Genomic DNA, 57671 nt, shown 5'->3' on the forward strand with positions numbered 1-57671 from the left:
TTCTTATGACTAATAACGGTGAAATCACTGATAAGATTTTAAGATCGGCTAATCTTCATGAGAAGGAATACATTGTTAAGGTCAATAAATCTATTGATGACGAATTTTTAAAAAAGATGAGATCTGGAATTTATCTTGAAGAATTAGATAGAACAACTAATAAGTGCGAAGTAACTAAAATTGATGACAAAACTTTTAGAATTATTTTGACACAGGGTTTAAATAGACAGATTCGTAGAATGTGTAAGGCTTGCAATAGAAATGTTGTTAGCCTAAAGAGAGTTAGAATCCTTAATATTTTGCTAGGTGATTTAAAGACTGGCGAATATAGGGAAATTAAGGGCGCTGAAAAAGAAGCTCTTTATAAGATATTAAATAGTTAATTTATATGGGAGGAACAAATGAATAAATTAGATAGAATTAAGGAATTAGTTGAGATTCTAAATGAGGCTGGAAAGGCGTATTATTCAAAGGGTACAGAAATTATGAGTAACTTTGAATATGATGCTTTATATGATGAACTTGTGGCACTTGAAAAAGAAACAGGTCATGTTCTATCTAACAGCCCTACAATAAATGTTGGTTTTGAGACACTTTCTGAATTACCAAAGGAAAGACATGAGTCTCCAATGTTAAGTCTTGATAAGACAAAGCAAAGAGAAGAGTTAAGAGACTGGCTTGGAGAAAATGTAGGTCTTTTATCATGGAAGCTTGATGGCTTAACTATTGTACTTACATATGAGAATGGAAGTCTTAGTAAGGCTGTAACTAGAGGTAATGGTGAAATAGGAGAAATTATAACTAATAATGCTAAGGTTTTTAAAAATATTCCACTTAACATACCTTATAAGGGAAAGTTGGTTTTAAGAGGCGAGGCTATTATTTCTTATTCTGACTTTGAAAAAATTAATGAACTTATTCCTGAAGCTGACGCTAAATATAAGAATCCACGTAATCTATGTTCTGGTTCTGTTAGACAGCTAAACAATAAGATTACAAAGGAACGTAATGTTCAATTTAGAGCCTTTAATTTAGTATCTGCAGAGGATGTTGATTTTAAGAATTCAAGACAATACCAGTTTGAATGGCTTAAAGAGCAGGGCTTTGATGTTGTTGAATATAAGAGAGTAACTAAAGATAATATTCTTGATGAAATACAGAATTTTTACGATGCAATTCCAACTAATGACTTACCATCAGATGGTTTAGTTATTCTTTATGATGATATTGCATATGGAGATTCCCTTGGTAGAACTGCTAAATTCCCAAGAAATTCCATGGCATTTAAATGGTCTGATGAAACAGCTAAGACTAATTTAAGAAAAATTGAATGGAGTGCATCAAGAACAGGTCTTTTAAATCCAGTGGCGATTTTTGATACTGTTGAGCTTGAAGGAACTAATGTTAGTAGAGCTAGCGTGCATAATATAAGTGTTATGGAGGGCTTAAATCTTGGTTTAGGTGATGAAATAGAGGTTTTTAAAGCCAATATGATTATTCCACAGATTGCTAAAAACCTTACAAATTCAGGTAATATGCCGATTCCAGACACATGTCCTGTGTGTGGAGGTAAGACTGAAGTTAGGTCTATTAATGATGTTAAATTCCTCTACTGCGTTAATGAAGATTGTCAGGCAAAGCATGTGGGAAGATTTACACATTTTGTAGGTCGTGATGCTATGAATATTGATGGCTTATCCGAGGCAACCCTTGAAAAATTCATTGGCTGCGGCTTTATTCATGATTATGTTGATTTATTCCACTTAGACAGATATGCAGATGAGATTATGTCCATGGAAGGTTTTGGAGAAAAATCATATAATAAGCTAATTACAGCTATTAATAATGCTAGAAAATCTAACCTTGTTAGATTGATTTTTGGCTTGGGTATTGAAAATATTGGTCTTTCCAATGCTAAGATGATTGTTAAGGCATTTAAGGGTGAAGATAACAATGATACAATTAGAAAGATACTAAACGCTAATGTAGAAGAGCTTACTTCAATTGATGGAGTTGGAGAGGTTATTGCTAGCGGATTTGTTAGATTTTTTAGTAATGAAGCTAATTTGAATTTGTTTAATAGATTATTGGATGAATTGGAATTAGAGGAAGTCGTTGATAATCAGGTATCAGATATATTACAGGGAAAAGTATTAGTTGTTACAGGAACTGTTAATATATTCCCTAATCGTAATGCTATTAAGGAATTAGTAGAAACTTTAGGTGGCAAGGTTACAGGATCTGTTACAAGTAAGACGGATTACTTAATTAATAACGACTCTAAATCACAGTCAACTAAGAATAAAACAGCAGCAAAGCTTGGTGTTCCAGTAATTACAGAAGAAGAATTTATTAGATTAATCGGAAGAGAAGACATGTTATCTTAAGGGATAATGTTAAAGTTATTTTATTTTGAATAAGATGTTTTTTTAGGAGGTAGTGTTATGCCAGTAAAGATTGCTAATGACCTTCCAGCTAGAGCAGAGCTAGAAGATGAAAATATATTCGTCATGGATGAAGAAAGGGCTTTTTCTCAGGATTTTAGACCACTTGAAATTGTGATTTTAAATTTAATGCCTATTAAGCAAGATACAGAATTACAGTTACTTAGAGCTTTTTCAAATACACCAATTCAGATAGATGTAACTTTTTTACAGTTAGAAAGCCACGTTTCAAAGAATACGTCTGCATCTCATTTAAGAAAATTTTATGAGACTTTTTCAACTATTAAGAACAAAAACTTTGATGGGATGATTATTACCGGTGCTCCAGTGGAAAAAATGGATTTTACTGAGGTAAATTACTGGGATGAACTTACTGAAATTATGGAGTGGAGTAAAAAACATGTAACATCTACTCTTCACATTTGTTGGGGTGCTCAAGCAGGATTATATTATCATTATGGCGTAAAGAAAGTGGAATTTTCTAAGAAGCTATCAGGTATTTATAAGCATAAAGTAATGAATAGAAAAGAACCATTAGTTAGAGGTTTTGATGATGTATTTATGGCACCACATTCTAGATATACAGAAGCTTGCAGAGAAGATATTCTAAAAAATAGGGCGCTTACTGTATTGGCTGATTCTGATGAGGCTGGAATTTATATTGTTATGTCAGAGAATGGCAAGCAGATTTTTATTATGGGTCATCCTGAATATGATAGATATACTCTTGATCAGGAATATAAAAGAGATCTAGAAAAAGGCTTAAATCCTGCATTACCAGTAAATTATTATCCAGATGATGATTGCAATAGAAGACCACTTTTATCTTGGCGAAGTCATGCTAATAATTTATATACAAACTGGCTTAATTACTATGTATATCAGATTACACCTTACAATATTGATGATATTAATAAATAAATTCATCTATACTAATAATATAGTTAACATCTAGCTCCATTTTTGATAAAATATAAAACTGCGCGATAAAATCGCATACATGTATAGAAAAAGGAGTTAGTTAAATGAACGAATCACCAATTAGAAAAAGACTAGGTCAGAGATTAGAATATTTAGGTTTCGATTTGGAAAAATACGAAAATGGAAATAAGTACATTCAAATAAAATGTAAAAAATGTGGCGAAATTTATGATGATGAAGTTAATGTAGTTATTAATAGAGGTCGTGTATGTTCAAATTGCGGTTCATCTAAGAAAAAATCAGAAATGACAGATGAATGGGACAAGAATATATATTTTAATGTTATTAAGAATACAAAGGGAAAAGTTAAGATTAAGAAGATGCTTAATAATGGCTTATTCAAAGCTCAATGTACAAATTGTAATAAAATCTGGGATTCTTCTGTTAGGGAGATAAAGGAATTTACTGTTTGTCCAAATTGTGCAGTTTAGAATTTAAGGCTTCAATGTTTACCGATTTAGGTAGATATTGAGGCCTTTTTCTTTTGGTTGTGATTCTTGTATAGCTTTGATAGAATAAGTATAGGAGAAACGTGAAATTTATAGTTTAATATTGGAGGTCTTTTTATGAGAGATTTTGAATTAGGCCAGATTAGAAAAAGTAATAGGAACTTCATAGGCGCAATTGCGCTTATAACGGTTTTTATGGCTTTCTTTACTTTGTTCTATGTAAAGGTTTCAAAAAAGGATTATGATGGGGTTGCGGCTAAGGAGACAAATATTGATAGCGGAGTTGTGGCAGCAGATGAGGTGACTTTATTTAATGACGAATTAGAAAAAAAAGAGCTAGGTGGTACTTATATTGCTGGTTATTATGATTATGAGACTTTAAATAATGGGATATATGAAAAAATCAATTTGATTGATGATTCTTTTATTGTTGATGATGAAGTTAGAAGAATTGTTAATTTATTAGGTGTTGCAGCTATTAGACTTGATAATAACAATAATGGGATTTATTATAATATACAGCCAGCAATAGTAGATCTTTATAGCGGTTCAAAGGATATTGACTTGAAATCTATTAGTCAATTGTATGATTTTTCTGAGGAAGAATTATTAAAAAATGAAGTTGTGATAGATAAGACCATTTTTACAATTAAAGATGGAAATATTCTCGTGGATAATGATTTATTACCTGATGGCTGTAAAATAAATGCTAAAGAAGATGGAATAATCGAGCTTATTATACCCTTATATAATCAAAAAATAACATTTAAGAAGAAAGATTTTTCCATTAATTAGGAGGAAGAATGAGTAGACTATTTATGCCAGTTAAGGTATATGAAGGTGAGGATGTTGTAATTAATGAGGCTAGTACTTGGACTAAGCTTGGAAGAAAAGCTTTAATTGTTACTGGTAAACATTCCGCTAAGGCTAATGGTAGTTTAGATGATGTTATAAAAGCATTAGATCTAAATGAAATTCCTTATATTATATTTGACAAGGTTGAAGAAAACCCGTCTGTTGAAACAATTATGGATGCAGTAGCCTTTGCTAAGGATGAGAAGGTGGAATTTGTTGTAGCAATTGGTGGAGGCTCACCTCTTGATGCATCTAAGTCCATAGCACTTATGCTAAAACATCTAGATTGGGATGCGTCTAATTTGTTTGTTGCTAATGAAGATGATAGTCATTTGCCTTTATGTTTAATTCCAACAACTTGCGGCACAGGCTCTGAAGTTACAGGTGTTTCAGTCCTTACAAGACATGATTTAAGAACAAAGCAGTCAATTAGTTATAAGATTTTTGCTGATATAGCATTACTTGATGCTAAATACTTGATTTCTTTAAGCCCTAAGAACTTAAAAAATACAGCAATGGACGCATTTTGTCATCTTGTAGAAAGTTACATTAATTCAGGGGCTTCTGTGTATTCAAGAAATATATGTATGGAGGGCTTTAACTCATTTAGACAGATTTTAGCTGTGTTAAAGGATGAAAGAAAAGCAGATATGAAGGATTATTTTACCCTTCTTAGAACATCAACTTATGCAGGTATGGCAATTGCCCAGGCAGGAACAACTATACCTCATGGCTTAAGCTATGCTTTTACATATAGACTTGGGGTGGAACATGGTAAGGCTTGTGGCTATTTTTTAGCAGGCTATTTAAAGATGGCTTGTAAAAAGTGGACTTGCAATACACCTGAAATTTCTAATCAAATCTATGATGATTTCAAGGCTAGTGATGAATTTAAGACTTTAGGCGAATATGAAGTTAATAGAATACTTAATGCCGCAGGAATCAAAGATATTCCCGAATTTGAAGAACTATTTATAAAGCTTTGTGGAGATGTTAATGAAAGTGAGAGTTTAGATACTGTTTTAAATGATACTGTTGATGCAGTGTTTAATAATAAGGCAAAACTTGCAATGGTTCCATTTGAGTTAACAAGGGAAGATCTAGTTGAAATTGCATATAATATGAAAATAGAAGGAGAATAAAATGGCTTGTACAACAATTTTAGTAGGTAAAAATGCGTCTTATGACGGTTCAACATTAATGGCAAGAAATGAGGATTCACCATCTGGTGAGTTTACAGCTAAGAAATTTATAGTAGTAAATAAAGGCAAACAGCCAAGAAATTATAAGTCTGTTTTGTCAAAATTTAAGATTAAATTACCAGCAAATGCACTTAGATACACAGCAATGCCTAATGCGATTGATAATGAAGGTATCTGGGGTGAAGCTGGTATTAATGAGTTAAATGTTGCTATGTCTGAAACAGAGACTATAACAAGTAATCCAAGAGTACTTGGGGCAGACCCACTTGTTAAAAATGGCTTTGGCGAAGAAGATATGTTAACAATCGTTCTTCCATATATTAAATCAGCAAGAGAAGGAGTTATTCGTTTTGCTTCATTACTTAAGGAATATGGCACTTATGAAATGAATGGTATTGGCTTCCAGGATAAGGATGAAATTTGGTGGCTTGAAACAATTGGCGGACATCACTTTATTGCAAAAAGAGTGCCTGATGATGCTTATGTGGTAATGCCAAATCAGCAAGGAATTGACTTTTTTGATTTTGTTGATGCCTTTGGAAAAAAGGAAAATCATATGTGTTCAGATGATTTAATTGATTTTATAAAAGACAATCATTTAGACCTTGGAATGCATGATAAGGATTACAAAATAGAAGAAGACAAAGCTTTTGATATAAGAGCAGCCCTTGGTTCACATGATGACTCTGACCATACTTACAATACACCAAGAGCTTGGTTTATGGCTCGCTATTTAAATCCTACAACATATACATGGGATGGTGAAGGCGCTGACTATACACCGGAATCAGATGATATTCCATGGAGTTTTGTACCAGAGAAGAAGGTCACAATTGAAGATGTTAAATATGTTCTTTCATCATATTACCAGGGCACAAAATATAATCCTTATGGAAAAACTGGTGATTTATCTGAGAGAGGAAAATATAGACCAATTGGTATTAGTAGAAACAATTTCTTAGCTATTACACAGCTTCGTCCATATATGCCTAAGGAATTTATGGCTGTTGAGTGGATTTCTGTTGGTTCTAATGCTTTTAATGTTACAGCACCATTTTACGCTAATGTAACAAGGACACCAGAATATCTTGCCAATACAACAGCAAAGGTAACTACAGAAAACTATTACTGGGCTTCAAGACTTATTGGTGCTATGGCTGATGCACATTATAATACAACAGCAATTCATATTGAACGTTACCAGAATAAGGTTCATTCAAAGGGTCATGAAATGATTAATAATTTTGATAAAGACTTAGCTAAGAATAGCTATAGCAACATTTCAAGAAAGCTTGCTAATTGTAATGATCAAATCGCTAAAATGCTAAAAGAAGAGACAGATGATGCACTAGATAAGGTTTTATATACTGCCAGCTGTGGTATGAAGAATTCTTTTGCAAGATCAGATGCTTAATTGAAATAAACCTTCAATTCAAATTCAGTTAATATGCGAATTTATATAATTATATCATTGTATATATACTATAAATATGTTATCATAAGTTTAACTAAAACGTGTAAAACTGAATAAAAAGAATTGGAGGTTTTTTAATATGAATTTAAAAGATTCAATGACGAAGAAACTAAGAAATTTGAAGGTGGCTGATAAATTTAGATATATTTTCAAGAATATATATATTTTTACAGGCCTTCCAATTGCGATTTTGATTATTACAACTGTTTTTTCTCTAGCTAGTACATATACTATGTATAATAAGTATTATAAACAGGATAACCTACAAGGAGAATTAAGAATTGATATACAGGCATATTTAAAATCTGCTTGGTGGGCACTTAATGCTAAGACAGATGAGGATGTCACAGCACAATTAGAAAACTGTCAGGATAAAATAGAAGAGTTAAATTCTTTCTTATCAAATCTTGAAAAAGTTTATGATAATGATGATAATATAAGCGCAGTTAGAACAGACATTTCAACTCTTTCAAGTCTTACAAATGAACTTGTAAGTATGTTTAAAGCAAGTGAATTAACAGAAACGGGACAATCTGATGAAAGTAAAATTTATGATTTTATTAATAATGATGTAAACACAACTGTTAAAAAGATGGCAGCAGATTTAAAGGTGGTTTCATCAGATAGTTTTGATACAGCCTGGAAGGCATTCCAAACTTCACTTATTGTAACCTTTGTTTTGTTGGTAATTTCTTGTTTATTTATAATTGTCACAGTTATGTTTGTTAGAATATCAAGTAAAGTACTTACTGATAGTATCTTAGAACCATCTATTGAGATTTCTAAAGCGGCTAAGGATATGGCAGATGGAAAAATTAATATATCTATTAACTGTGATTCTAGTGATGAGCTTGGAAGTATGTCTAAGGATCTTGAAAAGGCGACGGATGTAATTAAGAATATTGTTGAGGATATTATTAAAACTGCTGATAAGATGGCTAGTGGAGATTTTTCTAGCGCAAGTGAAAATCAAGAATTATATATTGCGGATTATAAAGCTATAAATGATGCCTTTACAGATATTTCTAATAAGCTATCATCTACTTTAAAGAATGTAAAAGATGCTTCTTTAAGCGTTTCAAAAGGAGCATCAAATTTACAGGAGGTATCTGTTAATTTATCAGAAGGTACATCAAGTCAGGCAGCAGCAGTTGAAGAGCTTACAGCTTCTGTTGAGCTTGTAACTGAGCAAACAGAATTGCTTGCAAAGGATGCAGTAGAATCCATGAATTCAGCAAATATTGTAGAAAGAGATGTTGAGACTGGAACAGTAAAGATGAGTGCCGTTACAAAGGCAATGGAAAGAATTACTGTTGCTTCTAGTGAAATTGAAAAGATTACAAGTACTATTGAAAGTATTGCTTCTCAGACAGCCTTACTTTCACTTAATGCAAGTATTGAAGCTGCAAGAGCAGGAGAAGCTGGTCGTGGTTTTGCAGTTGTAGCTCAAGAAATTAGTGAACTTGCAAATGAAAGTTCCACAGCGGCTAAAAACACTCATAAGTTAATTGATGATACAATGAATGAGATTAAAAATGGTAACGCTGCAGTAGAGGAAACAACAGAGGCTTTAAAGAAGGTACAAGAATCAGTTTCTGCAGTTGCTGAAATGATGAAGACTTCTAAGGACAGAGCTAATGCACAGGCTTCTAGTATGAAGGAAATTAACATAGGTATTGAGCAGATTTCAAATGTTGTTAATGTTAATTCAGCTACAGCAGTTCAGGCTAGTGAAGTTTCTAGTGATCTATCAGCTCAGTCACAAGGCTTAAATGCACTTATTGATGAGTTTAATATCAGATAGAAAAAACTTTTTGAGGTGGTGTATAGATTAATTTAATTTATACACCACCTCTTTGTACACACATTTTTCATTTCAAAAAATCTTTCGATAATGCTTTTGGTTTGCTATAATAAAGGGGAGCTAATAATTTTTGGGAGATTAATAGATATGATAGACGAAAAAGAAATAATGCCGCTTAATTTTTTTGCATATGGTGGAAAATATAGTGGCGAGCATGCAGGAATGAGATATCTTATTAAACGAGAAGGCGAAAAACCAGACTTTGTGTTATTGGCTAATATATGGCAAGGACCTTACGCCTCTTGTAGTATTGCTAAGGAAAAGATAAGTTCTAAAGAATTTGAATTCAGTGAAGAAGGTAGAATTGAACTTATAAACTGGCTAAAAAACCAATATGAAACTAGAAAAGATGAGTGGGATAGTGCGCCATCAATCCTTAATGCAAACCCTTTAAAACATTAATTGTAAAATGATTAAATTTGATTTGTTGTAATTTATTTTGAATTAATGCTTGATGTTTTTTGTGGTTATACGTTATTATGTTAAAGGACAAATTAAGAAAGGATTAGGATTAGGGAATAAATATGGAAGTTATTTCTATTTTGTTATCCTTATTACTTGGCGTTGCCTTATTTTTATATGGTATGTCAGTAATGGGAGATGGTCTTAAGCGTGTGGCTGGTAATAAGCTTGAAACAACGCTTTATAAGTTGACTAATACACCAATTAAGGGCGTATTGCTTGGTGCTGTTGTAACAGCGGTTATTCAATCTTCATCTGCAACTTCAGTAATGGTTGTAGGTTTCGTAAATTCAGGTATGATGAAGGTTATACAGGGTATCGGTATTATTATGGGTGCCAACATTGGTACTAGTATTACAGGTTGGATACTTTGTTTATCTTATATAGATGGCGTTAGTGGTATTGCGTCGCTTTTGTCAACTGCAACAATATCTGCCATTGTTGCTATAGTAGGTATTATCTTTAAGACATTTGTTAAGAAGAACACATATAAGAATGTGGGAGATATTATGCTAGGTTTTGCAATTCTTATGGTAGGTATGCAGACAATGAGTTCAGCAGTTTCACCACTTAAGTCAAATCCTGGTTTTTTGAAATTACTTACAATGTTTAAGAATCCAGTGCTTGGTATTATTGTAGGTATTGTATTTACTGCAATTTTACAGAGTGCATCTGCTTCGGTTGGTATTTTACAGGCACTTTCAGTAACAGGTGGTATTAGTTTTGCAGCTGCTTTCCCAATTACAATGGGTATAGGTGTTGGTGCTGCTTGTCCAGTATTATTATCATCAATTGGAAGTAGCAAGAATGGTAAAAGAGTAGCATTGGTTTATTTAATTAATGACTTGTTTGGTATGATATTCTGGTCAGTAGTTTTTTATACGGTTAATGCCTTAGTTGGTGGATTTGCTTTTAATGATATGACTATGAGACCGGTTACAATTGCGATGCTTAATACTATTTTTAGAGTAGCAACTGTAGTGATGTTATTCCCATTCGTAAAAGCAATAGAAAAATTAGTTCATCGTTTAATTAAGGATAACCCAGAAGATGCTGAAGATTCAGCTGACTTTGAACTTCTTGAAGAAAGATTCCTTGCTTATCCAGATTTAGCAATTACACAGTCACATGAAGCTATTAATGGTATGGCAAGAAAGTCAAGAAAGAATATTTTAAGAGCGTTAAATCTTTTATATAATTACACTGATGAAAAATATAAGACAATTCAGGAAAAAGAAAATGTTATTGATAAATATGAAGATAAGCTTGGTACATATTTAATGCAGCTTACAGGTACAACACTTTCTCCTGAGCAGACAAAGCATGTTAATAAATTTTTACATACAATAAGTGATTTTGAAAGACTTGGAGATCACGCAGTTAATATCTCAAAGGTAGCTTTAGAAATTTATGAGAAAAAGATTAAATTCTCAGATGAAGCTGAATATGAAATCGGAGTATTACGTGCAGCGGTACTTGAAATAATAGAGATTACAGAAACAGCATTTACTAATGATGATGCACTTCTTGCAAGAAGAGTTGAACCATTAAGAGAGCATATTACAATGCTTTGTAATGAATTAAAGTCAAGACATATAGTAAGATTAAGTAAGGGCATATGTACATATAACCAGGGCTTTGCCTTTAATGATTTATTAACTAATATGGATAGAATCGGAGCTCACTGTTCAAATGTAGCAGTTGCAATGATTGAAATTGAAAGTTCTGAAATTGCTTCGCATAGCTATTTAAAGAGCGTTAAGGAATTAAAGGATAATGAATATGTATTAATGTTTGATGAATATTCAAAGAAGTATGATGTTAATAGACGTGAAAGCGATATTAAGCAACATTTTGATACAACAAGACTTAACTAATTAATAAGAAGTAAGAGTGGCTTATAAAGTCACTCTTATTTATTGCCTATATAATAACTATTCTAATATTCATACCTACTAAATTTTTTAGAAAAAGTATAAAATAGGTCAAAAGTACTATTGAAACTATAGTAATATTTGTTATAATAAAGATACATTAAGTAGTGAACAACTTAATATTCAGTTTTTAATAATGATTGCGGCATTATTAATTACGGTGGAAAAAGCACAACCTCCTCCCGGTTGTGCTTTTTTGGTGCTTTTTTTGGTGCTTTTTTGTGCTTTTTAATACTTGTTTTACTTTACTATTTTAGCGAAGTGAAGTAATATTGTTTGTATAGACTTAATGAAAGGATGGCTTTAATAGCATAAAGGTGTTTTATGATTAGATATGATAGTCATGTACATACATGCTTTAGTACAGATTCGAAGGAAGAGGCAATAAATTATATTAAAGAAGCACAAAATAAGGGCTTTTTAGGTATAACATTTACAGATCATAATGATTATGATTTTCCTTTAGATAATGGAAAAGCGCAATTTGCGCTGGATTTTGATTCATATATAGATTATATGACAAAATTAAGATCTGATTATAATGGAATTTTTGATATTAGAATAGGTGTGGAACAGGGGCTTATGAAATCTGTGGCCTCTAGAGTTAATGAATATGATAAGCACGAGAAATTAGATTTTATAATTGGTTCCTCTCATTTAGTTAATGGCAATGATCCATATTATGAGAGCTTTTGGGAGGGCAAGGATGTTAGAGAATGCATAAATGCTTATTATGAAGCTTCAATAGATAATGTTAAATACTGTGACAATTTCGATGTTTATGGACATCTTGATTATTTAATTAGATATGCTCCAACTAAAGATAGGGATTATAATTGGAAAAATTACTATGATTATATATATGAAATTTTAAAGAGTTTAATTTATAAGGGAAAGGGAATAGAGATTAATACATCAGGTTTAAAATCTGGACTAAAAAATCCTAATCCGGAATTAGATATAGTAAAATTGTATAAAAGTTTAGGAGGAGAAATAATTACAGTAGGTTCAGATGCCCATTTTAAGGAATATTTTGGCTATAGATTTGATATAATTGAAAATTATTTAAAAGAAGCAGGCTTTAATTATTATTCAATATTTAAAAATCGTAAGCCTGAATTTATTAAAATATGATTAGAAAATAAATAAAAAATGTCAATCAAATAAAAAATATGGAATTTTTACTATACTTATTCTGAAAATATGGTATTATAAGTTTAGCGTTAAAAAGAGTTTTAGAATGTTAAAATTATAATATTGGTGATTTTTACTTGCGTGTATTTAATAAATTGGTGAAAAATCCGAAGCAGTTAGCTGAAAAAATACTCAACGAATACTGTATACAAAGGGTTTTTTAGCAAATTAAACAAGTAAAATGGGAAATATTTGTTGTTTGTTGATGTATTTTTAGAATTGTGAAAAATTAAACTACAGACACTTGAAATTTAGATTATATTTATGTAAAATAACTAATAGTTGATTTTTTAACAAACTAAAATTCAATTAAAAATCACTTTTAGGAGGATTCAATTTATGTCAGTAAAAGTAGCTATTAACGGATTTGGCCGTATCGGTAGACTTGCATTCAGACAGATGTTTGGTGCAGATGGATACGAAGTAGTAGCAATCAATGATTTAACAACACCATCAATGCTCGCTCACCTTTTAAAGTATGATACTTCACAGGGTAGATATGTAGAGCTTGGTCATGAAGATGAAGTAACAGCTGATGATGAAGCTGGTACAATTACAGTAAAGGGTAAGACAATTAAGATCTACAAGGAACCAGATGCTAACAACTGCCCATGGGGAGAAATCGGTGTAGATGTAGTTCTTGAGTGTTCAGGTTTCTATACATCAAAGGCTAAGGCACAGGCTCATATCAATGCTGGTGCTAAGAAGGTTGTAATTTCAGCTCCAGCTGGTAATGACCTTCCTACAATCGTTTACAATGTAAACCATGAAACATTAACAAAGGATGATAAGATTATTTCTGCAGCTTCTTGTACAACAAACTGCTTAGCTCCTATGGCTAACGCTCTTAACAAGTTTGCTCCAATTCAGTCTGGTATCATGACAACAATTCATGCTTACACAGGTGATCAGATGATCCTTGATGGTCCTCAGAGAAAGGGTGACTTAAGAAGATCTAGAGCAGGTGCTGCTAATATCGTTCCTAACTCAACAGGTGCTGCTAAGGCTATCGGTTTAGTTATTCCAGAACTTAACGGTAAGTTAATCGGAGCTGCTCAGAGAGTTCCTACACCTACAGGTTCTACAACAATCCTTATCGCTGTAGTTAAGTCTGATAAGGAAGTAACAGTTGATTCTATCAATGCTGCTATGAAGGCTGCTGCTACAGAATCATTCGGTTACAACACAGAATTAATCGTATCTAGCGATATCGTTGGTATGAGATTTGGTTCATTATTCGATGCTACACAGACAATGGTATCTAAGATTGATGATACAACATACCAGGTACAGGTTGTTTCTTGGTATGATAATGAAAATTCATACACAAGCCAGATGGTAAGAACAATTAAGTACTTCGCTGAATTAGGCTAATTCTAGGTGGTTGACTTAATAGTCAGTACTTATTAATTTCGCTTATGTGAGATTTTAAACCGGAGAATACTTTAATTAGCGTTCTCCGGTTATTTTTAAAAATAGTGACTGGGATACAGACCATCAAGCATCATTTTAGGTGTTAATTGGTCTGTAGCTCAATTACAGAATTTTTTCTAAAATGGAGGAAAATATTATGCTTAATAAGAAGTCAGTTGATGATATCAACGTTAAGGGCAAGAGAGTATTAGTAAGATGTGATTTTAATGTACCATTAGATGGGGACAAGATTACTGATGAGACACGTCTTGTAGCTGCTCTTCCTACAATTAAGAAGTTAGTTTCAGATGGTGGAAAGATTATTCTTTGCTCACACTTAGGTAAGCCAAAGGGACCAGATGCTGCATTCTCATTAGCTCCAGTTGCTAAGAGATTATCAGAATTACTTGGCCAGGAAGTTAAGTTTGCTGCTGATGATACAGTAGTTGGCGATAATGCTAAGGCTGCTGTTGAAGCAATGAATGATGGTGATATCATTTTACTTGAAAATACACGTTTTAGAGCTGAAGAAACAAAGAATGGTGAAGCTTTCTCTAAGGATTTAGCTTCAATTGCTGATGTATTTGTTAATGATGCTTTCGGTACTGCACATAGAGCTCACTGCTCAAATGTTGGTGTAACTCAGTTCGTAGATACAGCTGTAGTTGGTTACCTTATGCAGAAGGAAATTGATTTCCTTGGAAATGCTGTTAATAATCCAGTTAGACCTTTCGTTGCTATCTTAGGTGGTTCTAAGGTTTCTTCAAAGATTCCTGTAATTAACAACTTACTTGATAAGGTTGATACACTTATTATTGGTGGTGGTATGTCTTATACATTCCAGAAAGCTAAGGGCGGTAGCGTTGGTCAGTCATTAGTAGAAGATGATTATCTTGATTACGCTAAGGAAATGATGGCTAAGGCTGAAGCTAAGGGTGTTAAGTTATTAATTCCTATCGATACAGTAACAACTAAGGAATTTAAGAACGATACTCCAAGCAAGATCGTTGAAGCTGGTCACCAGGAAGCTGATGATATGGGTATGGATATTGGACCAAAGACATGCGAATTATACAAGGATGCTCTTAAGGATGCTAAGACAGTTGTTTGGAACGGACCTATGGGTGTATTCGAATTTGATAACTTTGCTAAGGGTACAGTAGCAGTTGCTGAAGCTTTAGCTAACTTAGAAGATGCTACAACAATTATCGGTGGTGGTGATTCAGCTGCTGCTGTTAATAATTTAGGATTTGGTGACAAGATGACTCACATCTCTACAGGTGGTGGAGCTTCTCTTGAATTCCTTGAAGGTAAGGAATTACCAGGTGTTGTTGCAGCTAACGATAAGTAATATTTTTACTGCATAAATATAATGACCATAGTGGTCGCATAGTGTATACATAGCTCTAGGATTTCCTAGAGCTTGGTTACAGAATAATTGTTAAAAGTTATTCTAGGCAGCCACTATGGTTTTTGTTTACTTATACTTGTTAAAATTATCACAAAGAATGACAGTAAACTTGCAAAGTTAATCTTATAAATAACAAATATTGTGTATTAATAATATATTTTATTATTCTTAAAATCACGAGAAGTGAATAGAGCTACAGTTAAGAATAAAAAGAGACCTTACAAAAAGATTAACAGTGTTTTTATTGTTGTTATTGTTATTTTTTTTCAAGAACAATTAATTAAATGTGTAGGCGTTATGGGTGTGGGTGATTTCTATTTTTAAATGATTAATTTTTATTACCCCGAAATTAAAGTTTTTTGATATTTATTATCCATTAAGGATAAAAGCTTTTAAAAAGTATGGAAAACACCTTCAAAGTATGATATAATTTTTATAATGTATTGTCAGTGCGGTGAATAAATAATAAATAATTAAATATTAACGGGGAAAGTAGCATTGACGGAAAATGGAGGCATGATATGAGACGTAAGGTTATTGCGGGAAATTGGAAGATGAATATGACACCTTCTGAGGCTGTTAAATTAGCTAATGATTTAAAGGGAAATGTAGCTAATGACAATGTTGATGTAATTTTTTGTGTACCAGCAATTGATATTGTACCAGTAGTTGAGGCTGTTAAGGGTACTAATATTAAGATTGGTGCTGAGAACATGTATATTGAGGAAAAAGGTGCTTATACAGGTGAAATCAGTGCTAATATGTTAGTTGATGCTGGTGTTTCACATGTTATTATTGGACATTCAGAAAGAAGACAGCTTTTTAATGAAAGTGATGAATTCCTTAATAAGAAGATTAAGAAGGCAATTGAACATAAATTAATTCCTATTGTTTGTTGTGGTGAAACTCTTGAACAGAGAGAAGAAGGAATCACTTTAACATTCATTAAGGATCAGATTAAGGCAGCATATGAAGGAATTTCATCTGAGGATGCACTTAATACAATTATTGCTTATGAACCAATTTGGGCTATTGGTACAGGTAAGGTTGCTACTACTGAGCAGGCAGAAGAAGTTTGTGCTTCAATTAGAAAGAATCTTGAAGAAATTTACGATGCTAAGACAGCAGAAGAAATTAGAATTCTTTACGGTGGCAGTGTTAATGCAAGCAATGCAGCAGAACTTTTCGCTCAGAACAATATTGATGGTGGTTTAGTAGGTGGAGCAAGCCTTAAGCCAGAATTCGCTAATATTGTAAATTACTAAAATCAATGTGTAGCTATTCAAAAATTGGATGGCTACACTTTTTTTGTCTTTTTTAGTATAATTTAGATGCTTGTAACAAGTAATTGTAACAATGGAGGGAATGTGAAAAATGTTTTCGAAGTCAGATATAAATCGAAATAAGTGTATGTTATTTAGTGGATTAGCTTTTAATGGTTATGATTGGTGGTGGCATAGTTTTACTGGCATCAATGAAAAGACAGGAGAAGAAAAAGGATTTTTTATTGAATATTATCTGGTAAATCCTGGATTTGGTAGAAAAGAACCGGTTCTTGGACAACTTTTGGATAATAAACGCAAAAATCTAAAACCGTCATATTTAATGGTCAAGGCAGGATGTTGGGGCGAGGATAGCCTTCAGCTTAATAAATTTTATGGTTGGGGTGAAATTGCTGTTTCAAGATCTGTTCCTTATTCCATAAATTGTAAGGATTGTTTTGCTTCGGAAAATAGCATAACTGGCATGATTTCAATTAGCAAAGAAGATAATGATAAACATCCAGAATATATGTCTGATGCCGGAACAATGTATTGGAATCTTAAAGTATCTAAGAATAATCCTTTTAATGTGGGTTATGGCGCTAACAGACTTTTCAGAGATTTAGAGGCCTTTGAGATGTATTGGCATGTTGAAGGCATGAGAACCTTATATGAAGGTGAAGTTATATGCAATGGCGTTAAATATAAGGTTTCGCCTAATAACTGTTATGGCTATGCTGATAAAAATTGGGGCAGAAGCTTTACAAGCCCTTGGGTATGGTTGTCTTCTAATAATCTTACAAGTCGCATTACAGGTCGTAAGTTAAAGGGAAGCGCCTTTGATATAGGCGGTGGATGCCCTAAGGTTTATATGCTTCCTTTAAAGAGAAAGTTACTTGGAGCATTTTATTATAGAGGTGAGGAATATGAATATAATTTTTCAAAATTCTGGGATAAGGTACACACTAGATTTAGATTTTATGAAACAAAAGATGCAGTCTACTGGTATGTGGCACAGGAAAATCTAGATTCAGTAATGATCACAAAGGTGAGATGCCTTAAAAAAGATATGATTTTTATAAATTATGAGTCGCCAGATGGTAAAAAAAGACATAATAAGTTATGGAATGGCGGTAATGGCGTTGGAAGAATTAAGCTCTATAAAAAAATGGGCGGCAAGTTAAAACTTATAGATGATATTACAGCTAAAAACGTAGGTTGTGAATATGGAGAATATGATAAATAACAATAAAATAAAAAATATAGGATAAGTATAAAATATTAGTTAATTATTTATCAAAACGCGTGTTTACTATTTTAATTTATCAGTAAATATGGTATTATCCTAGAGTATTGAAAAAATATTTGGAGGCAAATGATATGAGTAAAAAGCCAGTTTTATTAATGATTTTAGATGGATATGGTTTAAGTGATATTAAAGAAGGTAATGGTATTGCAGCAGCTAACACACCTGTTATGGATGGTTTAATGAAAAATTATCCTTTCGTTAAGGGTTATGCTTCAGGTCTTGCAGTAGGTCTTCCTGATGGACAGATGGGTAACTCAGAAGTTGGACATCTTAATATGGGTGCAGGTAGAGTTGTTTACCAGGAATTAACTAGAATTACAAAGTCAATTGAAGATGGTGATTTCTTTACAAATGAAGCTTTACTTGACGCTATTAAGAATTGTAAAGAGAATAATTCAGATTTACATTTATATGGTTTATTATCTGATGGTGGTGTTCATAGTCACATTACACATCTTTTTGCATTACTTGAACTTGCAAAGAAGAATGGTTTAACTAATGTATATGTTCATGGTTTCATGGATGGACGTGATACACCTACAGATGGTGGTAAGGGCTATATTAAGGCTGTTTGCGATAAGATGGCAGAACTTGGTGTTGGTAAGTTCGCTACATTAAATGGTCGTTATTATGTAATGGATAGAGATAATAGATGGGACAGAGTTGAAAGCTCTTATAAGGCATTAGTTAACGGTGAAGGCATTAAGGCTACAGATGTTAATGAAGCTATTGCTAAGTCTTATGCTGATGGTAAGACAGATGAATTTGTTGAACCAACTGTTATTGTTAAGGAAGATGGTAGTCCAGTTGCTACAATTAAGGACGGAGATTCAATTATCTGCTTCAACTTTAGACCAGATAGAGCAAGAGAAATTACAAGATGCTTCTGTGATGATGAATTCACAGGATTTGAAAGAGGAGCAAGAAAGAATGTTAAATATGTTTGCTTCACAGATTATGATGTAACAATTCCTAACAAGGAAGTTGCATTTAAGAAGGAATCATATGCTAATACATTTGGTGAATTCTTAGCTAAGAATGGTAAGACACAGGCTAGAATCGCTGAAACAGAAAAGTATGCTCACGTAACATTCTTCTTTAATGGTGGTATTGAAGAACCAAACGAAGGTGAAGACAGAATTCTTGTTAAGTCACCTAAGGTTGCTACATATGATTTACAGCCAGAAATGAGTGCTCCAGAAGTATGCGAGAAGTTAGTTGCTGCTATTAAGTCTGATAAATATGATGTAATTATTGCTAACTTTGCTAACCCAGATATGGTTGGTCATACTGGTGTTATGGATGCAGTTGTAAAGGCAATTGAGACAGTAGATAACTGCGTAGGACAGGTAATTGATGCTATTAAGGAAGTTGATGGCGTTGCATTTATTTGCGCTGATCACGGTAATGCTGAAAAGCTTATTGATGAAAAGGGTGAAGTATTTACAGCTCATACAACAAACCCAGTTCCATTTATCTTAGTTAACTATGATGAGAATTATACATTAGCTGAAAATGGTAAGCTTTCAGATATCATTCCTACACTTATTGAAATCATGGGAATGGAACAGCCTGCAGAAATGACAGGTCATTCATTACTTGTTAGAAAGTAATAATTAATTTTGGGCTGATGATAAAAAAGCATTTAGAACTATAATATTATTAAGTTTTTATTAGAATTTATATTGCACAAGGACTTTTTATATGGTATTATAATCTCGTTGCTGACTAATCAGCTAGGAGGTGTTATAGATGTTTGGTATGTCATGGGCTGATACAATTAGAATTTTCCTTATGGGTATCTTTATTTTAGTTGGAATTGCACTAACTATTTTAGTACTTATGCAGGAAAGTAAGCACAGCGGTTTGTCAGGTACAATCAGCGGTGTAGCCGATACATATTGGGGTAAGAATAAGGGTCGTTCAATGGAAGGTAAGCTTGTTTTAATCACAAGAATCCTTGTTATTGCTTTTATTCTAATTGCAATTGTATTAAACATTAAATTTTAGATTATTAGCACTCTTAAGTAATACTTAAGGGTGCTTTTTATCTATTGCAATAATTGCCCTAAAAGCGTTATAAATTGTGTTAATTATTATGAGGTATATATGAAAGACGAGATTTTTAAAGAACGTAAGGACATGATTGAAGACTTAATTGTTAGAAATGAGTTTTATGTTCCTATGAAAACTAAAGAAATTGCTATTTTATTAAATGTTCCTAAGTCAGAAAGATCAGTTTTACAAGAGATTCTTGATTGCTTAGTTAGTGAAGGTAAGATTGGAATAACTAAGAAGGGTAAATATATAAAGGCTGAGAATGTGGCTTTAATCGGAACTTTTACAATGACAAGCAAGGGCTTTGGTTTTGTCACAATCGAAGATAGAGAAGACGATATTTTTATAAAATCAAGCGATACATTAAATGCCTTTCATATGGATAGAGTCAAACTTGTTATAACTAAAGAGAAGAAGGCTGATAAACATGCCGAAGGAAAAATTGTAGGAATTGTGGAACATGGTATAACAAGTCTTGTAGGTACTTTCCAGAAAGGTAAAGGATTTGGTTTTGTTGTTCCAGATAATGGCAAAATTTCTGTAGATGTTTTTATTCCTAAAGAGTATTGTATGGGAGCTGTTGATGGCAGTAAGGTTGTATGTAAGATACATAATTACGGTAAGCCAGGAAAAAACCCAGAAGGTAGGATAACAGAAATAATAGGACATATTAATGATCCAGGAACAGATATAATGTCAGTGATTAGAGGATATGATTTGCCTTTAGAATTTCCAGATGATGTTATTAAGGAATTAAGAAAGATTCCGGAAAAAGTGGATGAGAAAGACAAAGCTGGTAGGGTTGATTTAAGAAATCTTACTACAGTAACAATAGATGGTGAAGATGCTAAGGATTTAGATGATGCTATTACATTGTCAAAGGAAGGCGATATCTATAAATTAGGTGTACATATAGCAGATGTAAGCCATTATGTTACAGAGAATAGCCCACTAGATAAGGAAGCTATAAAAAGAGGTACATCAGTTTATTTAGTGGATAGGGTGATTCCAATGCTACCTCATCAATTATCCAACGGAATATGTTCTTTAAATCAGGGAGAAGATAGACTGGCACTTTCTTGTCTTATGGATATTGATTCTAAGGGAAATGTGGTGGACCACCGTATTTGTGAAACATTAATTAATGTTGATAGACGAATGAGCTATACATCAGTTAAAAAGATAATCATTGATAAAGATGAGGAAGAAAGCAAAAAATACGCAGATTTAGTAGATATGTTTTTCCTTATGGAGGAATGTGCGAATTTACTTAGAAATAAGAGATTTAGTCGAGGTTCAATAGATTTTGATTTCCCAGAATCAAAGATTGAATTAGATGATAAGGGACATCCTGTAAAAATTGCTCCATATGAAAGAACTACAGCTAATAAGATAATTGAAGATTTTATGCTTATTGCCAATGAAACTGTAGCAGAGGATTTCTTCTGGCAGGAATTGCCATTCCTTTATAGAACTCATGAGAATCCTGATCCTGAAAGAATGATGAAATTATCTACTTTTATTAATAATTTTGGCTATTCAATTAGGCTAGGGGACGAAATTCATCCAAAGGAAATCCAGAAGTTATTATCTAAGATTGAAGGTTCGCAGGAAGAGATTTTAATAAGCAGATTAGCTCTTCGTTCAATGAAGAAGGCTAGATATACAACAGAATGTATAGGACATTTTGGATTGGCGGCAAAATATTATTGCCATTTCACATCGCCAATTAGAAGATATCCGGATTTACAGATTCATAGAATTATTAAAGAAAACCTACATGGTGGAATTAATAAGAAAAGAATTGATCACTACAATCAGATTTTACCAGAAATCGCACTTTCTACTTCTAATACAGAAAGAAGAGCTGATGAGGCAGAGAGAGATACAGATAAGATTAAGATGTGTGAATATATGGCTGAACATATTGGTGAAATATATGAAGGCGTTATATCTGGAGTAACATCTTGGGGAATATATGTGGAGTTACCAAATACAATTGAGGGTATGGTTTCTGTTAATAACATGCATGGATATTATGAATTTGATGAAAACCATTACGAAATGGTAGAGCGTGTAACAAATAAGACATATAAGCTAGGTCAGAAGGTTGAAGTTGTGACAATTAGTACAGATAAGCTTCAAAAGACAATTGATTTTAAATTCCTCGAGGATTGTTATGAGGATGAAATCAAAAGATAATAGTAATTACAAGTAAATGATATTAGTGAAAGGGACAAAATATATGGGAAAGTCTAGTGAAAGCAGTAATAGACTTGTGGCTAATAATAAAAAAGCATATTTTGACTATTTTATAGAAGAAAAAATTGAGGCTGGCCTTGTTCTTCATGGAACAGAGGTTAAGTCTCTTCGTCAGGGTAAATGTTCAATTAAGGAGTCTTATATTCAAATACAAAATGGCGAGGTTTTTGCCATAAATATGAATATTACACCTTATGAAAAAGGGAATATATTTAATAAAGACCCTCTTAGACCAAAAAAATTATTATTACATAAGTCAGAAATTAATAAATTAGCAGGACAGCTTGCAACAAAAGGATATACATTAGTGCCATTACAGGTTTATTTTAAACAGGGTAAGGTAAAAATAGAAATAGGTCTTGCTAAGGGTAAGAAAAACTATGATAAGAGAGAATCAATAGCAAAAAGAGATCAGGAACGTCAGGCACAAAAGGAATTAAAGGATAGAAACCTAAGATTCTAGCTAGTATTGACAGTCGTTCATAATAATGCTAAAATTTCTTTTGCTAGTTTAAGGGGCTGTAAAGGTTTCGACGGGGATCTTGAAGCCGGTGAAGCTATTCGCAGGGTGATGCGTTAAATTCCAAATTAAATATAAACGCTGAAGAAAATTTAGCATACGCTGCTTAATAGCAGCAGTCTGACCTAGTGAACCTACGCATTAGGACCCAGGCTTCGAAACAGTAGGAAACGACCTATCCAAAGCTTTGAGGATGGTGGGCGTATTATGAAGCTACTAAGATATAGGGCGCGTTAACTTGCCATATATTGAGGGAATGAAAGTATAGTTAACTATAATAGTAGAAGAACGGTGAATGGGTTTTCGGACAGGGGTTCGACTCCCCTCAGTTCCATGCAGACGGTTAATATTAACCGTCTGTTTTTTTATTTAAAATTAAAATAGTATCCGCCAATATTCTAGTTAGAATTACACATTTTTAACACAAATATTTAGTAGAATAGAGTATGGTTAATCTTGTTAAAATAATTGCTATTCCTAATATATAATGATAAAATGAAATTAGATTAAACGTGAAAGTATGCATTATTGTAATTTAACTCAGTCGGGGTACAAGCTCCGACTGAGTTGAACGCTTTGCGAGGATGCGCACGGATTCGGGCAGGAATTTGTCTGCAGGCAAACCCGAATCCGGCGCGCAAGACTCGCGAGCGAGTCTTGACCAATTACAAGAAGGGGAATAGGCATATGGAAAGAGAGATTAATAAAGAGGATTCTGAATTAATGGAATCTAGAAAAAAGGCCAATGAGGACTTTTTAAAGGCTAAGGCAGCAAAGGAAAAATCCTATGTTGTTGGTGGATATAATTTTAAGACAAGTGCTGAAGCAGAGGCAGCAAAGGATGAAATGGCAGCAATTAAGTATTTGTCTCAAAAGACAGATTCTAAGGACCCAAAGCAGGTATTTGTGCTTTACAATAAAATAATTGATAGGCAGCTTTTTACAACAAGTATAGGAATTAACTATCTTAAGAATTTACAGCAATTTTTATATAAGAGCCCTAACATTCCAAATGAAAGGATAAGACCAATTCCAATAAAAAGCGATACTCAGGCAGAAATAGATAGAAGAAGAGAACGTTCTATGCATAGATCAGAGATGCATGAACTAACTATTCTTGTAGCTAAATATAGAAATAAGTATATAAAGTCATTAATCGTTATTGGATTTATGGTGGCTGCCTTAATAGCAATGTTTGTTATTCTACAGACAGGTACTAATACTAATATAGTAAACTACGAAATAAGCATACAGGATAAGTATGCGGGCTGGTCCCAGGAGTTAGAATCTAAGGAAGAATATTTAAAGCAAAAAGAGTCAGATCTAAATAAATTAAAGTATGATTTAGAGAATGAGTCCATAAATCAGAAGGATTAGGAGGAAATGTATGGATAAGATAAAGGTCTTAGTGGTAGATGATGAAAGCAGAATGCGTAAACTAGTTGGTGATTTTTTAACTAAGGCAGGATACGAGGTAATTGAAGCAGAGAATGGAGAAGAGGCAGTAGATATTTTTTATGAAAAAAAAGACATTTCTCTAATAATCCTAGATGTAATGATGCCAAAGATGGATGGCTGGGAAACATGTAAAATGATCCGAAAAAACTCAAAGGTTCCTATAATTATGCTTACAGCAAAGGGCGAGGAAAAGGATGAGTTGCAGGGCTTTGAAGTGGGGGTTGATGAATATATAAGTAAGCCATTTAGCCCAAAGATACTAACAGCAAGAGTAGATGCCTTAATTAGAAGAGCCTATGGACTTGATACAAGCGATACAGTGGATATAGGTGGAATAATAATAGATAAGGCAGCACATACAGTAAAAATCGATAATGAAGAAATTGAATTAAGTTTTAAGGAATTCGAGTTATTAACATATTTTGTAGAAAATAAAGGACTAGCACTTTCCAGGGAAAAAATTCTAAATAATGTGTGGAATTATGACTACTTTGGAGATGCTAGAACAATAGATACACATGTAAAGAAACTAAGAAAAAAACTAGGTGAAAAGGGTGATTATATAAAGACTATTTGGGGAATGGGATATAAATTCGATATTTAGTAGGTGATAAAAATGGGAATACATTCAATCAGATTTAAAATGACCTTTTTACTAGTTACAATAGTGGCAAGCTTAGTAGTTTTGTTGCTTGTAATAAATGTGGCATTTGCAGAAAAATTTTATATAAGTGGCAAAAGTAAAACAATGCATAATACCTATGATAAGGTAAATGAGATAATAGCAAAGTACGACAGTGGTGAAATAAATAAAACTACAATGATGACAGAATTAGATAGCTATGTATCAGCTAATGCAATGCAGGCACTTGTTGTAGATAGTGATTGGACAACGGTTTATGTAAGTAATATGTCAGGTGATAATAGATTATTACAAAGATTAATGTTAAGCATATTACTTGGAGGAGCAGGAAAAGCAGAAGAAAATTCAGAAGAGACAGAGGAATTAAATCCAAAAGATTATAGAGTTGATTTTGATAAATTTGGACAAGAAACAGTTGACATACTATCAACAACAAGCAATTATACTATTCAGAAAGTATATGATAAGGCAGTGGATGATTCTTTTATGGAATTGTGGGGAAGCCTAGATAATGGGGATTCAGTAATAATAAGACTTCCAATACAAAGCATAAAAGATAATATAGAAATCTCAAATACATTAATTAGGTATGTGGGAATTAGTGTAATGTTTATAGGTCTTGTGGCAGTTTTTATATTCTCGGCATATATTACAAAGCCAATAAAGGAACTTTCAAAAATAGCAGAGAGAATGTCAGAGCTTGATTTTGATGCAAAATATACAGGAAAAGATAAGGGAGAAGTTGGACTTCTAGGAAATAGCATGAATGATATGTCTAGTAAACTAGAAAAAAATATCTCAAAATTAAAGTCAGCCAATCTTGAATTAAAAAGAGATATAGATAAAAAAGAACAGATAGAACAAATGAGGACGGATTTTTTATCTAACGTATCTCATGAATTAAAGACACCAATAGCCTTAATTCAAGGTTATGCAGAAGGCCTAAAGGATGGAATAGCAGATGATGTGGAGAGCAGAAACTACTATATAGACGTAATTATTGATGAAGCAGCTAAGATGAATACAATGGTGAAGAGATTGCTTACACTAAACCAGCTAGAATTTGGTGATGATGAGCCTATAATGGAACGATTTGATATAGCTGAATTAGTGCGCTCAGTGGTAAATGCCAATGAAATAAGAGCAAATCAAAAAAACTTAAAGATAATTACAGAAAATGCCGATAATACATTATATGCCTGGGGAGATGAGATAAAAGTGGAAGAAGTAATTACAAATTACATTTCTAACGCAATTAATCATTGCAAGGGAGATAATCTTATAAAGGTAACAATAGAGAATAAGGATGATGCCAATATAAGAGTTAAGGTATTTAACACAGGAGATGCAATTCCAGATGAAGATATAGATAGAATTTGGGAAAAATTCTACAAGGTAGATAAAGCAAGGACAAGAGAATATGGCGGAAACGGAATAGGCTTATCTATTGTTAAGGCAATAATGACATCTATGGGAAAAGAGGCTGGAGTAAGAAATCTAGATAATGGAGTTGAATTCTGGTTTGATTTAGATTGTGACGTAAAATAAATCAGGTCAAGTAGGAGGGGCTAGATGAGTAGAAAAAAGTTTCTTGTTATATTTTTTTTGATGTTTAGTTTGAGTTTATATGGATGTTCTGGTGATGTGGAAATTACAGATGAACAGGAAGAATTAATAGCCCAGTATGCAGCAGGAGTTTTGGTTAAATATTCATATGAGAATGAATGGAAATATACAAAACTTTATGATGCCTTATATGGATATCACACACCAACTACAGAATATGAAAGTGAAAGTGCTATGGGAAATCAAGGAGATCCCTCAACATTTGGCTCTGCTACAACAAATCAGGGCACAACAAAGCAGCCACAGACTCAGGCAAAGGATTTATCTACAAGCCTTCCAAATGCTCTTTCTCTTACAGGATGCAGTATAACTTATAGTGGCTTTACAGTTGGAAATACTTATCCTGTAAATCCTACAGGAATATATGTGCCAGCAGAAGAAGATAGAGTTGTGGTTGGTGTTGAATTTAATGTGGTAAATAACACACAAGCAGTAATAAACGCTAACACAAGCAGTGCTGGCGTATTAATGAAATTAAATATATCAGGAAACAATTATATGAGTTATGCTACATTACTAAAAAACTCACTGTTAACTCTAAATAATGTAAGCTTAAATCCTGGAGAAAATTATACTGCAGTAGTGCTTTTCCAGATTCCAAAGGATTTGGAAACAAGTATTTCAGGAAAAACAGTCACTGCAGTACAAAATAGTCAAACACTAGGTAGTATAGAATTAAAGTAAATATAAAATTTATTTAAAATCAGGGCCAAGGACACGCTCCATAGAATATCTGCTGGCTTCCTCTTTAGTTAATATTTTAGAGAAGCTAGCACGCATAGATGGAGTAAATCCTGGTCCTTTTCCGTTGTATTCGTAGTAATTTACAGTTTCATGAGCCTCTGGCTTATTCCAATCAGAAAAACCTTCAGGAATAACCTGATCAGAATAATAGCAATTTAAAAATACAGCCTTAGCATAGTTTCTCCAAGGTCTAGATAGAGAAACAGTAGCCTTAGGACAATTACCAGTTAAGATACAGTTATCAAAAACATATCCAAACTCAGATTCTTCATAAGTAGATGGAGCAGTATAATAGCTGTTAATCTCCATTCCTCTATCAAGGGCAAATAAAGTACAGTTTTTAAAATAGCAAACAGCGCTACCAAAAATAAAGTCAACCTCACCCTCGATATAGCAATCTTCATAGAGTTGATGAACAATACGTCTTTCGGCTTTTTCTGTAGGACCTCTAAAACCGCCAGTCTCTTTTTCAGCTTTTGGAAGGGGACCAGTGTAGAGAGTATCCTGATGACCGTACATGGCACAGTTTTTAAAGCTAAGCTTGTCTCCTTCAGCGTAAACTGCTATAGCCTGACCTACATTTTTACCAAAGCCTGATTCATTCTTAAAAGTAATATTGTATGCGTGGAAATTATTGGCAACTACAAGGAAAGTATAAGATCTAAAAGTTCCCTTCTTATTGCCATCTTCATGCATTTCAAGAGCATACTGACTATCGGTAATTATAACCCCATCCTTTGATTCACCAATAAGAGTTACATTATCTCTAAAAATCTCAACGCGCTCTTTATAGACACCATTTTTAATAAAAATTGTAACTTCGTCATTGCTATTCTTAATAGAATCGATAGCTTTATTTACAGATGTAAAATCGCCCTGATTGTTAATATCAACAGTAATCATAATTCTCCTCTTTTCTTTAAAAATATGAAATCCATAGTAAAGAATACGCTTAAATAGTGGATTTGTCTAGACATTAAAAATGAAAAGAAGTATACTAAAAATCGTAAAGTTTTTTTAGATATGGAGTAAGTGTATGATTAGAATAGTGGAAGATTTTAAAGATGTGGATACATATCTTTATTTAAGAGACAAAGTAGGTTGGGTCAAACTAGATAAAAGCCAGGCAAGTTTAGCACTAAATAATTGCCAAAAGATTTTTACAGTTTTTGATGATGATAAGCCAATAGGAATGGGGCGAGTTGTAAGTGATCTAGCTGTAATAAGCTATATACAAGACTTAATAATAGTTCCGGAATATCAGGGAAAGCATATTGGAAGCATGCTAATAAATAAGCTAATAGAATATGTTGAGTCAGTAAGACTACCAAATACTAAGATGATGTTATGCTTAATGTGTGCTAAGGGAAGAGAAGAGTTTTATAAAAAACATGGTTTTATAGAACGACCAACATCGGATTTAGGACCAGGTATGATACAATATCTAGTTTAGTAAAAAATACAATTATATATTAACAAAACTATTTGTCCTATAATTTCAAAATTTATTTTTAGAAATTATAGGACTTTTTGTATATTTTTCACAAAAGAACCTATCTCATTATGACCTTTTTCTATAAATTACTACAAAGCATGTTGCATATTTGAAACTCATATGATATTCTTTAAGTGTAAGGAAACTAAGAAACTTAATCAGGTTTCCCAAAAGTTTTCTTAAGTGTGACAAGCGTCGGGGTAGAAACTTATAGTCAGTAATACAAAGGGAGGTATAAAAATGGACACAAGAGAAATGAAAGAATTAAAGCTTGCTATTATTGATGCTACCATTGAGGAATTCAATAATAAGGGAATGAAGTTCACAATGGATGAACTAGCTAAGCGACTTCACATGAGTAAGAAAACAATTTATAAAATCGTAACTGATAAGAATGAACTTGTAATAGATGCTATAAATTATTGTTTCGACTTAGTAAAGAAAGAGGAAACTAAAATTATAAATGATCCTTCACTAGATATAGTGGAGAAATTACGCAGAACAATAATATGTATTCCTGATAGATTTACTAATGTGGATTGGAGAAAGGTTTCAGCTGCGGTTGAAGGAAATTCTAAGATCTATGAAGAATTTAAGGCTAGAATTGACAATGATTGGGAACCTACATTTGGACTACTTGATGAGGCAATTAGACAAAAGAAGATAAGACCAGTAAATAAAGATTTGTTTAAAATAATGGTTGAAGCCGGTCTTGAGGGTGTTTTAATGCTTTGCGATTCATCACAGGATGAGACTTACGAAGAAAGACTAGAAGAAATGATCAATATTGTTATGCAAGGTATTGAGATAAAATAGGAGGGGAATATGACAAAGTCAGAAAGTATTTTCGGAAACAAGATGTCTAAAAAGACCATAAGAAATTCTAATAATTCAAAGAAAAAATTCGTAAAGAAATTTGGCGATGATTCTAATGTGGATTACAAGTTGGCATTAGAAGACAATAGATATATAGGAAAAACATTAGGTGTAAAAAACATTATTATTAGAAATGATGATATGTCACCAAGTGAAAATGGAGAAAATGCAATCAAAGCTGGATTAAATGAAGGCTTTGATAATGATAAAGGAATAATTGTTGGAAATATAAGAATGGGATTTGGACATTATAGAATATCAATGGCCATAGCATCAGCTGCTAATGCCCTAGGATACACACCATATTGGATGGATCTTAATTCTTATAAGATGACAACAGGTGGAAAAGTTATAAATGCACAAAATGAGCTTTATTCACTAGGCTCAAGGATTTCCCAGAAATCCAAGCTTTTTAATGCAGTGGTTTGGGAGCCAATGAATTATGAAGGCTTTAAAAAGATAAGCTACAATTCTTCAGATCAGAAGAATGCAGAGTTAATGACTAGTGTATTTAAAAATATTCCAAAGGACATACCACTTGTGGGAACTCATGTATGGCCAGCTCAGGCAGCAGTTCATGCAGGAATGAAATATGTAGTTAATGCAATTCCAGATAACTGGCCAATGGCATTACATTTAGCTGAAGGAAGTCTACATACAGTGCAGACACATTCAGCACTTCTTGGATATAGAAACTTAAATGGAATGAATGGAAAGAAAGTTCTAAATCCAATGTCTAAAAAGGATATTTGCTATACAGGTCATTATATTGATCATGAATTAGTAGCAAATATTGAAGAAGACTGTAGAAAGAGAATCGATAGAGCTAATAAGAAAAAACCAGTTAGATTCCTATTAACTATAGGAGGTGCTGGAGCTCAAAGGGAGATTTTTGCAAGTATAATAAAGTATCTTCTAAAGCCAATTAAAGATGGAAAAGCCTGCTTATATGTTAACGTAGGTGATTATAAAAATGTATGGGATGAGTTAATAAAGGAAATACCAGAAATGGAAAGTATTTCTAAGACACATTTTAATAATTGGGAAGATACAGAAAGTTTTGCTAATGGTGCACTTGATGAAAATGTAGAAATAACAGGAATTCACGGATTCTATCACGAGAATATTTTTGAAGCAGTATATTGCACCAATATCTTAATGAGAAGTTGCGATATATTAGTAACAAAACCAAGTGAGTTATCATTTTATCCAGTTCCAAAACTATTTATTAAAAGAGTAGGTGGCCATGAAAAATGGGGCGCAATCCACTCAGCAGAAATAGGCGATGGAACTTATGAGTGTGAAGATATTCCACATACATTACAAATGATTAAGATGTTTATTAAGGACAGAACTACAATCGTTGAAATGTGTGAGAATATAATAAATAATAAAAAAGCACATATTTACGATGGGGCGTATGAGGTCGTAAAAAAAGCTTTTGAATTAAAAAATAATTAGCAAAATTTTATGGGAGGTAGTTATATGCTTAGTTTAAAGGAAAAAATTGCCTACGGCTTAGGGGCAGTAGGTAAAGACATGGTTTACATGTTATCTGCTAGTTATATTTTGTATTATTATCAGGATGTTTTAGGTGTTAGCGCAGTTGCAATGGGTATTATCTTACTTGTGGCAAGAATTTTTGATGCCTTTAATGATCCAATAATGGGGGTTATAGTTGCTAAGACAAAATCTAAGTTTGGTAAATTTAGATTATGGTTATTAATAGGAACAGTAACAAATGCAATAATCTTGTATTTTATGTTTGCTTGTCCTCCAAGCCTAGATGGTGCTGGATTAACAGCTTATGCCGCAGTATTTTATATAATATGGGGCGTAACATATACAATGATGGATATTCCATATTGGTCAATGATACCAGCCTTTACTAATGGAGGTAAGGAAAGAGAAGGACTAACAACTCTTGCAAGATCATGCGCAGGCGTAGGTTCAGCAATAATAACAATTTTTACAATGATGCTTGTTCACGCACTTGGCGGAAGCAATGAAAAGGTTGGTTTTAAGTATCTTGCCTTAATAGTTGCAATTCTTTTTGTAATTTTTATCTGTATAACAGTATTTACAATTAAGGAAAAATCTAGCGTTAATATGGAGACACCAACTGTTTCTACAATGTTTAAATCATTGATTAACAATGATCAGGCAATGGCAGTTGTAATTGCAATAGTATTAATTAACTGTGCAGTTTATATCACATCAAACCTTGTAATCTATTTCTTTAAATACGATTTTGGCGGTGGAAATTGGTATGAAAGCTATACATATTTTAATATGTTTGGTGGTGCAATTCAGATATTAGCAATGATGTTTATGTACACACTACTTAGAAAATTCTTTAGCAATATTCAGATTTTTTACATATGTCTATTATTTGCAATATTAGGATATGCATCATTACTAGGAATTGCCTTTACATCAATGAATAACGTTTTTGTGCTTTTCATACCTGGCTTCTTTATCTTTGCAGCCAATGGAATTCTACAGGTTTTAACAACAGTATTCCTTGCAAACACTGTTGATTATGGCCAGTTAAAGACAGGAAGAAGAGATGAGTCAGTAATCTTTTCAATGCAGACATTTGTTGTAAAGTTAGCATCAGGTATTGCAGCATTTGTAGCATCAGTATGCCTTTCACTTAATCACTTACAAAGTGGTACAGAAGTTAGTGAGACAGATGCTGTAATAGACTTTAGTAAGGGAGTTTCACAGGCTTCAAGAATAGGTTTAAGAACAACAATGACAATTATTCCAATAATTGGCTTGTTTATAGCAGTATTATGGTTTAAGAAAAAATACATACTTACAGATAAGAAAATAGAAGAAATCACAAAAGAAATACATAAAAATAATTAAGTAAGTGGTATATTCTAGGGCATAAAAACCCTAGAATATATTTTATATCTTGAACCTTGCGATTATAGTGCCTTCGGCCACGCAAGGCTACATTGCAATTACAGAGTAATTGCAACAATACTTGAACCTTGCGATTATAGTGCCTTCGGCCACGCAAGGCTACATTGCAATTGCTTCGCAAATGCAACAAGACTAGAACCTCATGCATTTAAGTGCGCTTTGCGCTGGCATGAGGCTACATTGCAACTGCACAGCAGTTGCAACAATAAGGGATAGGAGGATGGCACTTGATAGAGATTTTAGATAAAAATAGTGCTAAAAATACTAAAACTTTTCTTCTTAATACTAAAAACACAACATATGCTTTTACAGTATTAGAAAGTGGACATTTGGCACATCTTTTTTATGGAGCTAAGTGTGATTTTGGATTAGATGGCGTTAAGGCTACAGAAGGAATCAATAAATATTTAGCTGGAAATACAATTAGCTATTCTAGTGAATATAGCAATATTGGACTTGAGGATCTAGCCCTAGAAGTTTCAACAATAGGAAAGGGCGATATTAGGGAACCACAGATATGTTTAACTAATATTGATGGATCCACATCTAACGATTTTATTTATCATGATTATGAATTAATTAAGGGTTATTCAAGCAATGGCTACAGACATTTAACATGCATGCCTGAGGCTTTTTCAGGGAATGAGCAGCTAATAATAATGCTAAAGGATAGCCAAAGAAATATTTATTTAGAGCTTGTTTATACAGTATTTGAAGATACAGATTGTATAACAAGACGAGTAAGAATAATTAATAAAGAAGAGACTTTTATTGATATAAACAGAGCGCTTTCTCTTTGCCTTGATTTACCAAGTAAGAATTTGTCCATGATGACCTTTACAGGGGCTTGGACAAGGGAAATGAATGTAAATGAACTAAAGGTTACACAGAATAAAATTGTAAACTCATCATTTACAGGAACATCAAGCAATAGAAATAACCCTCTTGTAATTTTAAAAAGAAAAGAAACATCGGATTTTTATGGTGAGGCTTATGGCTTTAATATAATCTATAGCGGAAATCATTATTCATGCGCACAGGCTAATGGATATGGAAAAGCAAGATTTGTAATGGGCATAAACCCAGAAAACTTCGACTTTAGAATAGAACATGACGAGATTTTTGAAACCCCAGAAGTTGTAATGACTTTTGCAAAAAATGGACTTAATAACTTAAGTCAAAATTTTCATAAATTTATTAGAAATCATATAGTAAGAAGAACCTGGGCTAAGAAAGTAAGACCAGTTTTACTTAATAGTTGGGAGGCTTGCTACTTTAAATTTAACGAGACAAAGCTTCTTAATATGGCTAAAAAAGCCAAAGATTTAGGCGTTGAATTATTTGTAATGGATGATGGTTGGTTTGGTAACAGAGACAATGACACTTGTTCCCTTGGAGACTGGGATGTTAATTTAAGGAAATTACCAAATGGACTAAAGGGCTTGGCAGATAAGATAAATGAGCTTGGTCTTGAATTTGGTATATGGGTAGAACCTGAGATGGTAAATGTAGATTCTAACCTATATAGAGAGCATCCTGACTGGGCAATTCAGATTCCAGGAATAAATCATTCTGAGGGAAGAAACCAAAGAATCCTTAATTTAACCATGGAAGAAGTTAGAGATTATCTTGTGGCACGAATTTTTGATATGTTATCATCAGCCAATATAAAGTATGTAAAATGGGATATGAACCGTATTTTTACAGATTATTACGGCATTAATTTAACTAGACAAAAGGAAATGGCACACAGATACGTTCTAGGTCTTTATGATATTATGAGACGTATTGTGGAGGAGTTTCCAGATGTATTATTTGAAGGATGTGCATCAGGTGGAAATAGATTTGATTTAGGTATTCTTTCCTTTATGCCACAGATCTGGGCATCAGATAATACAGATGCCTGGTGTAGAGCTAAAATTCAGACAGGATATAGTTACGGATATCCAACATCAGTAATAGCAGCTCATATTTCAGCAAGTCCTAACCATCAGACTTTAAGAAATACATTGCAAGAATCAAGGTTTAATGTGGCAGCTTTTGGAATGCTAGGATTAGAGGTTAATCTTTCTGATTTAAATGATGATCAGATTCAACTTTTAAAGGAACAAATCGCAATTTATAAAAAATATCGTGATGTTATTTTTGATGGAGATTACTACAGATTAAGTAATGGCGAGGAAACAGAGTTTGGTAATTGCGTATATGAGTGGATTTGTGTATCAAAGGATAAGACCAAGGCTTTAGCTTTTACAATGCAGGATAAAGCAGTAGCTAACCAGCCAAATGCTTGGTTAAGAGTTACAGGTTTAGATGACAATAAGAAATATCATTTCTTTAATATGTCTAATAAGTATGAAATAAAGCATTTTGGAGATTTAATAAATACAGTTTCACCAATTCATATAAAGCCAGATTCTGCAATACATAGAGTGATTGGAAAACTTAAGAAAATGGATGGCGAAGTAGAAGATATGGTTGTATCAGGCAGTTTACTTAATAATTGCGGAATAAGACTTCACCAGAATTATGCAGGAACAGGATATGACGGAGATGTCCGTTTTTATCAAGATTTTGCATCAAGATTATTCTTTATAGAAGAGGTAGTGGATAATGAAAATGACTAAACGCAAGATGATAGAAGAATTTGAAAAGGTTTTTGGGACTAGTGAAGGTGTAAGAGTCTTTTTTGCACCTGGAAGAGTAAACTTAATAGGAGAACATACAGATTACAATGGAGGACATGTTTTTCCATGCGCAATTCCCCTTGGAACATACGCAGCAATTAGAAAAAGAGAGGATTCAAAGATACGATTTTTCTCATTAAATTATGATCAAAATGGAATCATTGAAACAAGAATTAATAATTTGAAATTTAATAAGACTGATTGGTGGACAAATTACCCAAAGGGAGTAATTGATCAAATTAAGAAAATGGGAATTGCCTTCTCATCAGGTTTTGAAATGCTTGTATATGGGGATTTACCAAGCTCGTCAGGTCTTTCATCCTCTGCTTCAATTGAGGTATTAACTTGCCTTTCAATGATTAGATTATATGGAATTAAATTGGGAAAAATTAAAACAGCTCTTCTTTGTCAGAAAGCTGAAAATGAGTTTTGTGGTGTAAATTGTGGTATTATGGATCAATTTGCAATTGCCATGGGAAAGAAAGACCATGCAATCTATTTAGACACAGCAACTCTTGATTACAAATATGTGCCAATAAAACTTGATAAAATAAAGCTTGTAATCACATGTAGCAATAAGAAAAGAGGTCTTGGAAGCTCTAAATATAACGAAAGAAGGGCAGAGTGCGAAGATGCACTAAGAATGATAAAGGAAAGCGAAGAATGTGCTAATATTAAGACTTTAGGTGATTTAAGCATAGAGCAATTTGAAAGAAATAAGCATTATATCACAGATGAAGTTAAGCTAAGACGTGCTAGACACGCTGTATATGAGAATATGAGAACTATCTGGGCAGTTGAAGCATTAACTAATAATGACATTGAAAAGTTTGGACAGTTAATGAATGAGTCCCATATTTCATTAAGAGATGATTATGAAGTAACTGGAGAAGAACTTGATGCTTTATATGATGCACAATCTAAGATGAAGGGTGTAATTGGTACTAGAATGACAGGCGCAGGTTTTGGTGGCTGCGCAGTATCTTTGGTAAAAGAAGAATACGTAGATGAATTCATTGAAAAAGTATCAAAGGAATACACAAAAAAGACAGGCCTAGTGGCAGACTTCTATCCATTAAGTGTAGGTGGAGGTCCACGTGAACTACGATAAAGATTAATTCTTTATATATTGTTGCAACTGCTATGCAGTTGCAATGTAGCCCCGAGCCCGCGCGGAGCGCACAAAATAAGAAGGCTTCAAGAACTGTTGCAACCGCAATGCAGTTGCAATGTAGCCCCGAGCCCGCGCAGAGCGCACAAAATGCGAGGGGTTCAAGACCTGTTGCAACCGCAATGCGGTTGCAATGTAGCCCCGAGCCCGCGCGGTGCGCATAAAATGCGAGGGGTTCAAGACCTGTTACGCTGGTTTTACTGCATCTACTGGCGTAAGTTTCCTGTATTTGTTGTAGCTGCAATGCAGTTGCAACAAAAAAAGAGAGTTGTTTTTATGCAACTCTCTTTTTATTTAAATTATTAAAAATGATCTAATTATGCTCTAAGTGTCTTAACATATTCGATAATCTTCTCATCTTTAGCATTTGCAAAGAAAAGATCAGCAAATTTATCACCAGCAACAGCACCCTTAACTAAGTCGCTATCAAGCTGCTTTAAAACTTCTACTAAATCCTGCTTTAAAGTTACAGCTCTAACGCCGTCTAAAATCTTCTTATTTCTCTGTTCTGGAACAACTCTTTCCTTAGGGTATCCACCACCTGGTTCACCTTCAAATAATTTCTCAAAGATGTAAGTGAGGTTAAGTTCAGCACCCCAACCAAAGCCCTTTGCGAAAGGAAGAGCAATAGCGTTACCATCATTAATCTGCATAAACATATAAGCGTCTGAAGGATCAACTACATGACCACAAAGAACGCCTGGGAATGAGTTAAGTGCAAGCATAGCACCTTCACCTGTACCACAACCTGTAACAACGAAATCACAAGCTCCTGAATTAAGTAAGATTGCTGCTAAGATACCATTCTGAACGTATGTTAACTGAGCATCATCTTCTGCTGAATACATACCATAGTTATCAACTGTATGTCCTTTTGCGCTAGCTACTTTATTTAAAGCATCATAAATCATGCTATTCTTAGCAGCCTGGCTGTTTTCATTAATAAGAGCGATTCTCATAAAAATTCCTCCATAATTTTTTTTAAAAATCTTAGCTAGGTCAGCCATTAAAAGTGTAATTTTAATGGCTGACTTAGACTGTTACAAACAGTTTAATATTAAAGAAACTATGGGTATTTGTCAAATTTGACAAAGAATTAACATAACTATCAGGTTAGCCTTTCTTAATGTGATAATTTCTAATCTATTTATTTATAGAAGATCTGGATTACGGTAAAATAGAGCTTTTAATGAGAGATTTATGTAATGTTAGTCAAAATGAAAAGTTATAGAATTTTAACCTTACGGTAAATATCAAGAATTAGAGAAAATTTCTGTAAATGCAACTTGCTAAATCATATCTGAAATTTTACTACTACGGTAAAAGTGTGGTTTTATAAGAATTTATCCGTAGGCGTAAATTATAATTTCTTAAATTAGATTTTATACCTTACAGAAAAGTGATTAATTATAGCTTTTTTTCTGTAAAATTGAATTTCTTATTAAATTTCCCTTTTTGTGATTTACAGAAATAATGTATAAAATACACGTTTTTACCGTAAGGTTAAAATTCTTGTATTTTTACAAATGATATATTTACGGTAAAATCCTCATTTATATGTCATTTTACCGTAAGCAATCCTAATTATTATCTTATTCCTAGTTAAATCGCTCTAAGATAACAACTCAAATAAATCATCAATCTAATTTCAAGGGTATTGACTTAATTTGGTATAATAAAAGGTGCCCTAAACAACATAAAATGGCATATATTTTTTGAGGAGGTTTAGGGAATAATTGTTTTATGAACATATACATAATGGAGGAAATATGGCAGATAATAATCAGGCTAATTTTATGGAAAACCTTAATAGCTTAAAGGAATATGCTAAGGTAAATGGTAATATTATTACACAAGAAGATATAAATAGCTATTTTAAAGATATGGATTTAGATGATGCTAAGATGGGCATGATAACAGGTTATTTAATGGCTCATGAAATTAAGGTAAGTGGTCAGGAAGATAACGAATTTACAGAAATGTTTAAGGATAAAGAACAAGAAAGTGATAGTACAGAAGAAGTTGAGGTAGAGGGCATTGATATGTTTGATGCCAAACCAGAAGCTTCTGATAAGGATAAGAATGTAGCTAGAGAAATTGCTAATAATCTTAATTATGAAGAAGACGAAAAATATCTTAAACTATATTTAGATGATTTAGCAAGAATCGAGACATTATCTGATACATCAAAGGCATTTTTACTTATGAATATCGTTGAAGATAATGATAATGAGTCATTAGAGCTTTTATCTGAGTCATTTCTTGAAATGATAGTTGACTGGATAGCTCCATATAGAAATAAGGGTGTTTATGCATCAGACTTAATTCAGGAAGCAAACCTAGCAATGATGTCATATATTAATGAAAAAAGATGGCTTAATAACTATGAATGGAAGGATAAGATAAAAGAAGGCGGCACAGAAGATCTTTTATTTGTTCTCGGAGAAATAATTAAGGCTGTACGTGACGAGGTTGAGGGAAGCTTAAAGATGCTAATTGACGAAGAGGGAAATGCCAACCTAGTAACAGGAAAAATCTTAAATAAGGTCAACGAAGTTAATGATTTTGCTAAAAATTTAATGGAAGAATTAGGACATAAGCCAACAGTGGCAGAAGTAGCAAAAGAGATGAAAGTTTCAGAAGATGTGATTAATGAGGCAATTAGTTTGTCAGCTGAGAATATTGAAAATATAGACTATCCAAAAACCATTAAAAAGGATAATTAATTAATCTAATACTTTTAAATGTTAACTAGTCCTTTTGTACTATGATAATAGTTGACAAATAGGGCTTTTAGTGGCATAATTAACTTAAGTTAAGAGAGCGAAAATCTCAAAGAAACATCGGAATTTATTAATATTCCTGGGGCGTTCGCAAACCTACTTATTTTGATCCTACATTTATTCGACGGGATTCCTATATCGCTATGCTGATGTCGAGCCTCCATAGAGTGGATGGCAGATGTATAGTTGCGGTTACCCACCTGGCTTTGCTAGGAGTCGAAACCGTAGGCGGACGGCGTTCTGGGAGGTTGTTTAAGAATTCAAAGACCTTCATACGAAAGTATGAGGGTCTTTTTTTGCGCCTTATTTTTGTGCTTTTTTGTGCCTAATTTTTTGCTTTTTTGTTCCTTTTATCTTTGTGTCTTTTATTCTTCCTTTTTCTTTTTTTCATAAAAATAAAGAATATAAAATCCCCCTAAATGAGTGATTATAATAGTATAGCTATATGTTAAAATATAATATGCAGGAGAAATAGATAATGCAAATATGTATAAATAAGACATTTATGCATATGAAAAAATAAGACATTCATGCATATGAAAAAATGAAAAAAATAAGATGAGGTGTTAAATGATGGATTTAATTGGAGAATTATTTAAAGGACTATTAAAAATTGTAGTAATTATCTTTGTAATAGTGCTTATCTTAAGCTTGTTAAAGCTTAAATTTCCTGGGCTCCCAGGTTTTAAAATGGATATTTTAAAGAATAAAGAAGGGGAGGTAACAACGGTTACGGAAAGCTCTATAAGAGAGGTTTTTGAAATTAGTGAGCTTCAAACCGCTAGCTTTATATATAATTCCATAGTTCAGGTAAACACAGACGATGACAAAAAGGTTAAATACTACGTTTCCTACAAGGGAACAGTTGTGGCAGGAATAGATTTTAATGCAATTGGAATAGATGTAAATGACGAAGAAAAAAAGATAACTATTACATTGCCGGATGTAACAATTCAGGATACCTTGGTGGATTCAACATCTCTTGAGTACATTTTTGGCGATAAAAAATACAATAATGAAACAGTGGTTGCAGAAAGTTATACAAAGTGTCAGGAAGATTTAAAGCAAAAAGCAGAAAATGAAAGCGAGATAAAGAGGCTTGCAAAAGATAATGCAAAAAATATAGTTGAAGGTTTAATGACCCCTTGGAGCAACCATATGAACGGGGATTATACAGTAGAAATCATTCAGGGAGAATAATTATGAAGAAAATAAATTTTAGAAAAATATGTATCGTTGCTCTTTCCATGATTATGCTTTGTATGACAGCTTGTGGAGAGAAGAAAGAAGACAAAAAAGAAACAGTAAAACCAGATATTATGCAAGTTAGATCTCTTAGTAATCTGGCAACACTTGAATGTTATTATCATAATGTCTCAAAATCTGTGAAGTCCGCAGGTTTTGGTCCAGCCCATATTGGGGAAGCAGATAGAAAATTTTGGTTTGAATATTCAGGAAAAGTAAAATTAGGTATTGATATGTCTTTGGTGACAATGGATTTTAGTGAAGAAGACAAAAAGGTAGTGGTTCATATGCCTAAGGCAAAAATTATAAGTATTGATCCTGTTTTTGATGAGTCCACAAATGTTATTGTAAGTAGCGATAACGCCTTGCCAATTATTGGAATAGTTGATAAAAGTGCCGGAGTTAATGATATTAAAAGTGAAGATGTGGCAAAGGCATTTAATAATTCTGAAGCAAGCATTAGGAAACAAATTGAAAATGATAGTTCATTGCTTTTAAGTGCCGAGGAACGTGCAGAGAAGCTAATAAAGAATTATTTTGATCAGCTAGGAAACATAAATGGTGAGACATATGATATAGTTTTTGAAACAATAGAAGAATAACTTTTTTTAGAAAAAATTGGAAAGGATGCACATATGAAAATAGCAGTTAGTGCCTGCCTTCTTGGACAAAATTGTAAATACAATGGTGGTAATAATTACAACAAAAAAGTTATGGATTTTATTTACGGCCATGAATGTATTCCTGTTTGTCCAGAGGTAATGGGTGGACTTTCTACTCCAAGAAATCCTTCTGAGATTGTCAACGGAGTAGTTACACAGAATAACGGAAATATCGTAGATAGAGAATTTAGAGAAGGAGCAAGAATAGCTCTAGAACTAGTCTTAAAAGAAAAAGTTGATATGGTAATCTTACAATCAAGAAGCCCTTCTTGTGGCGTGAAGAATATATACGATGGAACATTTAGCAAAACTCTTATTAATGGACAAGGGATTTTTGCAAGTCTATTGAAAGAACATGGAATTAAGATGGTAGATGTGGAAGATTTGTAATTATTGAAGAAAATACGTGATGTATAACTAAATGTAATATAAGCAATTTCTAGTTTGGGGGCTTGAAAAATGAAGGAAATTACAGTAGATAACAAGATTACATTTTTTGGGAAAGTTGATGGAGTTTCAGTAGAGCAACTTATTAGATATCAAAAGTTTGATATGAAGGTTAAACATTTTCATAGTCAATATGAGTTCTTCTACATAATTGAAGGCAAACGTCAATTTTTCTTTAATAATAAATCCTATAATGCATACGCAGGAGATCTAGCAATAATCGATACTAATCTTGTGCATACTACAAGAACAGTGGATGAAGATGACAAAGGCTATAATAGAGTGATTCTTTATATTGATTATGAGCAAATGTGTGAATTTGATAAGCTTTATCCAGGTCTAAATTTAGTCGACTTTTTTCATAAAAATTATGGCATATATCATTTTAATGATGAACAAAAAGCTAACTTTTTGAATTTGTATAGAGATTTGCGCCATGAGTTTACTAAGAAGAAAAAAGGCTATAAAGATAGAATCTATATATATCTGTTATCCTGGCTTGCAAGATTTTCTCAAAGCTATGGTAATAATGAAAATATAGCAGCCCCAAGAGATGATCAAAGAGCCCAGACAGTATCTAAGATTTCAAGCTATCTAGAGAAAAACTATACTAAGCAGATTTTATTAGAAGAAATATCAGATAAGCTCTATCTTAGCAAGTATTATCTTTGTAGAATTTTTAAAGAATATACAGGATTTACCATAACAGAATATGTTAATATTTTAAGAATAAAAAAGGCAACAGATTTATTAGAAAATTCAGATAAAAGTATCTTAGAAATAGCGGACCTATTAGGCTTTGAAAGCATGACTTATTTCGAAAGAGTCTTTAAGAAATTTATGAACGTAACACCATTGAAGTATAAGAAAAGTCATCATAGTGTGATATATGGACAGAAAGAGTTAAATACTATAGATGATTCGGATTATATATAATTATATTTTAAATCAATAGAAAATTATAAAATTAATAGGTGAACTTATAGACAAAAAATAAGAAATAAAATATGAAACAATAGAATAAAAAATAAATCCCATTTTTGTATAAAGCAAAGATGGGATATTTTTTATCTAACCAAAGAGCAAGTTCTCCCTCCCCAGTAGGCAAATAGCGAAGCGCATTTGCCGAACTTCCCTCCCCGTCAAAGAGCAAGTCCATCCTCCCTGTAGACAAACAGCGAAGCGCATTTGTCGTACACTCACCCCCAAACCTCCCAACCCTCCCAGGTTGCGCGGCTTTGGGGAGTGATGAAGTGGAGGGGGGAGTTAGGAGTGACCTTAAGAAAAAAATTGTGCAGCCGTCAGTGCTTGCAATCCTAAGGCAAAGCCGTAAGGATTGCTTAGCAGCTGCTACGAGCTGCACTAAAGCGGGAGCGTGTTTTTCGTAGGTCACTCCTAACATCTTATCCTTCCCTTCACCCTCCCCCAACAGTGCAATATAGTTTGAATTTCTTCTTCATCCCGCAATATAGTTTAAGAAAAGTTAAAAACATTAATGATATAATGTGACCAACAGATAGCTATATGTTAAATGTAATAGGGTTAAGCAAAGAATACATAAGGGAGGTATTTCATGAAGTTTAAAAAGAAATATTTGGGGTTTTTATGCATAATATTATGTTTGATAATTGTAGGTCGAACATTTATTAGCGTAAAAGGAATTGAAAATTCAGACAAATTAGTCATTCAGTTAGCACATAATCAAGCGGCTGGTTCAGAAATAGCTGATACAATCGCTAAGTTTTCTGAGTTTACTAAGGAAGAATCAAACGACACTATTAACGTAAAGATTTTTGCAAGTGGTGTACTTGGAACTGAAAGTTCTGAAGTAGAAATGGTTCAAGCAGGCATTCTTGATATGGCAAAGGTAAGTTCTAATACACTTGGTCAGTTTGATAGTAGATACGCAATCTTTTCTGTACCATATCTTTTCCAAAGTCAGGAACATTACTATACAGCAATGAAGGAAAGTACAGAAATCAAGAATTTATTCACAGACACTAGAGAGTACGGTTTTATTGCAATTGGTTATTACGCTAATGGCGCTAGAAACTTTTACTTAAAGGAAGAAAGGGCGGTAACAGATCCTAGTGTTCTTGCAGGACTTAAGATTCGTTCAATGGCAAGTACAACATCTATGGATACTATTGAGAAGATGGGTGGTACACCAGTACCAATGGCAAGTTCAGAAACTTATGCATCTCTTCAGCAGGGAGTTGTAGACGGAGCTGAAAATACAGAGCTTGCTTTAACAGTTGATGGACATGAAGACTTAGTAAAGTCTTATACATATACAGAACATCAATTTTCTCCTGACATTTTCATTATTAGCACAAAGACATGGGATAAGATGACAGAAGAACAGAGACAATGCTTAATAACAGCACTTGAAGAAACTAATGATAATTTTGTTAGTGTATATAACGACATGATGGCAGAAGCTATTGAGGAAGCAGAGTCAAAGGGAGTTCATGTTTATAGAGATATTGATAAGTCAGCATTTATTGAAGCTGTTCAACCAATTCACGAAGAATTTTGTGCAAGAGGTGAAGAATATAAGGCACTTTATGATGATATTCAAAGCTACGCTAATTAAGTAGAGATGGGAGAGAGTTATGAAATATTTGAACAAACTAGTAGAAATCGTATTAGAAATTCTAGTGTGTGGAATGGTACTTGGCTGTGTTTGGCAAGTATTTACTAGATTCATTTTACATGACCCAAGTAAATATACAGAAGAGTTACTACGATATATGTTGATTTGGGTAACATTTATGGGCGTTCCTTACGCTTATGGTCAAGATAGACATTTATCAATAAATATATTTATGAATAAAAATACTAAGAAAAATGATGCTTTAGTTAAGTTATTCGTTGATGCTTTTGTAGTTGCATTATGCGTTCTTGTAATGATTGTTGGTGGTGTTATGGTTACAGGAAATGCCGCAGGTCAGTTATCAGCAGCTATGCAGCTCCCAATGGAAGTCTATTATGTTTGTGTACCAATTAGTGGTGTATTAATGGTAATTTATGGCATTGATAAAATTGTAAAACACATTAATGACTACAGACTTGAATCTAAGAAAGATAAGGATTCAGAAGTAAAGGTAAAGCCAGAATTTAAAAAGGCAGTTTAAATAGGGGGGATTTTATGGAAATTCAAGCAGCAATTGTATTGGTAATTACATTCTTTTTGTTACTGGCTTTGTCGGTTCCAGTTTCATTTAGCATTATTTCATCGGCACTACTTACATTAACAATGTTCTTAACTCCTAAGTTTGGAGTATTTATATCAGCTCAGAAAATGGTAACAGGTATCGATAGTTTCACATTACTTGCAGTTCCTTTCTTCTTACTTGCAGGCTTACTTATGAGTAACGGCGGTATTGCGAAACGTTTGATAAACTTAGCAATGCTTGTGTTGGGAAAGGTTCCTGGTTCCCTTGCTATGACAAATATTGCAGGTAATGCAATGTTTGGTTCAATTTCAGGATCAGGTATTGCAGCAGCTACAGCTATTGGTGGCGTTATGCATCCTCTTGAAGAGGAACAGGGTTACAACAAGGCTTTTTCAGCAGCAGTAAATATTGCTTCAGCTCCTGTAGGTCAGTTAATTCCTCCAACAGCTTCATTTATTGTTTATTCAGCAGCAAGTGGCGGTGTATCAGTTGCAGCTCTTCTTATGGCAGGTTGGATTCCTGGTTTACTTTGGGCACTATTTTGCATGATCGTGGCATATTTTTACAGCAAGAAACATGGATATGTTATTAAGAGAGATAAGTTAACTAAAAAAATCGTACTTAAGACAATTTGGGATGCAATTCCAAGCTTATTCCTTATTGTAATCATCATTGGTGGTATTCTTTCAGGTTACTTTACACCTACTGAAGCTAGTGGTGTTGCAGTAGTTTACGCTTTTATCTTAGCTTGCTTTGTATATAAGAGTATTAAATTTAAGGATATTCCTGGTATTTTAAAGGAAACTGCAGTTATGACAGCTATTGTAATGTTAATTATTGGTGCTTCATCAGTACTTTCTTTCGTACTTTCCTTTACAGGCCTTCCACAGGCAATTTCAGCAGCCTTACTTAGCTTATCATCAAATAAGATTGTACTATTACTTATTATCAATCTTATTTTACTTATTGTTGGTACATTCATGGATATGGCTCCAGCTTTACTTATCTTTACACCAATTTTCTTACCAATCATTAAGACACTTGGTATGGACCCAATCCAGTTTGGTGTAATGATGGTTATGAACCTTTCAATTGGAACAATTACACCACCGGTTGGTAGCGTATTATTCGTAGGTTGTAGCGTTTCAAAACTAAAAGTAGAAGAGGTTATAAAGAAGCTATTACCATACTTTGGCGTAATAGTTGCAGCACTTTTACTTATCACATTCGTACCAGCCTTTAGTATGTGGCTACCTGGAATCTTAGGTTTACTAGGCTAGATAAAAAATTATTAGGATGAGAAGGAAATTTTATGGGTATTAAAAATAACGACAGAAATGAAATAGAAGAAAAGTTAGAGCTTGTAATTAATAAGTTAATGAACTTAGGTTGCGAGACAAAGGATGATGAAGAACTTGCAAAAAAAGGCGAGGCAGTAGGATTTTTTAAGAGAGATTTTGGAATTAAAGAGTGGGATTGGCCACAGGGTGTAGGCTTACTTGGACTACTTAAGATAATGAAATACCAAAACAATGATAACTACAAGGAGTTTTTATATAACTGGTTTAAGGAGAATATAAAAAATGGCCTTCCATCTAGAAATATAAACACTACAACACCCCTTCTTACTTTAGTGGAACTAAATGAGTGTTATAAGGATCCTGAATTTGAAGAGCTTTGTCTTAGTTGGGCAGATTGGCTTATGAATTGTCTACCAAGAACTAAAGAGAGAGGCTTTCAGCATGTAACAAGTGCTAACGGGGATAGACAAGGGGTTCGTCTTAATGAAAACGAAATGTGGATCGACACCATTTTCATGACAGTACTATTCCTTAATAAGATGGGCCAAAAATATCATCGTCAGGATTGGATTGATGAGTCAATTCATCAGGTGCTTATGCATATTAAATATCTTTATGATAAAAATAGTGGCCTATTCTATCATGGCTGGACCTTTAATAAGATGAATAATTTCGGCGGAATCTTCTGGTGTAGAGGTAATAGCTGGTTTACTCTTGGCATTCTTGATTATATTGATATGTTTAAGGGCACAATGAATGCAGGGGTTAAGGAATTTATTCTTGATACTTATAAGGCACAGGCGGCTGCTCTTAAGAAATTACAGGCAAAATCTGGACTTTGGCATACAGTACTTGATGATAAATCAAGTTATGAAGAAGTTTCAGGTTCAGCAGCAATTACAGCAGGTATTTTAAAAGGTATTAGACTAGGAATCTTAGATGATTCTTATCTTTGCGTAGCTGATAAGGCAATAAAAGCTATTTTGAAAAATATAGATGAAGACGGAACAGTACTTAATGTATCCGGCGGAACAGGCATGGGCTATGATGCTAATCACTATAAAAACATTTTAATTGCACCAATGGCCTATGGACAGTCACTAACAATTTTGGCTTTAGCGGAGGCTTTATTACATGATTAGAAAAGCATTTAAAATGTACCTAAATCCTAGGTGCGCAAAAACATACGAAGAGAGACATCAAAAACTTTGGCCGGAAATGAAGGAAGTAATTAGAAGTCATGGAGGTCATAATTATTCAATTTTCCTTGATGAAGAAACCAACGTTTTATATGGCTATGTAGAGGTTGAAAGCGAGGAAAGATGGGAGGAAATTGCAAATACGCCTATTAATAAAAAATGGTGGGATTATATGGCACCTTTAATGAAAGTTAATGCTGATAATAGCCCAGTTCAAGATGATTTAAAAAATGTATTTTATCTTAGCTAATCTTTAAGAAATGCAAAATACAGGGAGGGGCAATGATGAAAGGATATTATTTAGCCATTGATATTGGCGCCTCAAGCGGTCGACATATTTTAGGCCATTTAGATAATGGTAAATTAATTTTAGAAGAAATTTACCGCTTTAAAAATGAAATGAAGGATAAAGAAGGTTCAAAGATATGGGATGTTAATTATCTTTTCCGGCAGATAAAGATAGGTTTAAAGCTTTGTAATGTGTTAGGTAAAAAACCAGAGTACATCTCTATTGATACCTGGGCTGTAGACTATTGCTTACTAGATGAGAAGGATGAGCTAATAGGGGAGACTTATGCTTATAGAAATGATAGAACAAAGGGTATGGATCTTGAAGTGGAAAAGATTATAGATAGCAAGACTCTTTACAGACGAATTGGCATACAAAAGCAGCCTTTTAATACAATTTATCAGCTTATGGCAATGAAACTATTAGAAGAAGAAAGTCTAAAAAAAGCAAAAACATTTTTAATGTTACCAGATTATTTCATTTTTAAATTAACTGGTATTAAGACAAATGAATACACTAACGCAAGCTCAACAGGTCTAGTAGATCCAGATACTAAAAACTGGGATTACGACCTTATAAGAATGCTTGGTTTAAAAGAAGATATCTTTTTAAAACTTAGAAAACCAGGAGTAATTCTTTCAGATTTTACAGAGGAAATGACTAAAGAAATTGGCTATAGAGCAAAGGTTTGTTTATGTGCTAGCCATGATACAGCATCAGCTATTCTGGCCCTTCCAAGTTTAAAGCCTGACGTACTCTATATTAGTTCTGGCACTTGGTCTTTGTTTGGTTGTGAAAATTCAAGTCCTTGTTTAACAGAAGAAGCAAGAAAATGTAACTTTACAAATGAGGGTGGCTTTAACTATCGCTTCAGATTCTTAAAAAATATTATGGGACTTTGGATGATACAGGAGCTTAAAAGAGAGTTTGGGGATGAGTATACATTTTCACAAATATGCCAATTAGCTAGGGAAAATATTGAGTTCCCATCAGTAGTTGATGTTAACTCTAATGAATTCTTAGCACCAAAATCCATGTCAGAAGCTATAAAAAATTATTGTAAAAAAACGAATCAGCAGCTTCCAGAAAGCCTAGGTCAACTTGCAGCAGTGGTATATAAATCTCTAGCAAAAAGTTATGCTAAGGCAAAACTTGAAATAGAGAAGCTACTAGGAAAAGAGTTTCAGGAACTTTTTATTATTGGCGGTGGTTCCAATGCTGATTTACTAAATGAATTGACAGCTAAAGAAACAGGACTAATTACCTATGCAGGACCTGTGGAGGCTACAGCTATTGGTAACATTTTAGCCAGTATGATAGCTACAGGAGAGCTTCTTAGTTTACAAGAGGCAAGAGAATTAGTTCGAAAATCTTTTGAAATAAAGAGATATGATATGAAGAATGACTATATGAAAAATATTAACTTAATAAATGTTCCTGTTATGAAAATTAGGACGGTAAGTTAGCTAAAAAATGTATTAAAAACATTCGGAGGGATTATGGACGTAGTAAAAAGATATGAAGAGGCCAGAAAAATTTACAAAAGCCTTGATGTAGATACAGAGGCCGCACTTGATAAATTAAAGGATGTGGCCATTTCAATTCACTGCTGGCAGGGAGATGACGTTGTAGGCTTTGATTCTAAGGAAGCTTTATCTGGTGGCATTCAAACAACAGGAAATTACATGGGTCGTGCAAGAAACCCAAAGGAATTAATGGAGGATATTGCTAAGGTTATTTCTTTAGTTCCTGGGGCAAAAAAGCTAAATCTTCATGCAAGCTATGCAATTATTGATGAGGGAGAAATGATTAATGGTAAGAAAGTGGATAGAGATAGCATTTTGCCAAAGCACTTTAAAGCATGGGTGGATTTCGCTAAGGAGCATAATTTAGGACTTGATTTTAATCCTACATTTTTCTCACATCCAATGGTAAAGGATGGACTTACTCTATCTTCACCGGATGAAGAGGTAAGAAAGTTTTGGGTAGAGCATGGTAAAAGATGTATTGAAATTTCAGAATATTTTGCAAAAGAAACTGGCAAGCCTTGTCTTATGAATATCTGGATTCCTGATGGATATAAGGATATTCCTGCAGATAGATTAGGTCCTAGAGCTAGATTTAAAAAGTCCTTAGATGAAATTTTATCTATTCCTTATGATAAATCCAAGGTTTTTATTTGCCTTGAATCTAAGGTTTTTGGAATTGGTGTTGAGTCTTACACAGTGGGTTCTGCAGAATTTTGCATGAACTATGTTGCTAATAAAGGCATCACCCCTCTTATGGATAACGGTCACTATCACCCAACGGAGCTTGTGTCTGACAAGATTAGCTCAATGCTTCTTTTTAATGAGCGCTTAGCCCTCCATATTACTAGACCTGTTCGTTGGGACAGTGACCATGTAGTTTTGTTTGATGATGAAACTAAGGAAATTTGCAAGGAGATCGTAAGAGCTAATGCACTTGATAGAGTCTTTATTGCTACAGATTACTTTGATGCTTCTATCAATCGTATTTCTGCTTGGGCTACAGGTCTTAGAAATCTTGAAAAGGCCTTACTTTATGCCTTACTTGAACCAAAGTCTTTAAAAGAATTACAGAATAATTTTGACTTTACAAAGCTTATGGTTATGCATGAGAAGTTAAAGGAAATGCCATTTGGCGATGTATGGCAGGAGTATCTTAGACGAGAAGGCGTGGTGGATGACTATTATAGCGAGGTTAAGAAATACGAAGAGGAAGTTCTAGTTAAGAGAAGCTAGTTATTTGGGAGGAAAAAATGGACATTTTAGATGCTAAATTTGTAAAGGAAATGTGCGACACAACAGCTAATATGTATAGACTTGGCTGGGATGAAAGAAATGGCGGTAATATTAGTTATTTGCTTGAGGAAGAGGAAGTAGCTAAATATCTAGATTTATCAAAAATTTCTAGATTTATTGATATGGGGTTTAAGGCAGATCCTCTAATTGGAAAGATTTTTATTGTTACAGGTACAGGTAAATATTTTAAAAATGTTTCAAAAGAACCACAGAATAATCTGGGAATTATAAGGATTGCTAAAGATGGTCATAGTGCAGAGCTTCTTTGGGGCTTTGAAGATGGCTCTAAATTTACAAGTGAACTTCCGGCTCACTTAATGAGTCACATGGCAAGATTATCTGTGGACCCTGAAAATAGAGTAATTATCCATTCTCATCCAACTAACACTCTTGCTATGAACTATATTCATGAGTTAGATGAGAAGAAATTTACTCATACTTTATGGGAAATGTGCACTGAATGTATAGTGGTTTTCCCAGATGGGGTTGGTGTCCTTCCTTGGATGCTTTGTGGCACTAATGAAATTGGTGAAGCCACAGCCAAGAAAATGAAGGAGTTTAGACTTGTAGTTTGGGCTCTTCATGGAATTTATGGTGCTGGCAAAAATCTTGATGAGACCTTTGGACTTATTGAGACAGTTGAAAAGGCAGCCCAGATTTATATGTTAACAGAGGCTACAGGCAAGGAGAAAATTAACACTATAAAGGATGAGGATATGGTTAAGCTTGCTGAGCACTTTGGTGTGAATTACAGACGAGACTTCTTGGAATTGCAGGAGGAGTCAAGGCAGGGGGTGACGGACATTGCATCTGGCTATTAACTCCTTATAGGACACGCTTTCGCTAAGCTAGCAGCCTAGTGGATACTAAAAAAAGGAGGGTCTAGTTTTACTAGCCCCTCCTTTTTAAGTACCAAGGCTGCTAGAATTGTCCTATAAAAAGTTATAGCCAGATTTCATTCATGTTACACCTCCTGGACTTTAGCTCCTGGGAGGGTGGGATACGGCAAATACGCTTCGCTGTTTGCCTACCGGAAGGGGAACGAGGCCGGAGGGTGGGATACGGCAAAAGCGCCTGCGGCTGTTTGCCTACCGGGAGGGGAGTAAGAGACGGACGGCAAAAACGCCTTCGGCTGTTTGCCTGGTGTGGGTCCGGGAGTGTGGCGTTTGCTAGGTTGGTGAAATTGCCCTAATGCTTAGTTTTTCTTTGTTTTGGGCAATTTTTCTTGAATTAGAATTTATCGTTTTTTTAGGTGTTTGCCCTAAACAGGAAATTTTTTTCCGTTAGGGCAATAAATTTGCTGTTTTACAGACTTATTTTTTTACTAAATTGCCCTAATTGAAGAAATTATCAAGAAAAAGATTAAGAATAGATATGGGAAAAGCGGATTTGTTGCCTTAAATTGATTTTTTTCTTCATTTTGGGCAAAAAATCGAAAAAACAAAGTAAAACCAAGCGGGTATCTTCTAAACTTCCCGCCGCCCCCAGAAGCTAAATTCCCCAGAAGCTAAAAAGCTTCTTGTCATTTTTTTCCATAATCCTTATATACTTTTTATTTATAATAAATCTAACATATGCTATAATTTACATATAAATAAAGTTAGATATCTTCTTGGAGGGTGAAGAATCAAACTATAAATCGTGATTGGAGAATTGAATATGGCTAAGAAAAAGTGTGTTACAAAGACCTACGTATTAGACACCAATATCTTAATTCAACAGCCAAATTCCATTTATGGCTTTGATGATAATAATGTGGTGATTACGTCAACAACTTTACAGGAGCTTGATAGGAAGAAAAGTGCACCGGGTGAAGTTGGTTATCATGCAAGAGAAGCAATAAGAATCATTGATTCATTAAAAAATGATGGAGATTATCTAAAAGGTATACCACTTCCTCGTGGTGGTAAATTTATTATTGATCCAGACGGAATTAATAAGGATAATTTGCCACAGGGGTATAGTATTGAAAAGCCGGATAATAGAATTATAAGTTCAGTAATTACAAGGGCTAAGAGTTGTGATGATCCGGTTATTTTAATTACAAATGATGTATCTATGCGAATTAATGCTATTTGTTGTGGCGTTGAAACACAGGGTTATCATAATGAGGAAATTGATAATGAGGAAGACATTTACACAGGAAGATGCGAGGCTTATGTTGATGGAAAATCATTTAATGAGTTGATTACTGGAGGCAGTGTAGGGGTCCTTGATGGATTCAAGTTTTATGATGATGACCAAAGAGAAGTAAAAGTGGAAGAAAATGAATTTTGTCTTGTAAGAAATGCAGAAAGTCCAGCAGATAAGACAGCTCTTGCAATTTGTAGAGCTAATGTTTTATATAGAATTAAAGATAATTTGCATCCATTTGGTATTACAGGAAAAAATGTGGCACAAAAATTCGCACTTTATGCCTTAATGGCGCCACCTGAAGAGATTCCCCTTGTGATTTTAAGAGGGCCTGCAGGATGTGCAAAGACGTTCCTTTCACTGGCAGCAGGTCTTGATGAAAGTTATTCTCAGGGCGGCAGAGGGGATGTAAGATATCAGAAAGTCATGATTACAAGAAATAATGTCTTATCTGATGCTGATATTGGATATTTGCCAGGAACTCTTGAAGAAAAAATGGGACCACTTGTGGCACCTTTTATTGATAACCTTGAGGTTTTGCTTAAGGCTAATGAAAAAAATGAGTCTATGGATATGATCCATACTCAGATTGATGACTTGTTAGAGGATGGAATCCTTGAAATTTGTTCAATGGCATATATGCGAGGCCGCTCAATTACAGGTTCTTATCTAATTATTGATGAAGCACAAAATGCAACAGTTGGACAAATCCTTGAAATAATTTCAAGAGCTGGTATGGGAACAAAGGTAATCGTAGCCGGAGATCCTGATCAGATTGATAATCCAAAGCTTGATAAAATAAACAATGGCTTAGTCTTTGCGGCTGAAAAAATGCGTGGAAGCACCCTTTGTGCACAGCTAACATTTGATAGAAATGAATCAGTTCGAAGTCCACTAGCCATGGAAGCAGCAAAAAGATTGACTCTTTAATAGCTGATAGCTGCTTTAGTAGTTTTGATAGTTTGTAAAAAAAGGACCGGGAAGATACCCTCTTGGTCCTTTTAAAGTTTTATGAAAAAATTACAGCAGATTTTAACCTTTTTTCTTATACACATGCCTTCTAAGAAACATATTAATTTCTGCTCCAATAAATATTATAATCATGCAGAAATAACACCACATTAAGGCAATAATTAGGGTTGATAGTCCAGCATACATAGTGGAGAAACTAGGGGATTTGTCTACCCATAATGAGAAGAAGTAGGATAGGAAAAACCAACCTAAGGAGCTAAATAAACCTCCTGGTAACTCCTTTATGAAGTTTGTATTCTTTCTTGAAATAAATGTGTAAACCCCTGTAAAAATAATAGTTAAAACAACAGGAACAGTAACATTTTTACTGTATATAAGGGTTCCAAACACAGTTGAAAGAATTGGCACGTGGCTTAAGTATTTTAGGATGAATCTAAAAATGTAATTACCAAAAACCATAATACATAAGCTTGCAGCAACAATTATTACAAAAAGAATTGCAAATAAACTAGCAAGAATTCTTAAGATTAACCAATTTGAAAATTTTTCAATTTCATAAATTTGGTGCAATCCCTTTAGAATAGCAAAAAATCCCTTTCCCGCAGCCCATATTAAAGTTATAGCTGTAACAATAGTAATAGTGGTGTGGGAATTATAAATTCCAGTTAGAATCTGCTGTGATAGGCCATGCAGAGAGGTTGGAATTATGGGTTTTATGTATTCAAATAAATAATCTTTATCAAAGGGCAAAAATCTAATAATGCTCAAAAGTGCCATTAAGAAAGGAATTATACTAAGTATAATAAAGTAGCTAGCACTTGCAGCGTAATCAGAAACTCTGTCTTTTGAAAGCTTTGCTATGCAATCTGTAAAAATGGTGTAAAAGGGCTTCTTTTTTATCTCTTCTCTAGCATTATATATTCTTTTTTTCATTCATATCTCCCCATTTTATTTGTGCAAATCTTTTTTGATTTTATTTTTTATAAATAACATAAATATAATTATATTATTCATTATAGCGAAATTTCTTAATCTTGCAATAATTGGCTATTTTCGTTAAAATAAAAGGGTTGTGTAGAAGCGATATTAATTGTGAAAGGATGGAAGTGATACAATCACTTTTTTGTTAGAATTATGAGTATAAGAGTAAAATTACAGGTGTTTGAAGGACCACTTGACCTTTTACTTCACTTAATAGATAAGAATAAAGTTAATATTTATGATATTCCGATTTCTATGATTACTGAGCAGTACATGGAGTATGTGGATGCTCTAAAGGACGAGGACTTAGACGTGGTTTCGGAATTCCTTGTTATGGCTGCTACCCTTCTTGATATTAAGGCTAAGATGCTTCTTCCACGTGAAGTTAATGAAGAGGGAGAGGAAGAAGATCCAAGAAAAGAATTGGTTGAAAAACTGCTTGAATACAAGCTATATAAGGCTATGGCAATGGAGCTAAAGGATAGACAACTTGATGCTAATAGACTTTATTACAGAAAGGAAAATATTCCTAAAGAAGTTAAAGAATATACACCACCAATTAATTTGGATGAGGTTGTAAAAGACTTGGATTTAACTAAGTTAAATGCTATTTTTAATGATGTGCTTCGTCGTAAAGAGGACAAGATTGATCCTGTTAGAAGTAAGTTTGGAAAAATCGAAAAAGAAGAGGTTTCAATGAGTGAAAAACTTGTTGATATAAAAGCCTATATGAAAAATTATAGTGAGTTTAGCTTTAGAGAATTACTAGATGCTAATTCGTCAAAAGTTGCTGTAATTGTTACTTTTTTAGTTATTCTTGAACTTATAAAGACAGGTTTTGTGACTGTAACTCAGGCAAGTGCACAAGATGATATTTTTATAAAAGTAATTAATGATCCTGATTTAATCGAGGATATAGAGGAGGACTAAATTGATGACGATAGAACAGTCAGAAGCTGTTATTGAAGCGGTTTTGTTTACTATGGGTGATTCAGTGTCAGCAGATTCATTAGCACTTGCCATTGAACATGATGTAGAAACAACAATTAAGCTTATTCATAATATGATGGACAAGTACGAAGCCGAGGATAGAGGAATTCGTATTATTGAGCTTGATGGAAAATTTCAGCTTTGCACAAAGCAGGAATATTATGACAACTTAATTAAGGTTTGCTCACAGCCTCGTAAGTACACTCTTACAGATGCGGCCCTTGAGACATTGTCAATTGTTGCTTATAAACAACCAATTACTAAGATAGAAATAGAAAAAATCAGAGGAGTTAACTCAGACCACAGTGTTAGTAAGCTTGTAGAGCTTAATTTAATTAAAGAAGTAGGTAGACTTGATGCACCAGGTCGTCCAATGCTTTTTGGTACAACTGAGGACTTCTTAAGAAGCTTTGGTGTTTCTTCAATTGAGGAACTTCCAGCTATTTCAGAGGATATGGTGGAACAGTATAAAGAAGAGGCAGAGCTTGAAATTGCCAATGAAGATTTTGCTAATGAAATTGATTCAGGTGATGAACAATTAACTTTGAATATTTAATTTACATACACAATGTATGGTTAGGAGTGTTTATGCTAGAAATTAAGAATCTTACATACCAGGTTGAAGATGAAAAAGACGCAACTAAAGAGATTATAAATGGCCTGGATTTAACAGTTGAAGATGGAAAATTTATTGTAATTACTGGACCTAATGGCGGTGGTAAGTCTACACTTGCTAAGCTTATTATGGGTGTTAATAAGGCAACATCTGGTCAGATCTTATTAGATGGAGAAGATTTAGTAGGCCTTAATATTACAGAAAGAGCAAAGCGTGGCGTTAGTTTTGCCTTCCAGGCACCAGTGCATTTTAAGGGAATTAGAGTTGTGGATTTACTTAGACTTGCTGCAGGTAAAAAAATTACAACAATAGAGGCTTGCGAGTACCTATCAAAGGTTGGCTTATGTGCTAAGGATTATATTAATCGTGAAGTTAATTCATCACTTTCAGGTGGAGAATTAAAGAGAATTGAAATTGCAACAGTACTTGCAAGGGGTACAAAGCTTTCTATTTTTGATGAACCAGAAGCTGGAATTGATTTATGGAGCTTCCAAAACCTTATAAAGGTTTTTGAAAATATGAGACAGGAAATAAAGGGTACAATTATTGTTATTTCCCATCAGGAACGTATTTTAAACATAGCTGATGAGATTGTTGTTATTGAAGATGGTAAGGTTAAGAAAAAGGGTCCTAAGGAAGAAATTTTACCAGAACTTCTTGGAACAGGTGCAGCTAGTATTGCTTGTAATAAATTAGGAGGTAACAACTAATGGAGATTAATGCTATTCAGAAAAATATTTTACATGAGGTTGCCAATTTAGATAGTATTCCTCAGGGTGCTTATAATATTCGTGCTAATGGAAAAAGTGCTGCAAGAAACACTACAGCTAATATTGATATTGTAACTAAAGAAGACAAGCCAGGAATTGATATTATTATTAAGCCAGGCACTAAGGGAGAAAGCGTTCATATTCCTGTAGTTTTAACAGAGAGTGGCTTAAAGGATATGGTTTATAATGATTTTTATGTTGGAGAGGGCGCAGATGTAACTATTGTTGCTGGTTGCGGTATTTCTAACTGTGGTGATCAGGATTCACAGCATGATGGAATTCATACATTCCATGTAGAGAAAAATGCTAGAGTTAAGTATGTTGAAAAACATTATGGCGAAGGCGATGGCAAGGGTGAACGTATTCTTAATCCTGTAACAACTGTTTATCAGGAAGAGGGAAGTTACGTTGAAATGGAAATGGTTCAGGTAAAGGGTGTTGACTCAACAGTTCGTACTAATTATGCTGAACTTAAAAGTGGTGCTACACTTATTGTTCATGAAGCTTTAATGACTCATGGAAATCAGAAAGCAACATCAGATTACAAGGTAATT

50 protein-coding genes and 2 other RNA genes (2 of these 52 running past the window's edge) are annotated in these 57671 nt (G+C 33.6%); 49 read left to right on the top strand and 3 right to left on the bottom strand.

What is annotated here, in order from left to right; all coding sequences use genetic code 11:
• The 24 genes from T537_RS0100795 to T537_RS0100905 form a co-directional block, all read left to right on the top strand.
• Positions 1-383, top strand: partial view of a pseudouridine synthase gene (locus tag T537_RS0100795; RefSeq protein ID WP_031555608.1) — the 3' portion only. It extends 331 nt beyond the left edge of the window; 383 of the gene's 714 nt are visible here — the last part of the coding sequence; the start codon falls outside the window, past its left edge; the stop codon is at positions 381-383.
• Between the two features lie 18 nt (positions 384-401).
• A complete protein-coding gene (gene ligA / locus T537_RS0100800) occupies positions 402-2387 on the top strand; it encodes an NAD-dependent DNA ligase LigA (RefSeq protein WP_031555610.1) in 1986 nt (661 codons plus the stop codon).
• A gap of 57 nt (positions 2388-2444) precedes the next feature.
• Positions 2445-3365 (top strand): homoserine O-acetyltransferase MetA, encoded by a 921-nt coding sequence (gene metA, locus T537_RS0100805; protein ID WP_027438033.1) that lies wholly within the window; start codon positions 2445-2447, stop codon positions 3363-3365.
• A gap of 104 nt (positions 3366-3469) precedes the next feature.
• A complete protein-coding gene (locus T537_RS0100810) occupies positions 3470-3856 on the top strand; it encodes a hypothetical protein (RefSeq protein ID WP_031555615.1) in 387 nt (128 codons plus the stop codon).
• 135 nt (positions 3857-3991) lie between these two features.
• Positions 3992-4669, top strand: coding sequence for a hypothetical protein (locus tag T537_RS0100815; protein ID WP_031555618.1), 678 nt, complete (start codon positions 3992-3994; stop codon positions 4667-4669).
• Positions 4670-4677: 8 nt separating this feature from the next.
• Positions 4678-5871, top strand: coding sequence for an iron-containing alcohol dehydrogenase family protein (locus T537_RS11870; protein ID WP_034244071.1), 1194 nt, complete (start codon positions 4678-4680; stop codon positions 5869-5871).
• 1 nt (position 5872) lies between these two features.
• Complete coding sequence (locus T537_RS0100825) at positions 5873-7345, top strand: C69 family dipeptidase (RefSeq protein ID WP_031555623.1); 1473 nt, start codon at positions 5873-5875, stop codon at positions 7343-7345.
• Positions 7346-7484: 139 nt separating this feature from the next.
• The gene (locus T537_RS0100830; protein WP_027438028.1) at positions 7485-9209 is read left to right on the top strand and encodes a methyl-accepting chemotaxis protein; all 1725 of its coding nucleotides are present in this window, start codon (positions 7485-7487) and stop codon (positions 9207-9209) included.
• 147 nt (positions 9210-9356) lie between these two features.
• Complete coding sequence (locus tag T537_RS0100835) at positions 9357-9671, top strand: hypothetical protein (protein ID WP_242839143.1); 315 nt, start codon at positions 9357-9359, stop codon at positions 9669-9671.
• Positions 9672-9793: 122 nt separating this feature from the next.
• Positions 9794-11608 carry a Na/Pi cotransporter family protein gene (locus T537_RS0100840; protein WP_027438026.1) on the top strand — a complete coding sequence of 605 codons (1815 nt, stop codon included), beginning with the start codon at positions 9794-9796 and terminating at the stop codon, positions 11606-11608.
• Between the two features lie 381 nt (positions 11609-11989).
• A complete protein-coding gene (locus tag T537_RS0100845) occupies positions 11990-12799 on the top strand; it encodes a histidinol-phosphatase HisJ family protein (protein WP_031555629.1) in 810 nt (269 codons plus the stop codon).
• A gap of 399 nt (positions 12800-13198) precedes the next feature.
• Entirely contained in the window at positions 13199-14233 is a 1035-nt protein-coding gene (gene gap / locus T537_RS0100850) for a type I glyceraldehyde-3-phosphate dehydrogenase (protein ID WP_031555631.1), read from the top strand.
• Positions 14234-14429: 196 nt separating this feature from the next.
• On the top strand, positions 14430-15623 hold the full coding sequence (locus T537_RS0100855; RefSeq protein WP_031555633.1) for a phosphoglycerate kinase: 1194 nt from the start codon (positions 14430-14432) through the stop codon (positions 15621-15623).
• A 581-nt stretch (positions 15624-16204) separates the two neighbouring features.
• Entirely contained in the window at positions 16205-16948 is a 744-nt protein-coding gene (gene tpiA, locus T537_RS0100860; protein ID WP_027438022.1) for a triose-phosphate isomerase, read from the top strand.
• 109 nt (positions 16949-17057) lie between these two features.
• Complete coding sequence (locus T537_RS12810; protein WP_031555635.1) at positions 17058-18191, top strand: tocopherol cyclase family protein; 1134 nt, start codon at positions 17058-17060, stop codon at positions 18189-18191.
• A 134-nt stretch (positions 18192-18325) separates the two neighbouring features.
• Entirely contained in the window at positions 18326-19867 is a 1542-nt protein-coding gene (gpmI, locus tag T537_RS0100870; RefSeq protein WP_031555637.1) for a 2,3-bisphosphoglycerate-independent phosphoglycerate mutase, read from the top strand.
• Between the two features lie 139 nt (positions 19868-20006).
• Entirely contained in the window at positions 20007-20264 is a 258-nt protein-coding gene (gene secG, locus T537_RS0100875) for a preprotein translocase subunit SecG (protein ID WP_027438019.1), read from the top strand.
• Positions 20265-20363: 99 nt separating this feature from the next.
• On the top strand, positions 20364-22514 hold the full coding sequence (rnr, locus tag T537_RS0100880) for a ribonuclease R (RefSeq protein WP_031555640.1): 2151 nt from the start codon (positions 20364-20366) through the stop codon (positions 22512-22514).
• A gap of 43 nt (positions 22515-22557) precedes the next feature.
• On the top strand, positions 22558-23037 hold the full coding sequence (smpB, locus tag T537_RS0100885) for an SsrA-binding protein SmpB (protein ID WP_031555644.1): 480 nt from the start codon (positions 22558-22560) through the stop codon (positions 23035-23037).
• A 52-nt stretch (positions 23038-23089) separates the two neighbouring features.
• Positions 23090-23431, top strand: a transfer-messenger RNA (tmRNA) gene (gene ssrA / locus T537_RS12625).
• Positions 23432-23781: 350 nt separating this feature from the next.
• Positions 23782-24471, top strand: a complete 690-nt coding sequence (locus T537_RS0100890) for a hypothetical protein (protein ID WP_242839144.1) — start codon at positions 23782-23784, stop codon at positions 24469-24471.
• A gap of 10 nt (positions 24472-24481) precedes the next feature.
• A complete protein-coding gene (locus tag T537_RS0100895; protein WP_031555650.1) occupies positions 24482-25156 on the top strand; it encodes a response regulator transcription factor in 675 nt (224 codons plus the stop codon).
• Between the two features lie 12 nt (positions 25157-25168).
• On the top strand, positions 25169-26743 hold the full coding sequence (locus tag T537_RS0100900) for a sensor histidine kinase (protein ID WP_034244074.1): 1575 nt from the start codon (positions 25169-25171) through the stop codon (positions 26741-26743).
• Positions 26744-26767: 24 nt separating this feature from the next.
• Positions 26768-27505, top strand: a complete 738-nt coding sequence (locus T537_RS0100905) for a hypothetical protein (RefSeq protein ID WP_031555656.1) — start codon at positions 26768-26770, stop codon at positions 27503-27505.
• Between the two features lie 9 nt (positions 27506-27514).
• Here the strand turns inward: T537_RS0100905 and T537_RS0100910 are convergent, their stop codons facing one another.
• Positions 27515-28468, bottom strand: coding sequence for a pectinesterase family protein (locus T537_RS0100910; protein WP_031555659.1), 954 nt, complete (start codon positions 28466-28468; stop codon positions 27515-27517).
• Positions 28469-28601: 133 nt separating this feature from the next.
• Between T537_RS0100910 and T537_RS0100915 the strand changes: the two genes are divergently transcribed.
• The 6 genes from T537_RS0100915 (at position 28602) to T537_RS0100940 (ending at position 36668) form a co-directional block, all read left to right on the top strand.
• Positions 28602-29018 (top strand): GNAT family N-acetyltransferase, encoded by a 417-nt coding sequence (locus T537_RS0100915; RefSeq protein ID WP_031555660.1) that lies wholly within the window; start codon positions 28602-28604, stop codon positions 29016-29018.
• A 282-nt stretch (positions 29019-29300) separates the two neighbouring features.
• Positions 29301-29876, top strand: coding sequence for a TetR/AcrR family transcriptional regulator (locus T537_RS0100920; protein WP_051637125.1), 576 nt, complete (start codon positions 29301-29303; stop codon positions 29874-29876).
• Positions 29877-29885: 9 nt separating this feature from the next.
• Positions 29886-31397, top strand: coding sequence for a DUF6937 domain-containing protein (locus T537_RS0100925; protein WP_031555664.1), 1512 nt, complete (start codon positions 29886-29888; stop codon positions 31395-31397).
• Positions 31398-31421: 24 nt separating this feature from the next.
• Positions 31422-32810 (top strand): glycoside-pentoside-hexuronide (GPH):cation symporter, encoded by a 1389-nt coding sequence (locus tag T537_RS0100930; protein ID WP_031555666.1) that lies wholly within the window; start codon positions 31422-31424, stop codon positions 32808-32810.
• 287 nt (positions 32811-33097) lie between these two features.
• The gene (locus tag T537_RS0100935; RefSeq protein WP_242839145.1) at positions 33098-35497 is read left to right on the top strand and encodes an alpha-galactosidase; all 2400 of its coding nucleotides are present in this window, start codon (positions 33098-33100) and stop codon (positions 35495-35497) included.
• The gene (locus tag T537_RS0100940) at positions 35490-36668 is read left to right on the top strand and encodes a galactokinase (protein ID WP_031555670.1); all 1179 of its coding nucleotides are present in this window, start codon (positions 35490-35492) and stop codon (positions 36666-36668) included. The genes T537_RS0100935 and T537_RS0100940 overlap by 8 nt, the downstream gene beginning before the upstream one ends.
• 377 nt (positions 36669-37045) lie before the next feature.
• On the opposite strand, the gene T537_RS0100945 is transcribed toward T537_RS0100940, so the two are convergent.
• Entirely contained in the window at positions 37046-37687 is a 642-nt protein-coding gene (locus T537_RS0100945) for an RpiB/LacA/LacB family sugar-phosphate isomerase (RefSeq protein ID WP_027437632.1), read from the bottom strand.
• 810 nt (positions 37688-38497) lie between these two features.
• On the opposite strand from T537_RS0100945, the gene T537_RS0100950 reads away from it, so the two are divergent.
• The 15 genes from T537_RS0100950 (at position 38498) to T537_RS0101025 (ending at position 53718) form a co-directional block, all read left to right on the top strand.
• Positions 38498-39454: a sigma-70 domain-containing protein gene (locus T537_RS0100950; protein ID WP_031555673.1), complete on the top strand. Its 957-nt coding sequence runs from the start codon at positions 38498-38500 to the stop codon at positions 39452-39454.
• Between the two features lie 130 nt (positions 39455-39584).
• Positions 39585-39762: non-coding RNA, 6S RNA (ssrS, locus tag T537_RS12630), on the top strand.
• 319 nt (positions 39763-40081) lie between these two features.
• Positions 40082-40711 carry a DUF4230 domain-containing protein gene (locus T537_RS0100955; RefSeq protein WP_031555675.1) on the top strand — a complete coding sequence of 210 codons (630 nt, stop codon included), beginning with the start codon at positions 40082-40084 and terminating at the stop codon, positions 40709-40711.
• Between the two features lie 2 nt (positions 40712-40713).
• On the top strand, positions 40714-41358 hold the full coding sequence (locus tag T537_RS0100960; protein ID WP_031555678.1) for a DUF4230 domain-containing protein: 645 nt from the start codon (positions 40714-40716) through the stop codon (positions 41356-41358).
• A gap of 33 nt (positions 41359-41391) precedes the next feature.
• Positions 41392-41808 (top strand): 2-thiouracil desulfurase family protein, encoded by a 417-nt coding sequence (locus T537_RS0100965; protein WP_031555681.1) that lies wholly within the window; start codon positions 41392-41394, stop codon positions 41806-41808.
• Between the two features lie 69 nt (positions 41809-41877).
• A complete protein-coding gene (locus T537_RS0100970) occupies positions 41878-42801 on the top strand; it encodes an AraC family transcriptional regulator (protein WP_031555685.1) in 924 nt (307 codons plus the stop codon).
• Between the two features lie 637 nt (positions 42802-43438).
• Positions 43439-44461: a TRAP transporter substrate-binding protein DctP gene (gene dctP / locus T537_RS0100980; RefSeq protein WP_031555687.1), complete on the top strand. Its 1023-nt coding sequence runs from the start codon at positions 43439-43441 to the stop codon at positions 44459-44461.
• Between the two features lie 19 nt (positions 44462-44480).
• The gene (locus tag T537_RS0100985; RefSeq protein ID WP_051637126.1) at positions 44481-45002 is read left to right on the top strand and encodes a TRAP transporter small permease; all 522 of its coding nucleotides are present in this window, start codon (positions 44481-44483) and stop codon (positions 45000-45002) included.
• Positions 45003-45016: 14 nt separating this feature from the next.
• On the top strand, positions 45017-46324 hold the full coding sequence (locus T537_RS0100990; RefSeq protein WP_031555695.1) for a TRAP transporter large permease: 1308 nt from the start codon (positions 45017-45019) through the stop codon (positions 46322-46324).
• A gap of 32 nt (positions 46325-46356) precedes the next feature.
• Complete coding sequence (locus T537_RS0100995; protein WP_034244082.1) at positions 46357-47487, top strand: glycoside hydrolase family 88/105 protein; 1131 nt, start codon at positions 46357-46359, stop codon at positions 47485-47487.
• Complete coding sequence (gene rhaM, locus T537_RS0101000) at positions 47480-47794, top strand: L-rhamnose mutarotase (protein ID WP_031555699.1); 315 nt, start codon at positions 47480-47482, stop codon at positions 47792-47794. Before T537_RS0100995 ends, rhaM begins: the two co-directional genes overlap by 8 nt.
• Before the next feature lie 32 nt (positions 47795-47826).
• The gene (locus tag T537_RS0101005) at positions 47827-49299 is read left to right on the top strand and encodes a rhamnulokinase (RefSeq protein ID WP_330372584.1); all 1473 of its coding nucleotides are present in this window, start codon (positions 47827-47829) and stop codon (positions 49297-49299) included.
• Positions 49300-49332: 33 nt separating this feature from the next.
• Positions 49333-50595: an L-rhamnose isomerase gene (locus tag T537_RS0101010; protein WP_031555703.1), complete on the top strand. Its 1263-nt coding sequence runs from the start codon at positions 49333-49335 to the stop codon at positions 50593-50595.
• Between the two features lie 17 nt (positions 50596-50612).
• Positions 50613-51476: a rhamnulose-1-phosphate aldolase gene (gene rhaD, locus T537_RS0101015; RefSeq protein ID WP_034244085.1), complete on the top strand. Its 864-nt coding sequence runs from the start codon at positions 50613-50615 to the stop codon at positions 51474-51476.
• Positions 51477-52314: 838 nt separating this feature from the next.
• Positions 52315-53718, top strand: a complete 1404-nt coding sequence (locus tag T537_RS0101025; RefSeq protein ID WP_031555710.1) for a PhoH family protein — start codon at positions 52315-52317, stop codon at positions 53716-53718.
• 102 nt (positions 53719-53820) lie between these two features.
• On the opposite strand, the gene T537_RS0101030 is transcribed toward T537_RS0101025, so the two are convergent.
• The gene (locus T537_RS0101030; RefSeq protein WP_031555713.1) at positions 53821-54693 is read right to left on the bottom strand and encodes a YihY/virulence factor BrkB family protein; all 873 of its coding nucleotides are present in this window, start codon (positions 54691-54693) and stop codon (positions 53821-53823) included.
• A 201-nt stretch (positions 54694-54894) separates the two neighbouring features.
• Here T537_RS0101030 and T537_RS0101035 point away from each other — a divergent pair, with 201 nt between their 5' ends.
• The 4 genes in view from T537_RS0101035 to T537_RS0101050 are tightly spaced (at most 32 nt apart) and all read left to right on the top strand, a layout consistent with a single transcriptional unit that may run on beyond the window.
• A complete protein-coding gene (locus T537_RS0101035; RefSeq protein ID WP_027437617.1) occupies positions 54895-55671 on the top strand; it encodes a segregation and condensation protein A in 777 nt (258 codons plus the stop codon).
• Between the two features lie 4 nt (positions 55672-55675).
• Positions 55676-56287: an SMC-Scp complex subunit ScpB gene (gene scpB, locus T537_RS0101040; protein WP_034210248.1), complete on the top strand. Its 612-nt coding sequence runs from the start codon at positions 55676-55678 to the stop codon at positions 56285-56287.
• Between the two features lie 32 nt (positions 56288-56319).
• Positions 56320-57057 carry an ABC transporter ATP-binding protein gene (locus T537_RS0101045; protein ID WP_027437615.1) on the top strand — a complete coding sequence of 246 codons (738 nt, stop codon included), beginning with the start codon at positions 56320-56322 and terminating at the stop codon, positions 57055-57057.
• Positions 57057-57671 carry the 5' portion of a SufB/SufD family protein gene (locus T537_RS0101050; protein ID WP_027437614.1) on the top strand. It continues 309 nt past the right edge of the window, so the window shows 615 of its 924 coding nt (coding positions 1-615); its start codon is at positions 57057-57059; the stop codon falls past the right edge of the window. The genes T537_RS0101045 and T537_RS0101050 overlap by 1 nt, the downstream gene beginning before the upstream one ends.

Origin of the sequence: Lachnospira multipara LB2003 (assembly GCF_000702205.1) — a bacterium.
GTDB classification, from domain to species: domain Bacteria; phylum Bacillota; class Clostridia; order Lachnospirales; family Lachnospiraceae; genus Lachnospira; species Lachnospira multipara_A.

Coding starts and splice junctions, on each gene's coding strand:
- ligA (WP_031555610.1), top strand. CDS start 402: ATGAATAAATTAGATAGAATTAAGGAATTAGTTGAGATTCTAAATGAG.
- metA (WP_027438033.1), top strand. CDS start 2,445: ATGCCAGTAAAGATTGCTAATGACCTTCCAGCTAGAGCAGAGCTAGAA.
- T537_RS0100810 (WP_031555615.1), top strand. CDS start 3,470: ATGAACGAATCACCAATTAGAAAAAGACTAGGTCAGAGATTAGAATAT.
- T537_RS0100815 (WP_031555618.1), top strand. CDS start 3,992: ATGAGAGATTTTGAATTAGGCCAGATTAGAAAAAGTAATAGGAACTTC.
- T537_RS11870 (WP_034244071.1), top strand. CDS start 4,678: ATGAGTAGACTATTTATGCCAGTTAAGGTATATGAAGGTGAGGATGTT.
- T537_RS0100825 (WP_031555623.1), top strand. CDS start 5,873: ATGGCTTGTACAACAATTTTAGTAGGTAAAAATGCGTCTTATGACGGT.
- T537_RS0100830 (WP_027438028.1), top strand. CDS start 7,485: ATGAATTTAAAAGATTCAATGACGAAGAAACTAAGAAATTTGAAGGTG.
- T537_RS0100835 (WP_242839143.1), top strand. CDS start 9,357: ATGATAGACGAAAAAGAAATAATGCCGCTTAATTTTTTTGCATATGGT.
- T537_RS0100840 (WP_027438026.1), top strand. CDS start 9,794: ATGGAAGTTATTTCTATTTTGTTATCCTTATTACTTGGCGTTGCCTTA.
- T537_RS0100845 (WP_031555629.1), top strand. CDS start 11,990: ATGATTAGATATGATAGTCATGTACATACATGCTTTAGTACAGATTCG.
- gap (WP_031555631.1), top strand. CDS start 13,199: ATGTCAGTAAAAGTAGCTATTAACGGATTTGGCCGTATCGGTAGACTT.
- T537_RS0100855 (WP_031555633.1), top strand. CDS start 14,430: ATGCTTAATAAGAAGTCAGTTGATGATATCAACGTTAAGGGCAAGAGA.
- tpiA (WP_027438022.1), top strand. CDS start 16,205: ATGAGACGTAAGGTTATTGCGGGAAATTGGAAGATGAATATGACACCT.
- T537_RS12810 (WP_031555635.1), top strand. CDS start 17,058: ATGTTTTCGAAGTCAGATATAAATCGAAATAAGTGTATGTTATTTAGT.
- gpmI (WP_031555637.1), top strand. CDS start 18,326: ATGAGTAAAAAGCCAGTTTTATTAATGATTTTAGATGGATATGGTTTA.
- secG (WP_027438019.1), top strand. CDS start 20,007: ATGTTTGGTATGTCATGGGCTGATACAATTAGAATTTTCCTTATGGGT.
- rnr (WP_031555640.1), top strand. CDS start 20,364: ATGAAAGACGAGATTTTTAAAGAACGTAAGGACATGATTGAAGACTTA.
- smpB (WP_031555644.1), top strand. CDS start 22,558: ATGGGAAAGTCTAGTGAAAGCAGTAATAGACTTGTGGCTAATAATAAA.
- T537_RS0100890 (WP_242839144.1), top strand. CDS start 23,782: ATGGAAAGAGAGATTAATAAAGAGGATTCTGAATTAATGGAATCTAGA.
- T537_RS0100895 (WP_031555650.1), top strand. CDS start 24,482: ATGGATAAGATAAAGGTCTTAGTGGTAGATGATGAAAGCAGAATGCGT.
- T537_RS0100900 (WP_034244074.1), top strand. CDS start 25,169: ATGGGAATACATTCAATCAGATTTAAAATGACCTTTTTACTAGTTACA.
- T537_RS0100905 (WP_031555656.1), top strand. CDS start 26,768: ATGAGTAGAAAAAAGTTTCTTGTTATATTTTTTTTGATGTTTAGTTTG.
- T537_RS0100910 (WP_031555659.1), bottom strand. CDS start 28,468: ATGATTACTGTTGATATTAACAATCAGGGCGATTTTACATCTGTAAAT.
- T537_RS0100915 (WP_031555660.1), top strand. CDS start 28,602: ATGATTAGAATAGTGGAAGATTTTAAAGATGTGGATACATATCTTTAT.
- T537_RS0100920 (WP_051637125.1), top strand. CDS start 29,301: ATGGACACAAGAGAAATGAAAGAATTAAAGCTTGCTATTATTGATGCT.
- T537_RS0100925 (WP_031555664.1), top strand. CDS start 29,886: ATGACAAAGTCAGAAAGTATTTTCGGAAACAAGATGTCTAAAAAGACC.
- T537_RS0100930 (WP_031555666.1), top strand. CDS start 31,422: ATGCTTAGTTTAAAGGAAAAAATTGCCTACGGCTTAGGGGCAGTAGGT.
- T537_RS0100940 (WP_031555670.1), top strand. CDS start 35,490: ATGACTAAACGCAAGATGATAGAAGAATTTGAAAAGGTTTTTGGGACT.
- T537_RS0100945 (WP_027437632.1), bottom strand. CDS start 37,687: ATGAGAATCGCTCTTATTAATGAAAACAGCCAGGCTGCTAAGAATAGC.
- T537_RS0100950 (WP_031555673.1), top strand. CDS start 38,498: ATGGCAGATAATAATCAGGCTAATTTTATGGAAAACCTTAATAGCTTA.
- T537_RS0100955 (WP_031555675.1), top strand. CDS start 40,082: ATGATGGATTTAATTGGAGAATTATTTAAAGGACTATTAAAAATTGTA.
- T537_RS0100960 (WP_031555678.1), top strand. CDS start 40,714: ATGAAGAAAATAAATTTTAGAAAAATATGTATCGTTGCTCTTTCCATG.
- T537_RS0100965 (WP_031555681.1), top strand. CDS start 41,392: ATGAAAATAGCAGTTAGTGCCTGCCTTCTTGGACAAAATTGTAAATAC.
- T537_RS0100970 (WP_031555685.1), top strand. CDS start 41,878: ATGAAGGAAATTACAGTAGATAACAAGATTACATTTTTTGGGAAAGTT.
- dctP (WP_031555687.1), top strand. CDS start 43,439: ATGAAGTTTAAAAAGAAATATTTGGGGTTTTTATGCATAATATTATGT.
- T537_RS0100985 (WP_051637126.1), top strand. CDS start 44,481: ATGAAATATTTGAACAAACTAGTAGAAATCGTATTAGAAATTCTAGTG.
- T537_RS0100990 (WP_031555695.1), top strand. CDS start 45,017: ATGGAAATTCAAGCAGCAATTGTATTGGTAATTACATTCTTTTTGTTA.
- T537_RS0100995 (WP_034244082.1), top strand. CDS start 46,357: ATGGGTATTAAAAATAACGACAGAAATGAAATAGAAGAAAAGTTAGAG.
- rhaM (WP_031555699.1), top strand. CDS start 47,480: ATGATTAGAAAAGCATTTAAAATGTACCTAAATCCTAGGTGCGCAAAA.
- T537_RS0101005 (WP_330372584.1), top strand. CDS start 47,827: ATGATGAAAGGATATTATTTAGCCATTGATATTGGCGCCTCAAGCGGT.
- T537_RS0101010 (WP_031555703.1), top strand. CDS start 49,333: ATGGACGTAGTAAAAAGATATGAAGAGGCCAGAAAAATTTACAAAAGC.
- rhaD (WP_034244085.1), top strand. CDS start 50,613: ATGGACATTTTAGATGCTAAATTTGTAAAGGAAATGTGCGACACAACA.
- T537_RS0101025 (WP_031555710.1), top strand. CDS start 52,315: ATGGCTAAGAAAAAGTGTGTTACAAAGACCTACGTATTAGACACCAAT.
- T537_RS0101030 (WP_031555713.1), bottom strand. CDS start 54,693: ATGAAAAAAAGAATATATAATGCTAGAGAAGAGATAAAAAAGAAGCCC.
- T537_RS0101035 (WP_027437617.1), top strand. CDS start 54,895: ATGAGTATAAGAGTAAAATTACAGGTGTTTGAAGGACCACTTGACCTT.
- scpB (WP_034210248.1), top strand. CDS start 55,676: ATGACGATAGAACAGTCAGAAGCTGTTATTGAAGCGGTTTTGTTTACT.
- T537_RS0101045 (WP_027437615.1), top strand. CDS start 56,320: ATGCTAGAAATTAAGAATCTTACATACCAGGTTGAAGATGAAAAAGAC.